The sequence below is a fragment of the Stenotrophomonas sp. YJH_SMC_69 genome (genome assembly GCF_059370495.1).
The window spans coordinates 230,687-286,904 of record NZ_JCAFTS010000006.1; the positions used below are offsets into that span (position 1 = coordinate 230,687).

Annotated in this window: 52 protein-coding genes and 1 tRNA gene (2 of these 53 cut by a window edge); 39 read left to right on the plus strand and 14 right to left on the minus strand. The window is 67.0% G+C overall.

Annotated features, from left to right (window positions below; genetic code table 11):
- Window positions 1–540 carry the 3' portion of a hypothetical protein gene (locus tag AC5P8F_RS12865; RefSeq protein WP_014648171.1) on the plus strand. 102 nt of this gene lie to the left of the window's left edge, so the window shows 540 of its 642 coding nt (coding positions 103–642); the start codon falls outside the window, past its left edge; its stop codon occupies window positions 538–540.
- Window positions 541–639: 99 nt separating this feature from the next.
- Here the strand turns inward: AC5P8F_RS12865 and AC5P8F_RS12870 are convergent, their stop codons facing one another.
- Window positions 640–1,374, minus strand: coding sequence for a DUF3011 domain-containing protein (locus AC5P8F_RS12870; protein WP_032958942.1), 735 nt, complete (start codon window positions 1,372–1,374; stop codon window positions 640–642).
- A gap of 158 nt (window positions 1,375–1,532) precedes the next feature.
- Here AC5P8F_RS12870 and aspS point away from each other — a divergent pair, with 158 nt between their 5' ends.
- The 18 genes from aspS to queC all read left to right on the plus strand — a co-directional run bounded on the left by aspS (window position 1,533) and on the right by queC (window position 17,536).
- A complete protein-coding gene (gene aspS / locus AC5P8F_RS12875) occupies window positions 1,533–3,284 on the plus strand; it encodes an aspartate--tRNA ligase (protein ID WP_346601434.1) in 1,752 nt (583 codons plus the stop codon).
- A gap of 16 nt (window positions 3,285–3,300) precedes the next feature.
- Complete coding sequence (locus AC5P8F_RS12880; RefSeq protein WP_014648168.1) at window positions 3,301–3,624, plus strand: hypothetical protein; 324 nt, start codon at window positions 3,301–3,303, stop codon at window positions 3,622–3,624.
- A gap of 31 nt (window positions 3,625–3,655) precedes the next feature.
- Window positions 3,656–4,177, plus strand: a complete 522-nt coding sequence (locus AC5P8F_RS12885) for a GNAT family N-acetyltransferase (protein ID WP_014648167.1) — start codon at window positions 3,656–3,658, stop codon at window positions 4,175–4,177.
- Window positions 4,178–4,252: 75 nt separating this feature from the next.
- Window positions 4,253–4,885 carry an esterase/lipase family protein gene (locus tag AC5P8F_RS12890; RefSeq protein ID WP_032958946.1) on the plus strand — a complete coding sequence of 211 codons (633 nt, stop codon included), beginning with the start codon at window positions 4,253–4,255 and terminating at the stop codon, window positions 4,883–4,885.
- A gap of 176 nt (window positions 4,886–5,061) precedes the next feature.
- A complete protein-coding gene (locus tag AC5P8F_RS12895) occupies window positions 5,062–5,793 on the plus strand; it encodes a YebC/PmpR family DNA-binding transcriptional regulator (RefSeq protein ID WP_014648165.1) in 732 nt (243 codons plus the stop codon).
- 105 nt (window positions 5,794–5,898) lie between these two features.
- A complete protein-coding gene (gene ruvC, locus AC5P8F_RS12900) occupies window positions 5,899–6,420 on the plus strand; it encodes a crossover junction endodeoxyribonuclease RuvC (RefSeq protein ID WP_014648164.1) in 522 nt (173 codons plus the stop codon).
- Window positions 6,421–6,433: 13 nt separating this feature from the next.
- Window positions 6,434–7,027, plus strand: a complete 594-nt coding sequence (ruvA, locus tag AC5P8F_RS12905; RefSeq protein ID WP_014648163.1) for a Holliday junction branch migration protein RuvA — start codon at window positions 6,434–6,436, stop codon at window positions 7,025–7,027.
- Window positions 7,028–7,076: 49 nt separating this feature from the next.
- Window positions 7,077–8,996, plus strand: coding sequence for a potassium transporter Kup (locus AC5P8F_RS12910; RefSeq protein WP_075075726.1), 1,920 nt, complete (start codon window positions 7,077–7,079; stop codon window positions 8,994–8,996).
- A gap of 136 nt (window positions 8,997–9,132) precedes the next feature.
- Complete coding sequence (gene ruvB / locus AC5P8F_RS12915; RefSeq protein WP_014648161.1) at window positions 9,133–10,173, plus strand: Holliday junction branch migration DNA helicase RuvB; 1,041 nt, start codon at window positions 9,133–9,135, stop codon at window positions 10,171–10,173.
- Window positions 10,163–10,594 carry a tol-pal system-associated acyl-CoA thioesterase gene (gene ybgC / locus AC5P8F_RS12920; protein ID WP_014648160.1) on the plus strand — a complete coding sequence of 144 codons (432 nt, stop codon included), beginning with the start codon at window positions 10,163–10,165 and terminating at the stop codon, window positions 10,592–10,594. The genes ruvB and ybgC overlap by 11 nt, the downstream gene beginning before the upstream one ends.
- Before the next feature lie 10 nt (window positions 10,595–10,604).
- Window positions 10,605–11,384 carry a protein TolQ gene (tolQ, locus tag AC5P8F_RS12925; RefSeq protein ID WP_005410752.1) on the plus strand — a complete coding sequence of 260 codons (780 nt, stop codon included), beginning with the start codon at window positions 10,605–10,607 and terminating at the stop codon, window positions 11,382–11,384.
- A gap of 24 nt (window positions 11,385–11,408) precedes the next feature.
- Entirely contained in the window at window positions 11,409–11,837 is a 429-nt protein-coding gene (gene tolR, locus AC5P8F_RS12930; protein WP_006438804.1) for a protein TolR, read from the plus strand.
- Window positions 11,827–12,882, plus strand: a complete 1,056-nt coding sequence (tolA, locus tag AC5P8F_RS12935; RefSeq protein ID WP_014648159.1) for a cell envelope integrity protein TolA — start codon at window positions 11,827–11,829, stop codon at window positions 12,880–12,882. Before tolR ends, tolA begins: the two co-directional genes overlap by 11 nt.
- Window positions 12,883–13,167: 285 nt before the next feature.
- Window positions 13,168–14,487: a Tol-Pal system beta propeller repeat protein TolB gene (gene tolB / locus AC5P8F_RS12940; protein ID WP_014038220.1), complete on the plus strand. Its 1,320-nt coding sequence runs from the start codon at window positions 13,168–13,170 to the stop codon at window positions 14,485–14,487.
- Window positions 14,488–14,551: 64 nt separating this feature from the next.
- Entirely contained in the window at window positions 14,552–15,070 is a 519-nt protein-coding gene (pal, locus tag AC5P8F_RS12945; protein WP_014648158.1) for a peptidoglycan-associated lipoprotein Pal, read from the plus strand.
- Between the two features lie 3 nt (window positions 15,071–15,073).
- Window positions 15,074–15,892 carry a tol-pal system protein YbgF gene (ybgF, locus tag AC5P8F_RS12950; RefSeq protein WP_495228296.1) on the plus strand — a complete coding sequence of 273 codons (819 nt, stop codon included), beginning with the start codon at window positions 15,074–15,076 and terminating at the stop codon, window positions 15,890–15,892.
- A gap of 198 nt (window positions 15,893–16,090) precedes the next feature.
- Window positions 16,091–16,792 (plus strand): 7-carboxy-7-deazaguanine synthase QueE, encoded by a 702-nt coding sequence (gene queE / locus AC5P8F_RS12955; RefSeq protein ID WP_032958953.1) that lies wholly within the window; start codon window positions 16,091–16,093, stop codon window positions 16,790–16,792.
- A gap of 78 nt (window positions 16,793–16,870) precedes the next feature.
- Window positions 16,871–17,536 carry a 7-cyano-7-deazaguanine synthase QueC gene (gene queC / locus AC5P8F_RS12960; protein WP_032958954.1) on the plus strand — a complete coding sequence of 222 codons (666 nt, stop codon included), beginning with the start codon at window positions 16,871–16,873 and terminating at the stop codon, window positions 17,534–17,536.
- 117 nt (window positions 17,537–17,653) lie between these two features.
- Here queC and AC5P8F_RS12965 read toward each other — a convergent pair whose 3' ends face one another.
- On the minus strand, window positions 17,654–18,610 hold the full coding sequence (locus AC5P8F_RS12965; protein WP_346601435.1) for a DUF2268 domain-containing putative Zn-dependent protease: 957 nt from the start codon (window positions 18,608–18,610) through the stop codon (window positions 17,654–17,656).
- A 177-nt stretch (window positions 18,611–18,787) separates the two neighbouring features.
- Between AC5P8F_RS12965 and AC5P8F_RS12970 the strand changes: the two genes are divergently transcribed.
- The 6 genes from AC5P8F_RS12970 to AC5P8F_RS12995 all read left to right on the plus strand — a co-directional run bounded on the left by AC5P8F_RS12970 (window position 18,788) and on the right by AC5P8F_RS12995 (window position 26,703).
- Window positions 18,788–18,863, plus strand: a tRNA-Lys gene (locus AC5P8F_RS12970).
- A 178-nt stretch (window positions 18,864–19,041) separates the two neighbouring features.
- A complete protein-coding gene (locus AC5P8F_RS12975) occupies window positions 19,042–20,262 on the plus strand; it encodes a tyrosine-type recombinase/integrase (RefSeq protein ID WP_495228298.1) in 1,221 nt (406 codons plus the stop codon).
- A gap of 297 nt (window positions 20,263–20,559) precedes the next feature.
- The gene (locus tag AC5P8F_RS12980; RefSeq protein ID WP_495228299.1) at window positions 20,560–22,677 is read left to right on the plus strand and encodes a site-specific DNA-methyltransferase; all 2,118 of its coding nucleotides are present in this window, start codon (window positions 20,560–20,562) and stop codon (window positions 22,675–22,677) included.
- Window positions 22,678–22,681: 4 nt separating this feature from the next.
- Complete coding sequence (locus AC5P8F_RS12985) at window positions 22,682–25,255, plus strand: DEAD/DEAH box helicase (RefSeq protein WP_495228301.1); 2,574 nt, start codon at window positions 22,682–22,684, stop codon at window positions 25,253–25,255.
- A 720-nt stretch (window positions 25,256–25,975) separates the two neighbouring features.
- Window positions 25,976–26,257, plus strand: coding sequence for a hypothetical protein (locus AC5P8F_RS12990; RefSeq protein WP_495228303.1), 282 nt, complete (start codon window positions 25,976–25,978; stop codon window positions 26,255–26,257).
- A gap of 218 nt (window positions 26,258–26,475) precedes the next feature.
- Window positions 26,476–26,703, plus strand: a complete 228-nt coding sequence (locus AC5P8F_RS12995; protein ID WP_495228305.1) for a helix-turn-helix transcriptional regulator — start codon at window positions 26,476–26,478, stop codon at window positions 26,701–26,703.
- A gap of 395 nt (window positions 26,704–27,098) precedes the next feature.
- On the opposite strand, the gene AC5P8F_RS13000 is transcribed toward AC5P8F_RS12995, so the two are convergent.
- Window positions 27,099–27,467 carry a hypothetical protein gene (locus AC5P8F_RS13000; protein WP_495228315.1) on the minus strand — a complete coding sequence of 123 codons (369 nt, stop codon included), beginning with the start codon at window positions 27,465–27,467 and terminating at the stop codon, window positions 27,099–27,101.
- Window positions 27,421–27,927: a hypothetical protein gene (locus AC5P8F_RS13005; RefSeq protein ID WP_041863715.1), complete on the minus strand. Its 507-nt coding sequence runs from the start codon at window positions 27,925–27,927 to the stop codon at window positions 27,421–27,423. The genes AC5P8F_RS13000 and AC5P8F_RS13005 overlap by 47 nt, the downstream gene beginning before the upstream one ends.
- A gap of 85 nt (window positions 27,928–28,012) precedes the next feature.
- Here AC5P8F_RS13005 and AC5P8F_RS13010 point away from each other — a divergent pair, with 85 nt between their 5' ends.
- From AC5P8F_RS13010 to AC5P8F_RS13040, 7 genes are all read left to right on the plus strand, one after another.
- Entirely contained in the window at window positions 28,013–28,273 is a 261-nt protein-coding gene (locus tag AC5P8F_RS13010; protein WP_164077280.1) for a YdaS family helix-turn-helix protein, read from the plus strand.
- The gene (locus tag AC5P8F_RS13015; RefSeq protein ID WP_014038211.1) at window positions 28,263–28,691 is read left to right on the plus strand and encodes a hypothetical protein; all 429 of its coding nucleotides are present in this window, start codon (window positions 28,263–28,265) and stop codon (window positions 28,689–28,691) included. Before AC5P8F_RS13010 ends, AC5P8F_RS13015 begins: the two co-directional genes overlap by 11 nt.
- 125 nt (window positions 28,692–28,816) lie before the next feature.
- Window positions 28,817–29,014, plus strand: coding sequence for a hypothetical protein (locus AC5P8F_RS13020; RefSeq protein ID WP_014038210.1), 198 nt, complete (start codon window positions 28,817–28,819; stop codon window positions 29,012–29,014).
- Window positions 29,011–29,547 (plus strand): glycoside hydrolase family protein, encoded by a 537-nt coding sequence (locus AC5P8F_RS13025; protein WP_346601436.1) that lies wholly within the window; start codon window positions 29,011–29,013, stop codon window positions 29,545–29,547. Before AC5P8F_RS13020 ends, AC5P8F_RS13025 begins: the two co-directional genes overlap by 4 nt.
- Before the next feature lie 3 nt (window positions 29,548–29,550).
- Window positions 29,551–30,015 (plus strand): lysis system spanin subunit, encoded by a 465-nt coding sequence (locus tag AC5P8F_RS13030; RefSeq protein ID WP_180835141.1) that lies wholly within the window; start codon window positions 29,551–29,553, stop codon window positions 30,013–30,015.
- 49 nt (window positions 30,016–30,064) lie between these two features.
- Window positions 30,065–30,928 (plus strand): alpha/beta hydrolase, encoded by an 864-nt coding sequence (locus AC5P8F_RS13035; RefSeq protein ID WP_100450488.1) that lies wholly within the window; start codon window positions 30,065–30,067, stop codon window positions 30,926–30,928.
- Between the two features lie 84 nt (window positions 30,929–31,012).
- Complete coding sequence (locus AC5P8F_RS13040) at window positions 31,013–31,951, plus strand: alpha/beta hydrolase (protein ID WP_046432083.1); 939 nt, start codon at window positions 31,013–31,015, stop codon at window positions 31,949–31,951.
- A gap of 8 nt (window positions 31,952–31,959) precedes the next feature.
- On the opposite strand, the gene AC5P8F_RS13045 is transcribed toward AC5P8F_RS13040, so the two are convergent.
- Both AC5P8F_RS13045 and AC5P8F_RS13050 read right to left on the minus strand, forming a co-directional pair.
- Window positions 31,960–32,382, minus strand: coding sequence for a response regulator (locus tag AC5P8F_RS13045; protein WP_014648113.1), 423 nt, complete (start codon window positions 32,380–32,382; stop codon window positions 31,960–31,962).
- A gap of 92 nt (window positions 32,383–32,474) precedes the next feature.
- Window positions 32,475–33,242, minus strand: coding sequence for a CPBP family glutamic-type intramembrane protease (locus AC5P8F_RS13050; protein WP_049440326.1), 768 nt, complete (start codon window positions 33,240–33,242; stop codon window positions 32,475–32,477).
- A gap of 149 nt (window positions 33,243–33,391) precedes the next feature.
- Between AC5P8F_RS13050 and AC5P8F_RS13055 the strand changes: the two genes are divergently transcribed.
- Complete coding sequence (locus AC5P8F_RS13055) at window positions 33,392–33,697, plus strand: TFIIB-type zinc ribbon-containing protein (protein WP_046432080.1); 306 nt, start codon at window positions 33,392–33,394, stop codon at window positions 33,695–33,697.
- A gap of 78 nt (window positions 33,698–33,775) precedes the next feature.
- On the opposite strand, the gene AC5P8F_RS13060 is transcribed toward AC5P8F_RS13055, so the two are convergent.
- From AC5P8F_RS13060 to AC5P8F_RS13085, 6 genes are all read right to left on the minus strand, one after another.
- Window positions 33,776–34,288, minus strand: a complete 513-nt coding sequence (locus AC5P8F_RS13060; RefSeq protein WP_134809200.1) for a GNAT family N-acetyltransferase — start codon at window positions 34,286–34,288, stop codon at window positions 33,776–33,778.
- An 81-nt stretch (window positions 34,289–34,369) separates the two neighbouring features.
- Window positions 34,370–35,380 carry a copper resistance protein B gene (locus tag AC5P8F_RS13065; RefSeq protein WP_049440322.1) on the minus strand — a complete coding sequence of 337 codons (1,011 nt, stop codon included), beginning with the start codon at window positions 35,378–35,380 and terminating at the stop codon, window positions 34,370–34,372.
- Window positions 35,377–37,188, minus strand: coding sequence for a copper resistance system multicopper oxidase (locus AC5P8F_RS13070; protein ID WP_049440320.1), 1,812 nt, complete (start codon window positions 37,186–37,188; stop codon window positions 35,377–35,379). The genes AC5P8F_RS13065 and AC5P8F_RS13070 overlap by 4 nt, the downstream gene beginning before the upstream one ends.
- A 75-nt stretch (window positions 37,189–37,263) precedes the next feature.
- The gene (locus tag AC5P8F_RS13075) at window positions 37,264–37,647 is read right to left on the minus strand and encodes a CopL family metal-binding regulatory protein (protein WP_049406146.1); all 384 of its coding nucleotides are present in this window, start codon (window positions 37,645–37,647) and stop codon (window positions 37,264–37,266) included.
- A gap of 204 nt (window positions 37,648–37,851) precedes the next feature.
- The gene (recQ, locus tag AC5P8F_RS13080; protein ID WP_032958973.1) at window positions 37,852–39,657 is read right to left on the minus strand and encodes a DNA helicase RecQ; all 1,806 of its coding nucleotides are present in this window, start codon (window positions 39,655–39,657) and stop codon (window positions 37,852–37,854) included.
- A 572-nt stretch (window positions 39,658–40,229) separates the two neighbouring features.
- Window positions 40,230–40,778, minus strand: coding sequence for a Dps family protein (locus AC5P8F_RS13085; protein ID WP_005410730.1), 549 nt, complete (start codon window positions 40,776–40,778; stop codon window positions 40,230–40,232).
- Window positions 40,779–40,864: 86 nt separating this feature from the next.
- Between AC5P8F_RS13085 and hrpA the strand changes: the two genes are divergently transcribed.
- On the plus strand, window positions 40,865–44,947 hold the full coding sequence (hrpA, locus tag AC5P8F_RS13090) for an ATP-dependent RNA helicase HrpA (protein WP_346601857.1): 4,083 nt from the start codon (window positions 40,865–40,867) through the stop codon (window positions 44,945–44,947).
- 75 nt (window positions 44,948–45,022) lie between these two features.
- Here hrpA and AC5P8F_RS13095 read toward each other — a convergent pair whose 3' ends face one another.
- Window positions 45,023–45,547: a hypothetical protein gene (locus tag AC5P8F_RS13095; RefSeq protein WP_346601858.1), complete on the minus strand. Its 525-nt coding sequence runs from the start codon at window positions 45,545–45,547 to the stop codon at window positions 45,023–45,025.
- A gap of 130 nt (window positions 45,548–45,677) precedes the next feature.
- Here AC5P8F_RS13095 and AC5P8F_RS13100 point away from each other — a divergent pair, with 130 nt between their 5' ends.
- Complete coding sequence (locus tag AC5P8F_RS13100; protein WP_053496019.1) at window positions 45,678–47,834, plus strand: RelA/SpoT family protein; 2,157 nt, start codon at window positions 45,678–45,680, stop codon at window positions 47,832–47,834.
- 30 nt (window positions 47,835–47,864) lie between these two features.
- Window positions 47,865–49,430, plus strand: coding sequence for a hypothetical protein (locus AC5P8F_RS13105; protein ID WP_075075734.1), 1,566 nt, complete (start codon window positions 47,865–47,867; stop codon window positions 49,428–49,430).
- On the opposite strand, the gene AC5P8F_RS13110 is transcribed toward AC5P8F_RS13105, so the two are convergent.
- The gene (locus tag AC5P8F_RS13110; protein ID WP_111206102.1) at window positions 49,427–51,526 is read right to left on the minus strand and encodes a glycosyltransferase; all 2,100 of its coding nucleotides are present in this window, start codon (window positions 51,524–51,526) and stop codon (window positions 49,427–49,429) included. The two genes, AC5P8F_RS13105 and AC5P8F_RS13110, sit on opposite strands and share 4 nt — an antisense overlap.
- A 96-nt stretch (window positions 51,527–51,622) precedes the next feature.
- Between AC5P8F_RS13110 and mrcB the strand changes: the two genes are divergently transcribed.
- The 3 genes from mrcB to yoaA form a co-directional block, all read left to right on the plus strand.
- Window positions 51,623–54,061: a penicillin-binding protein 1B gene (gene mrcB / locus AC5P8F_RS13115; protein ID WP_032958979.1), complete on the plus strand. Its 2,439-nt coding sequence runs from the start codon at window positions 51,623–51,625 to the stop codon at window positions 54,059–54,061.
- Window positions 54,058–54,594, plus strand: a complete 537-nt coding sequence (locus AC5P8F_RS13120) for a hypothetical protein (protein ID WP_014648099.1) — start codon at window positions 54,058–54,060, stop codon at window positions 54,592–54,594. Before mrcB ends, AC5P8F_RS13120 begins: the two co-directional genes overlap by 4 nt.
- A gap of 593 nt (window positions 54,595–55,187) precedes the next feature.
- Window positions 55,188–56,218 carry the 5' portion of a DNA repair helicase YoaA gene (gene yoaA / locus AC5P8F_RS13125; protein ID WP_111206956.1) on the plus strand. 1,018 nt of this gene lie beyond the right edge of the window, so the window shows 1,031 of its 2,049 coding nt (coding positions 1–1,031); its start codon is at window positions 55,188–55,190; its stop codon lies beyond the right edge, outside the window.

Consider the following 56,218-nt stretch of genomic DNA (forward strand, 5'->3'; position numbering starts at 1 on the left):
GCCGATGCCTTCATGGCTGCCATCGCCGCGCATTGCGGCCAGGCCTATGAGGGCCGGGTGGTGGAGGACACGCCGGCACCGACCGGCAAGGACCCGTTCGCCGGCCAGCGCCTGGTCATGCATGTGCGCGGCTGTGCCGACCCCGCCCATGAACTGCGGATTCCCTTCCATGTGGGGGATGACCATTCGCGCACCTGGGTGCTGACCCGCACCGAAAACGGCCTGCGCCTGAAACACGATCATCGCCACGAAGACGGTAGCCCCGACGCGATCACCCTCTATGGCGGCGACAGCACGCCACCGGGCACCGCCGAGCGCCAGCGGTTCCCAGCCGACTCCGATTCGGTGGCGATGTTCCGTCGTGCCGACATGCTGGCCTCCACGCACAACACCTGGGCGATGGAGATCGACCCCGACCAGACTTTCGTCTACGAACTGACGCGCCCGGAAGGCCGCCGTTTCCGCGTGAAGTTCGACCTGAGCAAGCCGGTCGAGCTGCCGCCCGCACCGTGGGGCGACGAGAAGGCGCCGGCACCCTGATCTTCGGGTCGGATCCCTCCTGCGGAGGGTCCGACCCGGTCACTGCATGAACCCACGGGTCAGAGCCCTGGCCGTCGGCCAGGGATCCGACCCCGGGGCTCAGCGCGCGCTGAAGCGTGCACGGCAGCCGTTGCTCACCCACACCTGGCCGCGTGCATAGCCCCAGCTGCGGCCTTCCTGGCAGGCACTGCCGGACAGCTGCTGCTGCAGCACCGGCCGGCCCTGGCGCTCATCCCAGTCGCAGTTCTGCGTGCGGTTGTTGTTGCTGCTGCAGGTGATCGAATAATTGCTGTTGCCGCCGCCCCAGCCACCGCCGCCGCCCCAGCCGCGGGCCTCGGCGAACTCGGCGCGGCAGCCGTTGCTGACCCAGACCGCGCCGTTGCGCACGCCCCAGGTGCGGCCTTCATCGCAGGGGCTGCCGGACAGCTGGCGGACCAGGCGGGCGTTGCGCCAGCCGACCGGGCAGCTGCGCTCACGGTTGCTCTGGCTCTCGCAGCGGATGGTTTCACCGGGACGGCCGTTGTTGCCGCCCCAGCCACCGCCATTGCCACCGCCCCAGCCGCCGCGGGCTTCAACGAACTCGGCGCGGCAGCCATTGCTGACCCAGATGCTGCCGTTGCGGCTGCCCCAGGTGCGGCCCTCGTCGCAGGCGCTGCCGGACAGCTGGCGGACCAGCTGCGCATTGCGCCAGCCGGTGCTGCAGACACGTTCACGGTTGTTCTGGCTTTCGCAGCGGATCACCCCGTCCTGCGCAGCGGCCGGAGCAGAGGGCAGGGCGAGCACGGCCAGAGTGCTCAGGGTCACGGCCAGGCTGGCCAGGGACAACGATTTCATGGCGGCATCCCATACGGTGGCAGGTGCCCGACTATAGGGACCGGGGCGATCAAGCCGGCGTGACTGCCCGGATTTGCCCCGGCCGGGGCCTCGGCCGCAGAATACGAGGCTTTCCGGCCCCCATCCGGTGCCGGCGTTCTCCAGCGGAGCTTCCCCCCATGCGTACCCACTTCTGCGGCCTGGTCGACGAGACCCTGATTGGCCAGACTGTCACCCTCGCCGGCTGGACCGACGTGGCCCGTAACCAGGGCGGCGTCTGCTTCATCGATCTCCGCGATCATGAAGGCATCGTGCAGGTGACCGTGGAGGTCGACAACGCCGACGTGTTCGCCGTGGCCGCGTCGCTGGGCTATGAGGACGTGCTGCAGGTGGAGGGCGTCGTGCGCGCCCGCCACGCGGTGAACGACAAGATGCGCACCGGCAAGGTGGAAGTGATCGCCACCGCCATCACCGTGCTGAACAAGGCCGCCCCGCTGCCGTTCCACGCCCACGAGAACCCGGGCGAGGAAACCCGCCTGAAGTACCGCTACCTGGACCTGCGCCGCCCCGAAATGCAGCGCATGCAGCGCACCCGCATCAAGCTGGTGCAGGCGCTGCGCCGCCACCTGGACGAAAAGGGCTTCCAGGACATCGAGACCCCGATCCTGACCAAGGCCACTCCGGAAGGCGCGCGCGACTTCCTGGTGCCGGCGCGCATGCATCCGGGCGAGTTCTACGCCCTGCCGCAGAGCCCGCAGCTGTTCAAGCAGATCCTGATGGTGGCCGGGTTCGACCGCTACTACCAGATCGCGCGCTGCTTCCGCGACGAGGCCCTGCGTGCCGACCGCCAGCTGGAATTCACCCAGCTGGACATGGAGTTCGCCTTCGTCCGCGAACGCGATGTGCAGGACTTCGTCGAGGACATGATCCGCGCCATCTTCAAGGAAGTGGTCGATGTCGAGCTGGATGCCAGCTTCCCGCGCATGACCTGGGCCGAGGCGATGCGTCGCTATGGTTCGGACAAGCCGGATCTGCGCATCGCGCTGGAACTGGTCGACGTGGCTGAACTGGTCAAGGACAGCGAGTTCCCCGTGTTCACCGGCCCGGCCAAAGATGCCGAAGGCCGCGTCGCCGCGCTGCGCATCCCGGGCGGCGCGGCGCTGAGCCGCAAGCAGATCGACGAGTACGCCGCGCATGCCGCCAAGTACGGCGCCAAGGGCCTGGCCTACATCAAGATCGCCGACAACGGCGAAGTCAGCTCGCCGATCCAGAAGTTCTTCAGCGAAGAGCGCTTCGCGGCGCTGGTGGCCCATGTCGGTGCCGGCAACGGCGATATCGTGTTCTTCGGTGCCGGTGGCTACAACAAGGTCTCCGACTTCATGGGCGCGCTGCGCCTGAAGGCCGGCAAGGACTTTGGCCTGGTCGCCGACGGCTGGGCACCGCTGTGGGTCACCGACTTCCCGATGTTCGAGTGGGACGAGGAAGAACAGCGCTACGTCGCCCTGCATCACCCCTTCACCGCACCGGCCGTGGACGACATCGCCGACCTGCGCGCCAATGCCCGTACCGCCGTCTCGCGCGGTTACGACATGGTGCTCAACGGCAATGAAATCGGCGGCGGTTCGATCCGTATCCACCGTCCGGACATGCAGAGCGCGGTGTTCGAGCTGCTGGGCATCGGCGCCGAAGAGGCCCGCGCCAAGTTCGGCTTCCTGCTCGACGCGCTGAACTACGGCGCGCCGCCGCACGGTGGCATCGCGTTCGGCATCGACCGCATCGCCGCGCTGATGGCCGGAACCGAGTCGATCCGCGACGTCATCCCGTTCCCGAAGACCACCGGTGCACAGGATCTGATGACCGACGCGCCGTCGCCGATCGTCGACGCGCAGCTGGCCGAAGTGCACATCCAGGTTCGCCCCAAGACCAACTGATCAGGAGATCCAGGCAATGACCGAGTTTGCGTTTTCGCTGGAGTGGGAAAAGCTGGGCAATGAAGGCTCCGAGGCCACCCTGGTCACCGAGCGTGCACGCGTGTTCGGGGGGTGGCTGGTCCGCGTCGGCACCAATCCGGCCGCGATGGCCCTGACCTTCGTCGCCGACGGCGAAGGCCGTTGGGACGGTGAAGACTTCGGCGTCGAGGACTACGAGGACGACGAAGAGGAAGAAGAGTACGACGAGGACGAGGAAGGCGAGGAAGAAGAGGACGAGGACGAAGAGGAATACGAGGAAGAGGACGAGGAAGAAGAAGCGGAATCGCCTGGAAAGGCTTGACCCGCGCTTCGCCCTGACGTCAACTTCCTGCATGTATTCGATCCGCCGCGCCACTGTGGACGACGCGCCGACCCTGTCGGCGCTGGCCGCACGCACGTTCACTGAAACCTTCGGCCATCTGTACCCGCCGCAGGACCTGCAGGCCTTCCTCGAGGAGGCCTACACGGTCGAGCGCCAGCGCGTGATCCTGTCCCACCCCGATTACGCGGTGTGGCTGCTGGAACTGGATGGGGAGGCGGTCGGCCATGCCGCCGCCGGCCCCTGTGGCCTGCCGCATCCGGATGTGAAACCCGGTGACGGCGAACTCAAGCGCCTGTACCTGGTCAAGACGCAGCAGAGCTGCGGCTGGGGCAGCCGCCTGCTGGAAACCGCGCTGGCCTGGCTGGAACACGAAGGCCCGCGCACGTTGTGGCTGGGCGTGTGGTCGGAGAACTTCGGCGCGCAGCGCTTCTACGCCCGCTACGGCTTCGAGAAGGCCGGCGAGTACCTGTTCCCTGTCGGCGACACCCAGGACCTCGAATTCATCCTGCGCCGCGCGCCGCGCGCGGCCTGACGTTCACCGCCGCTTGCCGCGCGCGCGTGTTCAATCACCTCACGTTCCTGCCCCGCTGACCGCCAGGCTGTTTGCATGACTCCCCCCGTATTGCTGCTGCATGGCATCTGGAATGCCCGTGCCTGGGTCGGGCCACTGGCCTGGCGCCTGCGCGCGCGTGGTTTCCAGGTACACGCGTTCGGCTATCCCTCGGTGTTCGGTGGCCCCGATGTGGCAGTGCCGCAGTTGCTGGAACGTCTGGCCGACGCCGGGCCGTTGTCGCTGGTCGGTCACAGCCTGGGCGGACTGCTGGCACTGGAGGCGCTGCGCCGCGATCCGCAGCTGCCAGTGCAGCGCGTGGTCTGCCTGGGCTCGCCGCTGCGCGGCAGTGGTACCGCGCGCTCGTTGTCCGATCATGGCTGGGGCCTGGCGCTGGGGCGCAGCAGCGAGCTGCTGCTGGACGGCCTGCCGGACTGGCAGGGCAAGGCCGAGGTTGGCCTGATCGCCGGTTCGGTGCCGCACGGGCTGGGCAGCCTGCTGGGCGCGATCGACGATGCGTCCGACGGCACCGTGGCCCTGGCCGAGACCCGCCTGCCGGGCCTGGCCGACCATTGCGTGGTGCGTACCAGCCACAGCGGCCTGGTGGTGTCGCCCGACGCCGCGCGGCAGACCGCACATTTCCTGCGCCACGGCCACTTCGACCACAGCCGCGACGCGGCGGCGGCATAGGGGCAGGGCAGGCGGGGCCGCCTTGTAGCGCCGAGCCCATGCTCGGCTGCATTCCGTCGGGCCCATTGAGCCGAGCATTGGCCCGGCGCTACAACAATACGGGCCTAGACACGGTTGCAGCGCCCGATCAGGTAGAATCCGCGCCTTGATCCTGAAGCAGCCAGACGGTAGCACCCATGGGTAGAGGCCCCTCCATCGAAGCCCGCAAGAACGCGTCCGACGCGAAGCGCGGCAAGATTTTCACCAAGATCATCCGCGAGATCGGCGTTGCCGCGCGCGGCGGTGGAGGCGACCCCAACAACAACCCGCGCCTGCGCGTGGCGGTGGACAAGGGCCTGGCCGTGAACATGTCCAAGGACGTGATCGAGCGCGCCATCAAGAAGGCCACCGGTGAACTGGAAGGCGTCGATTACGAGGAAATCCGCTACGAGGGCTATGCCCCGGGTGGCGTGGCCGTGATCGTCGACTGCCTGACCGACAACCGCGTGCGCACCGTGGCCGACGTCCGCCATGCGTTCAGCAAGTGCGGCGGCAACATGGGCACCGAAGGCTCGGTGGCCTTCATGTTCAAGCGCCTGGGCGTGCTCAGCTTCGCCCCGGGTGCCGACGAGGAAGCCATCACCGAAGCAGCCATCGAGGCCGGCGCCGACGACATCGTGGTCTACCCCGATGACGGCTCGATCGACGTGGTCACCAGCCCTGACGCGTTCAACGCAGTCAAGGACGCAATGGTCGCCGCCGGGCATGTCGCCGACCACGCCGAGATCACCTTCCGCGCCGACAACGACATCAAGGTCGAAGGCGAGGTCGCCCTGCAGGTCAAGAAGCTGCTGGACATGCTCGAAGACCTGGACGACGTGCAGGACGTGTATTCCAACGCCGAACTCGGCGCCGACGCCTACGCCTGAGCCGTCCTCGACGGCCTGGGCGCGGGCCGTTGAACGGTCACCGCGGACAGTCATGAGCCCATACGCCTGCCAGCGCTCCCCGTTCCGCCCCGCCAGGAGCGCGGCATGACCCGCATCCTCGGCATCGACCCCGGTTCGCAGCGGACCGGGGTCGGCATCATCGATGTCGACGCCGCCGGCCGCGTCAGTTACGTGCACCACCAGCCGCTGGTGCTGCTGGGCGCCGACGACTTCCCGCAGCGCATGAAACTGCTGGTGCTGGGCCTGGCCGATCTGTGCCGCGAGTACCAGCCCAATGAAGTGGCCATCGAAAAGGTGTTCATGGCGCGCAATCCCGATTCGGCGCTGAAGCTGGGCCAGGCCCGCGGCGCGGCGATCTCGGCCGTGGTGCTGCGCGACCTGCCGGTGCACGAATACGCCGCCAGCGAGATCAAGCTCGCGGTGGTCGGGCGCGGTGGTGCCGAAAAGCAACAGGTTCAACACATGGTCGGGCTCATGCTCAACCTGAAAACCAAGCTGCAGGCCGACGCGGCCGACGCGTTGGCGGTGGCGATCACCCATGCCCACGTAAGGGCGACGGCCAACCGCCTGGGGCTCAGTGCCCGCCAGGCGTGGGGCCGCAAATGAGGAGCTGCACGCAATGATCGGTCGACTGCGCGGCATCGTCGCCTACAAGGCGCCGCCGTGGCTGGTGGTGGACGTGAACGGAGTGGGCTACGAACTGGAGGCGCCGATGAGCACCTTCTACGACCTGCCCGAGCTCGGCCGCGAGGTCACCCTGTACACCCATTACTCGCAGAAGGAAGACAGCGTCTCGCTGTACGGCTTCCTGCGCGAGGGCGAGCGGCGCCTGTTCCGCGACGTGCAGAAGGTCAGCGGCATCGGCGCGAAGATCGCGCTGGCCGTGCTGTCCGGTGTCAGCGTCGAAGAATTCGCGCGCATGGTCCAGGCCGGCGACATCACCGCGCTGACCCGCATCCCGGGTATCGGCAAGAAGACCGCCGAACGCATGGTGCTGGAACTGCGTGACCGCGCGGCCCAGTTCGGTGCCGGCGGCGCGCTGCCCACCGGCAGTGGTCCGGCCCCGGCCGATCCGCTGTCCGATGCCACCGTGGCCCTGCAGCAGCTGGGCTACAAGCCGGCCGAAGCGGCCCGCATGGCCCGCGATGCCTTCAATGAAGGCGACGAAGTGGCCACTGTGATCCGCAAGGCGCTGCAGTCCGCGCTGCGCTGAACCGCGTCCCTTTCCCCCAACCTACCGCCTGAGCTTCGCCAGGAGTCCCATGTCCAGCAGTCAAACCCCGCACGCAGCCGCCCCCGGCGGCCATGGCCACGCCCCCTCCACTGGAGGACTGGCGCTGGTCATCGGTGCGATCGGCGTGGTGTTCGGCGATATCGGTACCAGCCCGCTGTACACCCTGAAGGAAGCGTTCTCGCCACACTACGGGCTCAACAGCGACCACGACACCGTGCTGGGCGTGCTGTCGCTGGCGTTCTGGGCGCTGAACCTGGTGGTGACCCTGAAGTACGTCACCATCATCATGCGCGCCGACAACGATGGCGAAGGCGGCATCATGGCGCTGATGGCGCTGACCCAACGCACGCTGCGCAACGGCTCGCGCTCGGCTTATGTGGTGGGCATCCTCGGCATCTTCGGCGCCTCGCTGTTCTTCGGCGACGGCGTGATCACTCCGGCCATGTCCGTGCTCAGTGCGGTCGAAGGCCTGGAGGTGGCCGCGCCCGGACTTCATGTCTTCATCGTGCCGGTCACCCTGGTGGTGCTGCTGGCGGTGTTCGCCGCGCAACGCTTCGGTACCGAGAAGATCGGCAAGGCGTTCGGCCCGATCATGGCAATCTGGTTCGTGTCGCTGGCGGCAATCGGCATCTACAACATCGTCGATGCGCCCGAGGTGCTGAAGGCCTTCAACCCCTGGTGGGGCATCCGCTTCTTCATGGAGCACGGCTGGCACGGCATCTTCATTCTCGGTGCAGTGGTGCTGGCGGTGACCGGCGGCGAAGCGCTGTATGCGGACATGGGCCACTTCGGGCTGCGCCCGATCCGCCACGCCTGGTACTTCTTCGTGCTGCCGTGCCTGGTGCTGAACTACCTGGGGCAGGGCGCACTGGTGCTCAACCACCCCGAGGCCCTGAAGAATCCGTTCTTCGAGGCAGTGCCGTCGTGGGCGCTGTACCCGATGATCATCCTGGCCACCATGGCGGCGGTGATCGCCTCGCAGTCGGTCATCACCGGCGCATTCTCGGTCTCGCGCCAGGCCATGCAGCTGGGCTACATCCCGCGCATGCGCATCAAGCACACCTCGCACGACACCATCGGCCAGATCTACATCCCGGGCATCAACTGGGGCATTGCGGTGATGGTGTTCGGGCTGGTGCTGGCGTTCCGCAGTTCGTCCAACCTGGCCGTGGCGTACGGCATTTCGGTGTCGGCCACGATGCTGATCGACACCCTGCTGCTGGCCGTGGTGGCGCGGACGTTGTGGCCGAAGTCGCGTGGCTGGCTGCTGCCGCTGTGCGTGGTGTTCTTCATCATCGACCTCGGCTTCGTCATCGCCAACGGCGCCAAGCTGCTGCAGGGCGCCTGGTTCCCGGTGGTGCTGGGCATCTTCCTGTTCACCATGATGCGCACCTGGCGCCGTGGCCGCGAGCTGCTGCGCGACGAGATCCGCAAGGACGGCATCCGCCTGGATACCTTCCTGCCGGGCCTGATGCTGGCCCCGCCGGTGCGCGTGCCGGGCACCGCGGTGTTCCTCACCGCCGACCCGACCGTGGCGCCGCATGCGCTGATGCACAACCTCAAGCACAACAAGGTGCTGCACGAGCGCAACGTGTTCCTGCACGTGGAAACCCTGCCGATCCCGTATGCGATGGAAGGGCAGCGGCTGAAGATCGAATCGGTGGGTGACGAGTTCTACCGCGTCTACGTGCGCTTCGGCTTCATGGAGACCCCGGACGTGCCGCTGGCGCTGATGCGCTCGTGCGACCACGGTGGCATCTATTTCGATCCGATGGACACCACCTTCTTCGCCAGCCGCGAGACCATCGTCGCCACCGCCAACCGCGGCATGCCGATCTGGCGTGACAAGTTGTTCGCGCTGATGCATCGCAACGCCGCCCCGGCCACCGGCTTCTTCCGGATTCCGGGCAACCGCCTGGTCGAACTCGGGGCCCAGGTCGAGATCTGACGCGCGCGGGGTCGGATCCCTTTTCCGCAGGAAAAGGGCTCTGACCCCATGTTCCCGGTGTTCCGGTTCGGGGTCAGAGCCGTTTTCCTCTGGAAAACGGATCCGACCCCATACGCTTTTGCCGCATAATCAGCACATGACCGACGACCGCATCATCGGCGCCGGCGCCACCCGCGAGGATGACGCCGCCGACGCCAGCATCCGCCCCAGGCGCTTGGCCGACTACCTCGGCCAGGCCCCGGTGCGCGAGCAGCTGGAGATCTACATCGAAGCGGCCAAGGCCCGTGGCGACGCGCTCGACCATGTGCTGATCTTCGGGCCGCCCGGCCTGGGCAAGACCACGCTCAGCCACGTCATCGCCAACGAACTGGGCGTGGCCCTGCGCGTGACCTCCGGCCCGGTGATCGAGAAGGCCGGCGACCTCGCTGCACTGCTGACCAACCTGCAGCCGCACGACGTGCTGTTCGTGGACGAGATCCACCGCCTGTCGCCGGTGGTCGAGGAAGTGCTGTACCCGGCGATGGAGGACTTCCAGATCGACATCATGATCGGCGAGGGCCCCGCCGCCCGTTCGATCAAGATCGACCTGCCGCCATTCACCCTGATTGGTGCCACCACCCGCGCCGGCCTGCTGACCGCGCCGCTGCGCGACCGCTTCGGCATCGTCCAGCGCCTGGAGTTCTACAGCGTCGAGGAGCTGACCCGGATCGTGCGCCGCTCGGCCACCATCCTCGGCATCGACTGCACCGCCGACGGCGCCGGCGAGATCGCGCGGCGCGCGCGTGGCACCCCGCGCATCGCCAACCGGCTGCTGCGCCGCGTGCGCGACTACGCGCAGGTGAAGGCCGGCGGCCACATCGACGAGGCCGTGGCACAGGCCGCGATGAAGATGCTCAAGGTCGATCCGGAGGGCTTCGACGAGCTCGACCGGCGCCTGCTCAAGACCCTGGTCGACTACTTCGACGGCGGCCCGGTCGGCATCGAATCGCTGGCCGCGGCGCTGTCCGAAGAGCGCGGCACGCTGGAAGACGTGGTCGAGCCGTACCTGATCCAGCAGGGCTTCCTGGTGCGTACCGCGCGCGGCCGCATGGCCACCCACAAGGCTTACCGGCACATGGGCCTGAAGCCGAAGAACCCGCCGCAGGACCTGTTCGCGGAGGTTCCCGATGTCGGTTGAGCCCCGATTCAGTTGGCCGACACGCATTTACTGGGAAGATACCGACGCAGGTGGCGTGGTCTACCACGCCCGCTACGTGGCCTTCATGGAACGGGCCCGGACCGAATGGATGCGTGCGCTCGGCTACGGCCAGGAGCGCATGCGCGCCGAGCACGGGATGGTCTTCGCGGTGCGCTCGATGCAGATGGATTTCATCAGGCCGGCACGGCTGGATGACACCCTGCAGGTGACTGCCCGCCTGGTCCAGCTGAAGAAGGCCAGCATGGTCTTCGACCAGCAGATCCTGCGCGACGGCGAGCTGCTGCTGTCCGCGCAGGTCCGCATCGCCGCACTGGAAGCGGCCAGTTTCCGCCCGCGTGGCATGGACGATGCCGTCCTTGCCGTGCTGCAACCCCACCTCCACCCCGAATCCGAACATTGAGGAACAACGGATGATCGCAACGCTCCTGGCCCTGCAGGCCACGGTCACCGAGGCACTGCCGGCCGACGTCAGCAACGCCGCGACACAGACCCTTGCCCAGGCCACCACCGGCGGCGGCATCAACTACCTCGAACTGATGGCCAAGGCCAGCCTGCCGGTGAAGATCATCGTGCTGCTGCTGCTGGTCGGCTCGTTCGTCAGCTGGGTGATCATTTTCCGCAAGGCCCGCGTGTTCAAGCAGGCCACCCGCGAAGCCGACGAGTTCGAGAACCGTTTCTGGTCCGGCGCCGACCTGGGCAAGCTGTACAGCGCAGCCACCGACCGCAGCCGCAGCGTGACCGGCCTGGAAGCCATCTTCGAAGCCGGTTTCCGCGAGTACACCCGCCTGCGCGACAAGCGCCGGCTGGATGGCCGTGCGCAGCTTGAAGGCGCGCAGCGCGCCATGCGCACCACCTACACCCGTGAAGTGGACCAGCTCGAGCGCAACCTGGAGCTGCTGGCCAACATCGGCTCGACTGCCCCGTACGTGGGCCTGGTCGGTACCGTGTTCGGCATCATGGTGACCATGCACGACATGATCAGCAGCGGTGCCCAGGCCGGTATCGCCGCCGTCGCGCCGGGCATCTCCGAGGCACTGTTCGCCACCGCCATCGGCCTGTTCGTGGCGATCCCGGCGGTGTGGGCCTACAACCGCTTCACCACCCGCGTGGAGCGCATGTCGGTGCGGTTCGAGACCTTCGCCGAAGAGTTCAGCTCCATCCTGCAGCGCCAGAGCGCTGGCGACGAGTAAGCGCCTGACCCGGGAGTCCAAGCCATGTCCGCTGCCATCGGTCGCCGCAAGCGCCGCAAGCTGAAATCGGAAATCAACGTCGTTCCCTACATCGACGTCATGCTGGTGCTGCTGATCATCTTCATGGTCACCGCACCGCTGCTCACCCTGAGCTTCGACGTCGACCTGCCGCAGTCCAACGCCAAGGCGCTGGAGAGCAAGCAGGACCCGGTGATCGTCTCGGTGCGCCAGGACGGCCAGCTCAGCCTGAAGCTGCCCGACGCCAAGGAGCCGGCCGCCGTGTCGGCCGAGGAACTGGAAGGCCGCCTGGCCGGCATCGCCGCCCAGGACAAGGGCGTGCGCGTGATCGTCGCCGCCGACCGCGCCGTGGCCTATGAGAAGGTCATTGCCGCGATGGACGTGATCAAGCGCGCCAAGGTAGACAAGGTAGGCCTGGCCACCGATGCACGCTGACGCCCTGCCACCCCCGCATCAGCGCGAACCCGGCTGGGGTCTGCCCCTGGCGCTGGCTTTGCTGGTGCACCTGCTGGTCGCGCTGGTCTTCATCGTGGCCTGGCTGTGGTCGCCCCAGCGCAACACCGATGCCGCCGCTGGCGACCCCTCGGTCGAGGCCAGCCTGGCGCTGTCCGCCTCCGAGGCGTCCGCCGCACGCCAGGCGCTGCGCCAGTCAGAGAAGCTGGAGGACCTGCCGCCGCCGGTCGCCGAGCCGATCCCGGTGCCGGAAGACACCATTCCGCCGCCGCAGCCGATTCCCGAGCCGCGCCCGCAGGACGCGCCCACGCCCCAGCAGCAACAGGCGCAGGAGCGTGTTGCGCAGCCGGACACCAAGGACCAGGAAGCGGTGAGCGCACTGGCCATCTCGCAGGAGAAGGCCAAGCAGGAACAGGAAGCCAAGCGCCGCCAGGAGCAGATCGACCTGACCGAACGCAAGCGCCAGGAAGAAGCGGAGCAGAAGCTGCGCCTGGCCAAGCAGCAGGAAGCGGACGAGAAGAAGAAGCAGGCCGAGCAGGAGCGCGTCGCGGCTGACAAGGCCGAGGCCGAGAAGCAGAAGAAGATCGCCGAGATCCGTGCCCGCCGCGAGCAGGCCGAGAAGGAAGCCAAGCTGGCCGAGCGGAAGCTGCGCGAGGTCGCCGCCGCGCGCAATGCCGCAGGCAGTGCCGCTGCCGGCTCCAGCGGCGCTTCCCAGCCGGCGGCCGGTGGTGGTGGCAACAGCGACGATCTTTCAGCCAAGTACGCCGCAGCGATCCAGGCCAAGGTGCTGTCGCAGTGGGTGCGCCCGGATACGGTGCCGCTGGGCCAGCGTTGCCAGATCACCATCACCCAGATTCCGGGCGGCACGGTGATGCAGGCCAAGGTCAGCCCGAACTGCCCCTATGACGAGGCCGGCAAGCGTTCGATCGAGGCCGCGGTGCTCAATGCGCAGCCGTTGCCGTACCGCGGCTTCGAGTCGGTGTTCGCGCGTACGCTCAACTTCACCTTTACCGCCCAGGATCGCTGAGGCGGGCAGGGCAGGGGTGGCCTCGGGCCACTCCTGCCCACGGATGTCGCGCTTGCCTCTGGCGTGCTCGGTTTCGGCCGGGCAGGCTGCAGGCTGCTGTCGAACACCGCCCCGAGGGGCGGCGTGACCGGGGCAGGCAGGTGCGATGTTAGCCACGACGTTAACGGTGCGTGAGAGGACGGGCTGGAACTGACCCGGAATTCACGTACCCTTGGTTCATGATTGCGAAGCGGTTCACTCCTGCTTTGTTATCCCTCGTTCCGGTTTCCCCCTATTGAGCGCTCCATGAAAAAGATGCCTCGCTGGCTTGCCGTGTTTGCGGCCCTGTTGCTGCCCTTTGCTGCCGTCGCGCAGCAGAAGGGGCTGGATATCGACATCATCGGCGGCAATGCCTCCGCCCTGCCGATCACCATCGTGCCGATGCCCTACCAGGGTTCGTCGGCCGCTCCGCAGACCGACGTCGCCGGCGTGGTCCGCGCCGACCTGGAGCGTTCGGGCCAGTTCCGCACGCTGCCGGAAGCGCAGATCGTCGAGAAGCCCGTGCGTGGCGGTGACATCCAGTTCGCCACCTGGCGCGCGCTGAAGCAGAACTACATCGTGGTCGGCCGCGTGCTCGATGCCGGTGCCGGTGCCTACCGCGTCGAGTACGAACTGTTCGACGTGCCGAAGGGCGAGCGCCTGCTGGGCCTGGCGATGACCGCCCGTGGCAACGCCATGCGCGACGTCGCCCACCAGATGGCCGACGCCATCTACGAGAAGATCACCGGCGTGCGCGGCGCCTTCTGGACCCGCATCGCCTACGTGACCGCCAGCGGCAAGGGCGATGCCATGCGCTATGCGCTGATGGTGGCCGACTCCGACGGCTACAACCCGCAGACCATCGTGCGTTCGGCCGAGCCGCTGCTGTCGCCGTCGTGGAGCCCGGATGGCAGCAAGCTGGCCTACGTCAGCTTCGAGCGTGGCAATTCGGCGATCTACATCCAGAACATCGGCACCGGTGCGCGCGAACTGGTCACCAGCTTCCGCGGCATCAACAGCGCCCCGGCGTTCTCACCCGATGGCCGCAAGCTGGCCCTGACCCTGTCGCGTTCGGGCAACCCGGAAATCTACGTGATGGACCTGGGCAGCAAGCAGCTGACCCAGCTGACCAACCACTTCGCCATCGACACCGAGCCGACCTGGGCGCCGGATGGCAGCGCGGTGTACTTCACCTCCGACCGCGGCGGCCGCCCGCAGGTCTACAAGGTCGGCGCCGGTGGCGGCAGTGCCGAGCGCGTGACCTTCCAGGGCAACTACAATGCCAAGCCCTCGGTGTCCTACGACGGCAAGAAGATCGCCGTTGCGCAGGGCTCGGGCAACAGCTACAAGATCGCGATGATGGACAGCTCGCTGGGTTCGCCCCGCTGGAGCACGCTGTCCCCGGGTTCGCTGGATGAATCTCCGAGCTTTGCGCCCAACGCAAGCATGGTGTTGTACGCCGCCCGCGAGGGTGGCCGTGGTGTGCTGTACGCCGTTTCCGCCGATGCGCGCGTGCGCCAGCGGTTGGTTCTGGCTGACGGAGATGTGCGCGAACCGGCATGGTCCCCATACCGTACCCAGCGCTAAAAGAGTGTTAATATTTTCGCTGTCTTGAACCCCTCATCGGCCTAGGAGCCACAAAGGTATCGCCATGAACAAGTCCACCCGCGTTCTGCTTGTTTCCCTGCTGTCTGTGGCCGTCCTGGCCGGTTGCTCGAAGAAGGTGAAGGAAGAGCCGGCAACCCCGGTCGACACCGGCACCTCCACCACCACCCCGACCGGTCCGTCGACCTCCGGCCTGTACGGCCCGGGCGACCTGGACACCGACGCTTGCCTGCGCCAGCGCGTTGTCTACTTCGACCTGGACAAGGAAGACGTGAAGCCGGAATTCCAGGCCATCATGGCTTGCCACGCCAAGTACCTGCGTGACCGTCCGTCCTCGCGCATCACCCTGCAGGGCCACACCGACGAACGCGGTTCGCGCGCGTACAACCAGGCCCTGGGTGAGCGTCGTGGCAACGGCGTCAACTCGGCCCTGCAGGCCAACGGTGGCTCGGCTTCGCAGCTGACCGTCGTGTCCTACGGTGAAGAGCGTCCGGTCTGCACCGAGTCGAACGAGTCCTGCTGGTCGCAGAACCGTCGCGTCGAAATCGTCTACACCGCGCAGTAATCCATGCGCATTGGCATCAAACTGATGCTGGTCGTTGCGGCAGCCCTCGTGGCTGCCGCACCGGCGCATGCACAGCGACAGAGCCTGGCCGACCGTGTCGGCGCGCTCGAGCAGCAGATGTACAACAACAGCGCCAACCAGGACCTGTTGAACCAGATCAATCAGCTGCGGCAGCAGGTCACCAGCCTGCAGGCCTCGATCGAGCAGTTGCAGCACGACAACGCCCAGCTCAAGCAGTCCGCCCAGGACCAGTACCTGGATCTGGACAGCCGCCTGAACCGGTTGGAAGGGGGCAATGCCGCCCCGGCCCTGCCGCCCGTTCCGGCGAGCGCGCCGAAGGCCGCACCGGCCCCGGCAAAACCCGCAGCGGCGGCCACTTCCGAGCGGCCGCCTTCCGTCCACGGTGATGCCGGCAGTCTTGCCGCCACCGGCGACGAGCGCACCTCCTACAACGTCGCCTTCGATTCGCTGAAGGCCGGCAAGTACGATGATTCGGCGCAGTTGTTCCTGAGCTTCCTGCAGCTGTACCCGAACGGCGTCTACGCGCCGAACGCGCTGTACTGGCTGGGCGAGAGCTACTACGCCACCCGCAACTTCCCGATGGCCGAGACCCAGTTCCGCGAACTGCTCTCGCGCTATCCGACCCACGACAAGGCCGCCGGCGGCCTGCTCAAGGTCGGCCTCTCGCAGTATGGCGAGGGCAAGGTCGACCAGGCCCAGCAGACGATGGAGGCCGTCGTGGCGCAGTACCCCGGCTCGGACGCCGCGCGCACCGCGCAGGACCGTCTGCAGTCCATCCGCCTCGGCAAGCAGATCCGCTGACCCGGCGTACAATAGGTGCCCTGTAGAGCCGAGCCCACGCTCGGCTGCTTTCGTTTCCGGTTCGGCAAACCCGCCCGGATCCGGCAGCGCCGGGCCCTGTCTGCCCGGTTGTTTTCGTAGAGCCGAGCCATGCTCGGCTGCGTTCGTTACCGGCCACGGTAGCCCACCCGCCACGTGTCCCACCAAGAAGTACCCGCCATGACCGCCGTTACTCCGTCCAGCGCCGCCGCCACGCCCAGTGAGATCGTGCAGTCGCCCCTGCCACGCCTGAAGATCACCGAGATCTTCACCTCGCTGCAGGGCGAAGCCGATACCGCCGGCTGGCCAACCGTGTTCGTGCGCCTGACCGGCTGCCCGCTGCGTTGCCAGTACTGCGACACCGCCTATGCCTTCCACGGCGGCACCTGGTGGGATATCGACGACATCGTGGCCGAGGTGCTGGCCCAGGGCGTGCGCCACGTCTGCGTGACCGGTGGCGAGCCGTTGGCGCAGAAGCGCTGCCTGGTGCTGTTGGAAAAGCTGTGCGATGCCGGCATGGACGTCTCGCTGGAAACTTCCGGTGCGCTGGACGTCAGCGCGGTGGACCCGCGGGTGTCGCGCGTCGTCGACATCAAGACGCCGGGTTCGGCCGAAGCCGCCCGCAACCGCCTGGAAAACCTGCCGCTGCTGACCGCCCGCGACCAGATCAAGTTCGTCATCTGCAACCGCGAGGATTACGACTGGGCCAAGGCGATGGTCGCCGGGCACGGCCTGGTGCAGCGCTGCACCGTGTTCTTCTCGCCCAGCAAGGGCGAGATCACCGCGCGGCAGCTGGCCGACTGGATTGTCGAAGACCGGCTGCCGGTGCGCTTCCAGATGCAGTTGCATAAAATCCTGTGGAACGACGAGCCGGGCCGATGAGCCGGCGCAGCGTTCCCTGATGTAACTCCGGCGCGGGACAGCGTGCTGGCTTTCCCCTCCCAACCGGATGTTTTTCCCATGAAGAAGGCAGTCGTGCTTCTCTCCGGCGGCATGGATTCAGCCGCCGTCATCGCCATGGCCCAGGAACAGGGCTTCGCCGTGCATGCCCTGAGCGTGCGCTATGGCCAGCGCCATACCTCCGAACTGGACGCTGCCGCCCGCGTGGCCAAGGCCCAGGGCGTGGTCGCGCACAAGACCGTGGACGTGGACCTGCGCAGCATCGGCGGCTCGGCACTGACCGACGACATCGACGTGCCGGAGGCCGGCGGTGCCGGCATTCCGGTCACCTATGTGCCGGCGCGCAACACCATCATGCTGTCGCTGGCCCTGGGCTGGGCCGAAGTGCTTGGCGCCAACGACATCTTCTGCGGCGTCAACGCCGTGGATTACTCCGGCTACCCGGACTGCCGCCCCGAGTTCGTGGCGGCGTTCCAGGCGCTGGCCAACCTGGCCACCAAGTCGGGCGTGGAAGGTGCGGGCATCAAGGTGCACGCACCGCTGCAGTTCCTCAGCAAGGGCCAGATCGTCAGCGAAGGCGTGCGCCTGGGCGTGGACTTCGGCCTGACCGTGTCCTGCTACAACGCCGACGCTCACGGCGCCGCCTGCGGTCATTGCGATGCCTGCCGCCTGCGCGCGCAGGGCTTTGCCGAGGCCGGCGTGCCCGACCCCACGCTGTACGCCTGACCGCGTCTGGTAGAGCCGGCCGCTGGCCGGCTTCACTGCAGGTGCGAACCGCCCCTTCTTGGTGTGTGCAAGCCGCCCCTCTCGGTGGGTGCGAACCGTTGGTTCGCACTCCTTGACCTACCGGACCTGCAACCATCCCGATGCCTCGATGAAGCCGCGCACCGCGTCCGGATCGGCGTAGTCCAGTTCGATCATCCGCGCGATGGCGGCCCCCTCGTCGGTCTGTTGGCGCATGTACTCCTGCGCGATGCGGTATCCGGCGTAGTAGCCCAGATCACTCACCCCGAACGGATTGCGCGCGCTGTTGTACAGCCAGTTGTCCAGGCTGTCACCGTGCATCTCGGCAAGGAAGCGCGTGCGGATTTGTGCCTCGTGCGCGGGCCCATAGGCGTACAGCGGCAGTGCCGGACGGCGACCGCTGATGCGCTCTGCCACGTATTCGGCCACGCCTTCGCGTACTGCGTACTGGGCCAGGCTGCCAGTGGTCTCGCGCTGCTGGGTATGCACGTACTCGTGCAGGTTGTTCTGCGCGTTGTTCGCACCGGGGCGGCTGTCGTAGAAGATCCGCAGGCGGCCGCGCATCGGCTCGGGCAGCTCGCTTACGTCCACGCGCTCATCGCCCAGCGCCATCTCCGCCCCGATCAACACCTTGTCGCCCAACGTGGTGCCGCCGGTACGCAGCACGCCCATCGCGTAGGTGATGGTGGCCGGACGCAGTGCAGGGTAGAGCGCGCGGAACGCGTCCAGGTCCCGGTCCAGCGTGGCGCTGGCCTGCTGCGCGTTCGCAGTCAACGGCCGTACCGAAGTCCAGAAGCGTGGCCATGACTGCATGGCCTCGGCGTATTCGCGGGCCGTGTAGTTGCGGACCTGCATCAGTGCATGCAGTCCGGGGCTGCCGGGATCGATGTAGCGTTGCTGGACCAGCACCACGCGGCGTTCGGCATCAGGCTCGGCGCGCACCGCGTCATAGGTGGCCCAGAAGCGGGCGATGTCGTCAGTGACGACCTGGGACGTCGAGGCCACTGCTGTGCAGGGCAACAGCAGGATGGCGATCAGACAGCAGGTGAGGCGCATCCGTGGCTCCGGGTGGTGAACATGGATGGGATGCGTGGAAGGCCCGGAAGGTTTAAGCGGGCTGACCCGACCGGGTAGTGCCGGCCGCTGGCCGGGACACGCAACACCCCTGTACTTCGCGCGACCCGGCAAAGTAGGGTAGAATGCGGACCCCGCCGAAAGGCCGGGCGATGCATCGGGCCGTTAGCTCAGTCGGTAGAGCAGAAGACTTTTAATCTTTTGGTCGAAGGTTCGAATCCTTCACGGCCCACCAATCCCGAGACCGGCATCGTCCGGTACAGTGCAGAAAACCCCGGAAATTCTGGGGATTTTTGTTGTCTGGCGTCCGCCGCAGTCCGAGGCGGTCCTTGACAAGCCGGCGGTAGCTGGCGGTAGGTTTTGCGGTAACAGGCGTACCCAGTGACCCAGTTACCGCCCATCCCTTTACCGCCATGAGCAAGCTGACCGAGACCGCAATCCGCAAGACCAAGCCGACCGACAAGCCCTTCAAGCTGAACGACGGGAAGGGCCTCTACCTGCTGGTGAGACCCGATGGCGCCAAGTGGTGGCGCTACGACTATCGCCGCCCCGTGACCAGCAAGCGCAATACCCTGTCCTTTGGCACCTACCCGAAAGTGTCCCTGGCTGACGCCCGCCAGCGCCAGGCAGAAGCCCGCAAGCTGCTGGCCGCAGGCATCGACCCCGGCGAACAGCGCAAGGCAATCAAGGCCGCCGGGGCTGAGCGTGCCGCCAGTACCTTCGCCGCCCTGGCGGCCGAGTACCTGGCGACCAAGGAAGCCAATCTCTCAGCAGGCACCCTCGCCCGCGAGCGCCGCCTGGCCGAGCAAGAGTTGGCTCCCATCGCGGTCCTGCCCGTCGCCGAAATCAGCACCCCCGCGCTCCTGGGTGCCCTGCGCAAGATCGAGGCACGCGGGGTGGTTGAGACCGCACACCGCGCGCGGGCACTGGCCGACCGCGTGTTCCGCTACGCCATCATCACCGGCAAGGCCGAGCGCAACCCGGCGACCGACCTGAAGGGCGCCCTGCAATCTCCGAAGACCCAACACTTCGCCAGCATCACCGAGCCGGCCAAAGTCGCGGGGCTGCTACGGTCCATCTGGGGCTACGACGGCTCCCCGGTCACGCTGGCGGCACTGAAACTGGCCCCGATGCTCTTCGTGCGCCCTGGCGAACTGCGGGGCGCGCGCTGGGCCGACATCGACCTGGACGCGGCGGAGTGGCGCTACACCGCCAGCAAGACCGAGCAGCCCCACTTGGTACCGCTGGCGGCGCAGGCGGTGGACATCCTGCGCGAACTGAAGCCCCTGACCGGCCGCCGTGAGTACGTCTTCCCCGGCGTGAAGGGGCGCGACCGGCCGATGAGCGAGAACACCCTAAACGCCGCGCTGCGCCGCCTGGGCTACGACAAGGACACCATGACCGCTCACGGTTTCCGCGCGATGGCACGCACCATCCTGGACGAAGTGCTGGGATTCCGCCCTGACTTCATCGAGCACCAGTTGGCCCACGCGGTACGCGACCCGAACGGCCGTGCCTACAACCGTACCGCCCATCTGGCCGAGCGTCGCAAGATGATGCAGGTGTGGGCCGACTATCTGGACGGCCTGCGAACCGGCAGCAACATCGTGCCGTTCAAGCAGCGCGTCGCGTAGGCGCGCCAGGATATTCCAGGTACACCGAAGGCCGCCTTGTGCGGCCTTCTTCGCATCCCGAAGCGCTGCCGTGCGGGCAGCGCGCGGGCCGGGCATCGACCGCAGCGCCGCGTGGTGCGCCCCCACTGTCAGGCTGCACGGTCGGTGCCGATTTTTCTTTGCCTTTGTCTACCCTGATCTGTCTTTTTTCATGGCGCTTGGCGGCTAGAATGGCAAATCGACATGGCCGCACTTGGGGAATCTCGCGCGGCCTTCATACGGCCTTCGATGGCCGCCCGCAGCACCACAGGAGCCGATGTGTCCCGACTGACCGACTTGATCGCCCAGGCGAAGAAGAAAGATCCGCAGTTGGGGGCTGACCTGGACAGGGAGTTCAAGGTCCTGTCGTCGCGCCTGCCGTTCGGCCTGAACTTCGAACGGCACAGCCCGGAAGCGGTGGAACTGCCGCTACGACCAATTCGCAAGGGCGACAAGGTGCGGGTGTTACCGCCGCGCGGCGAGACCAAGAAGGGCGACCAGCGACTCTGGCAGGTAAAGGCCATCCATAAGGCGACGAAGACCGCCGACCTGGAATTGCTGGGTGTGGAAGAGCCGGAAACGCAGTCGGTCTCGCGGGATGATCTGGTGGTGGTCGCCGAGTTCCGCGACTTGATCCATCCCGGCCTCGTGAGCACGGGCAAGGTAACGCGCGGCGGCGACAAGCCTTTCCACACGGTCATCAATGGCGAGAACTACCACGTTCTGAAGGCGCTGACCTATACGCACCGAGGCAAATTGGATGCCATCTATATTGACCCTCCGTACAACACAGGTGCAAAGGACTGGAAGTACAACAACGATTACGTCGAGAGGGATGACCTGTATCGCCATAGCAAATGGCTGGCGATGATGGAACGTCGATTGCAGATTGCAAAAGAGCTTCTGAATCCTGCGGATTCAGTCCTTGTCGTCACTATCGACGAAAAGGAAGTTCATAGGCTCAGGCTACTTCTTGAGCAGGTTCTGCCCGAGGCAAAGGTTCAGATGATCACCTCGGTGATAAGTCAGAACGGAACGAGCCGTGATGGTGAATTTTCACGAGTTGAAGAGTATTTGCTGATTGCGCGAGTCGGGGCTTCGAAAATCGGAAGAACGAACGACAACATGCTTTCCGCTGAGGGGAAGGGGAAGGTAAGTCGCGTGTGGTTCAATTTTATGCGAACCAGTACGCCACGAGAGAAGCTAGAGGGCCAATTCTATCCAATTTTCATTGATCCGCAGAGGTCTTTGATTCTTGAGCTTGGCGACCCGGTTGGGAAGGGTCTCTCCGCTCCTAAGTTCGCTGAAACTAAAGACCGCATTGCTGTTTGGCCGCTACGTGATGATGGCAAGGCGGCTACGTGGGGTGCTATTCCGGATACTGCCAAGAAGCTGATAGAGGGCGGCTTCTTGAGGGTTGGGAAGAAAGACGAGGAGACCGGATACTGGAGCATTCAATACGTTCGCCAAGGCGATCAGAAGCGAATTGAATCTGGTCAAATTGAGGTCGTCGGGAAGCGTGAAGATAACTCTCTGATCCTTGAGCACACGGACGTTTCTCAGCGTGAAAGTTTTCCAAAAACTGTATGGAATAGAACATCGCACGACGCAACTGCACATGGAACACGACTCAACAAGGTGCTGATGCCAGGGCGAAGCTTCCCTTACCCAAAGTCACTGTACGCGGTTGAAGATACCCTGCGCTTCTTCATTAAAGACAAACCTGGTGCACTTGTTTTGGATTTTTTTAGCGGCTCAGGCACAACGGCGCATGCGGTTATGCGCTTGAACAAGCAGTACGGCGGCCGTCGGCAATGCATATCGGTCACCAACAACGAAGTGGCGGCCGACGAGCAGAAGGCTCTGCGTGAGCAAGGCTTTCGGCCGGGTGATCCCGAGTGGGAGAAGTGGGGTATCTGCGACTACATCACCAAGCCACGCGTGCAGGCAGCCATTACTGGCAAGACCCCAGATGGCGAGCCGATCAAAGGCGACTACAAGTTCACCGACGAGTTCCCGATGGCCGACGGGTTCGAGGAGAATGCCGAGTTCTTCACCCTGACCTACGAAGCTGAGAAGTCGGTCGGCCATAACTTGGCGTATGCCCGCATCGCGCCGCTGCTGTGGCTGCGCGCAGGCGCGTGCGGCAAGCGCATCGACAAACTGCCCGTCGAAGGCTGGGCTGTGGCCGATGCGTATGGTTTGCTGACCGAAGTGGATAAGGCCACACCCTTCATCACGGCCTTGGCCAAGGCCCATGACGCGCGCTTGGCCTTCATCGTCACCGACGACGACCGCCGCTTCCAATCCGTCGCCAGGCGCCTGCCCAAAGGCGTCGAGCCGGTACGCCTGTACGAGTCGTACCTGACCAATTTCAGCTTTACTAACGGGGAATGATGGTATGAAGTTCACCCTCAAGGACTACCAGCGCGACGCCGTGCGCGATGCCCTGGCCAATCTCAGGAAGGCCCGTCGCTACTGGCACAACGAGGGCGACAAGAGCGCCTTTTCCCTGACCGCCGTGACCGGCGCAGGCAAGACCGTCATGGCCGCCGCCGCGTTCGAGGCGCTATTCCACGGCGACGACGAATTCGACTTCGACGCCGACCCCGGCGCGGTGGTGATCTGGTTCAGCGATGATCCCTCCTTGAACGAGCAGACGCGCTTCCGCCTGCTGGAAGCCAGCGACCGCATCAACCACAGCGATATGGTGGTGGTCGAGCACCCCTTCAGTCGGCCCAAGTTCGAGGCCGGGAAAATCTACTTCCTCAACACGCAGAAGTTCAGCAAGAGCAGCCTGTTGGTACGCGGCTTCGACGACAAGGGCGGCCTGTTCGAGCAGCGGCCGGATGCGCAGGCATACACCTTGTGGGACACCATCCAGAACACCATCGAAGATCCCGGCCTGACCCTGTACCTGGTGCTGGACGAAGCGCATCGCGGCATGGGCACGCCGAGCGCTGCCAGTGAAACGGCCAGGAGCACCATCGTGCAGCGGATCATCAACGGCGCGTCCGGGGTGAAGGGCATCCCGGTGGCGTGGGGCATCTCGGCCACGGTGGAACGCTTCGACAAGGCGATTGCGAGCGCGGGCCAGCACGTCAAGCTACCGAATGTGGTGGTTGATCCGGTCAAAGTGCAGGAATCCGGCCTCATCAAGGACGACATCATTCTTGATGTTCCCGATGAAACCGGCGACTTCGATACCGTGCTGGTGCGCCGCGCCGCCGACAAGCTGAAGGAAGCGACCGAGGTCTGGGCCGAGTACGCGCGACAGCAGGAAGAATCGCGCGAAGTGGTGCCGCTGCTGGTGTTCCAGGTGCCCAACACCCCCGACCCGAACGAAGTTGGGCGCTGGCTGGATACGCTGTTCGCGCGCTACCCGGAATTGCCGCGCGATAGCGTGGCGCATGTGTTCGGCGAGCACACAACGCAGAGATTTGGTGGCCACCAAGTGCCCTACATCGAGCCGCAGCGGGTGCAGGAATCGACCGCGGTGCGCGTGCTGATCGCCAAGGACGCCATCAGTACCGGCTGGGACTGCCCGCGCGCCGAAGTGATGGTTTCCTTCCGCGCCGCCAGCGACAAGACCCATATCACGCAATTGCTCGGCCGCATGGTGCGCACCCCGCTGGCGCGGCGGATTCCCGGCAACGACCGCCTGAATTCGGTCGAGTGCCTGCTGCCGAAGTTCAACCGCAAGACCGTGGATGATGTGGTCAAGGCCTTGCTCCGTGGCGACGACACCACCCCGCCGACCGGGCGCATCCTGGTCAACCCGGTGGAGATGAAGCCCAACCCGGCCGCTTCGGCGGTTGTGTGGAAGGCCTTCGAGGCGCTGCCGTCGCAGACCCGGCCACAAAAGAGCGCCAAACCAGCCAAGCGCCTGACCGCGTTGGCGCAGGAACTGGCCGATGACGGCATCCTCGAAGGTGCCGGCAGGAAAGCCCATGCGGCCCTGCACGCGGCTCTGGACAAGTTCCAGAAAGACAACGCCGAGAAGATCAAGACCAAGCGCGATTCAGTGCTGGTGGTGGACGGCAAAACCGTGGTCGCCAGCCTGAAGAACAAGGCGATGACCTTCAACGAGTTCTGGGAGGAAGCCGACATCGCGGTGATCGACGACGCCTACCGGCGCGCGGCGCGCATCTTCAGTCCGGACATTGCGCGCACCTACGTCGAGTACCTGGCCGACAAGGTGGCGGATCGGGAGGAAGACCCCGAGGAATACCTGGAAGCCATCATGGAGGCGCGCGTGACCGTCGCCGGCCTGGGCCTGGTGACGGAAGTGCAGGCCTACTTCGACGCCGAGGCCGGCAAGCTGGCGAAGGCTTGGCTGGCCGAATACGCGCCGCGGATCAAGGTGCTGAAGCACGACCGCCAAGAAGCCTACCGGCAGATCATCGAGATGAGCACCGAGCCGCAGGACGTGGGCCTGGTCAAGCCGGAAAGCAAGTTTGAGATGACCAAGGTGCGCGAGGGCGATAAGGAAACCGACTTGCCGACCTGGAAGCACCACTTGCTGTGCGATGAAGGCGGGAACTATCCGACGCAGTTGAACGATTGGGAGACCACGGTCTTCGAGACCGAAACCAAGCGCGAGGGCTTCGCTTTCTGGTATCGCAACCCGCAGCATCCAGGGCAGTCGTCGCTGGGCATCGCTTACGTCGAGGCTGACCAATACAAGATCGTCCGCCCGGACTTCCTGTTCTTCGCCGAGCAGAACGGCAAGGTGGTGGTTGACCTGGTAGACCCGCACGGCCTGCACCTGGCCGATGCGCTGCCCAAGCTGCAAGGACTGGCGCAGTACGCCGAGACCCATGCCGGGACCTACCGGCGCATAGAGTCGGTCGCAGCGGCCAACGGCAAGCTGCGCGCGCTGGACCTGACCCGCCCGGAAGTGCGCAAGGCCATTGCCGAGGCCAAGGACGCGGCCGGACTGTTCGCTGGAGCGCTGGCAGACGACTACGAGTGAGCCGGGGTTTTAGTAGTTGTAGTAGGGATAGAGAAGCCCGCAGCTCAGTCGACTTTGTTCTACCTAGAATTTGCACGTTAGCTGCACGATCGCCGACGTTAGATATAGTGGTCACGTACGGGGGAACAAACGAATTTTCGGCGAAGTTTGCTTGGCTGTTACCCCCGCAATAGGCACCTATGCCTGCCCTGCCTGCCCTTCGCTTGGTCGAGAGGGCACCAGCCGTCTGCCCGCCCTGCCGCTTCCGCCTGAAGGGGAGGGGGACTATAGGGGGAGGGGGAGACCTAGGTTATTCCTAAGAGCCACTACGGATCACCGAGGTGGGACTGTTCAGTGCCATAGAGTTCCATAGACCACCTGGCGGTTAAGACCAGAGATTCACCACCACGAGTTATCCATGGTTCCACCGAGGTGATCCTAGGTGCTCCTCTGTCCGCCTTGATTGTCGTTGGGTTCGACTTCGGCGGTCTTGCTCCCTGATCTCCTCTACTGCTGTGTGGTCTCCGCCATCAAGGCTAGGAGGCCGCCGCTAAGCCGGCACCATTCACAGCCAAGGCCCGTCTGAGGGCCGCCCCGCAACCATCGCACCGCCCCGGTGCTGCAAGGCCCGTTTTCGCAAAACGGTGCCAACGCCTTTTCCCCAGCGCATTGCCCCTTGTCGCCGCACGCGGCAGGGGCGGCCGTGCGCGCCTGTCTGTCACCACCACGAGGATGCCCACGATGAGCAACGCCAACATGAAACTTTCCGGCAACCGCTGCCAGTGCCCGACCTGCGGCCAGTTCTTCAATTCCGTTTCGGTCTTCGACCGCCACCGCGTCGGCAGTTTCGACGATCCGGCCAACCCCCGCCGCTGCCTCACGATCCGTCAAATGCTCGCCAAAGGGTTCGCTCAGAACGGCAAGGGCTACTGGGTCAGACATCGCCGCAAGGCTGGCACCATTCGGCGCCAACGCGCGACCGAGGGCCACCCCGGTACGACTGTAGTGCCCCTGGCCGCCTAAGCAGCGCTTTCGTTAAGCGGTGCCAAGCGGGGCTGAAATGGTTCACCGCAAAATTCCGCGAGGGCATTTGACCCGTCGCGCATTCGCGGATCACCCCCGTACCCCCTTAGGCCCCTGCGGCGCACCGCCGCGATCCTTTCACCCCAATCCATCCAGCTCATCGAGGCCCTCAGCGACCGGACCGCTGGCGGGCCTTTCTGTTTTGAGGACGCAACCCCATGAACGATCTTCAGCAAGCCCCGGTTCCCTTCCACTTCCTGCGCCTGCCCGAAGTGCTCGCCACAGTTGGAGTGAGCAAATCCACCCTGTACGCCTGGATCAAGGAGGGGAAGTTCCCTAGGCCGGTACACCTGTCGGCGACGGCAGCGGTCTGGGTATCGATCGAGGTCGCCGAGTGGATGCAGGCGCGTGTGGCCGAACGTGATGCTAACATCGCGGCAGCCTGACACCGCTGACGGTAACTTTGGCGGTAGCTGCGAAACTTGAATTTGGGAAACCCGAATAAGTTCGCGGGGTTAGCTGCGCGGTTGGGAGCCTTCACGGCCCACCATTGCATTGACGATCAAGAAGGCGCCCAAGGGGCGCCTTTTTTGTTGCTTCCTTCAAAGCACTTCCGCAATGGGGGAAGCGCCGCTGCAACGATGCGGTGTTGCAGGTGCTATCGACTCCCCGGCGCCCGCTGGCAGCGGGTGCGGGGAGGCGGCGCTCCGCGCACCCGCTTCCGTCGCTGCTGCCCCCACGTCGCTCACCTTAAAAAAATTACCTTTAAGGTAACAATAAAGGTAATTTCAGGTAATTGATCTCATCAGAACCGGCCGTTTCCGGCCGGCCAGGGACGCTGTCAGCCGTAATGCGCGCGCAACAGCCCGGCGTCGTGGAAGGAAATGCCCTCGCGGATACACTCCTCCGCGCGCTCCATGTCCTTGTGCAACTGGATCAGTGCGTCGTCGGCGAGCTGCTCGATGTTGACCACACCGCAACATGCCTGATCGATCACATGCTGCATGGGTTCGCCCCAGCGTCGGCGTACGTTGCGGATCATGCGGCAATGCCACTCGCGCATGACCGCGTCCATGCGCCTCTCCCCGCGGACCACATGTGCGTCTCCCGCCACCACCCGCAATGCCGGCGCCGGGGTGCGCTCGCCGCGCAGTTCCTGGGTCCTAGCGGCCAACCGCTGTGCGAGCTCCTCGAGTCGCGTGTGAGTCATCCTTTGCCTCCCTGATCCGTCTTGCCAGAAGCTTCGTCAGGTCGAGCACATTGTCCGGTGCAGAGGGCTGACCGAACTCGTCCACGACCATGAATGCGGTCTCCAGCAGCACGGGATCGTAGATCCATTCCGGTGGATCGCCGACCAGCTCCAGGTAGTGCGAAAGCACCTTGACCGCAGCGCTCATTTTCTCGAAATCCAGTCCCGTAGATTGAGACTGAAGCGACACGTCTCCGTCCTGATCGACGCGATCCAGCGTTCCATGTGGAAGCTGCATCACTGATTCAAGATCGCGCGCAAGCCGATGGCCGATGCTCTTCGGGTTGCTCTCGGAAATCCACTGGCTGACCTGGGGCTGGGCCCAGCGGGTGCCACCGTACAGGCGGGCCCACTCGGCCGGGCCGCCGGCGGCGGCCACGCGGAGGCGCATGTTGAGGGTGCGAGCGGTACTGGCGTCCATCTGTAGATGGTGCGCTGCATTACCAATCCAGCAAATGACCAAAACGGTATTGACTATCCATTACCGTGACAGTAATGTGTGGCCCATGAACCTCATCGACTACGCCATCTCCCAAGGGGGCTACGGCACCCCCAGCTGTCCCGTCATGCGCCGCCTGGCCCACCAGACCGGCTGCGCGCTGCGGACCCTCTACATGATCGCCCGCGGCCACAAGCTGCCCGGCGCGCGCCTGTGCCGGCGCATCGAGCTGGCCACTGCGGGCACCGTGCGCCGCGAATCCCTGCGCCCGGATGTGTTCGGTCCGGCCCCGTCGCCCGTCAAAGGAGAAGCCACCCATGCAGCTTGATACGTTCGGTGAGTATGTCCGCAGCCGCCTAGAGCACTGGGGCGGCGAATATGCGCTGCATCGCGACTGCGAATACCTCGGCTTCCAGTCGCGCAACCTGCTGGCGGTGCTGATCGAGCATCGTGGTGACATGCCGGGGCGGGCCCAGGGCTACAAGCCTCTGGAAACCGATCAGCTGGCGCAGCAGATCGAAGACATCATCACGGCGGTCGCGCGTGACAACGTGGCGATGGCCTGTGCGCTGCGCGGCTACTACTGCGGGCGTGGCCGACGCAAGGTCGAACGATTCGAAACGGCGAATCTGCTGCTGGCCAACAGCGGGCAGCGGCCGGTATCCAACCGGCATTACCTCAACCTGGTCGAACTTGGCTTCCAGCGCGTACGTGGCTGGATGGAGGGCATCGCCCAGGCCGCATGAGCGGCGGAACCGATCTTCCGCCCGCCTCCCGACCGGAACAACCCTCGTGCCGAGCCGGCAGCGGGGCGGGCACCTCTTCGGGCCACGTCGATGCGACGCGGCCTGCATTCCCTCCAGGACCCATCATGAAAGAAGAAATCATCAGCACGGCCGGCGCGGCGGCCATCAAGTCGGCGCCGCCGGTTACCGTCGCCGGTGCGCTTGCAGCCGGCATCACCCTGGACCGCCTGGTCGTGGTCCTCACCATCATCTACCTGGCGGCGCAGATTGCCTATCTGGGCTGGCGCTGGCTGCGCGAATGGCGCCGCAGGGAGCGCGAATGAGCCGGCCCGGCAGTACATTGCCGGTACGCAGCCTGGTCGCCGCGCTTGCGCTGAGTGCTGCGGGCCTGATCGCCATCGTTGACCGCGAGGGATACACCGACGCCGCAGTGGTGCCCACGCGCAATGACCGGCCCACCTATGGCTTCGGCTCGACCGTTCGCGAGGATGGCACGCCGGTGAGGCTGGGCGACCGCACCACGCCGGCACGCGCGCTGCATGCCGTGCAGGCTCATCTGGCCAGGGAGGAAGGGGAGTTCCGCGCGTCGCTGCCCGGTGTGGCGCTCAGCCAGGGCGAGTACGACGTCTATGTCGATTTCCTCTACCAGTACGGCATCGGCAACTGGCGCGCGTCGTCGATGCGCCGGCATCTGCTGCAGGGTGAGTATCACCAGGCCTGCGATGCCTTGCTGCTGTGGAGGCGGGCAGGGGGCTACGACTGTTCAACCCGCATCGACGGCCGCCCCAACACCGTGTGCTGGGGAGTGTGGGAGCGCCAGCAGCAGCGCCATGCGCGTTGCCTGGCGGAGCAGTGACCCATGCCGCGCATGCTGGTGGTGATGGCGTCGCTGCTGCTGTGGTCGTTGCTGATGTTCATGACTGGCTGGCGTTGGCGCGGTGATCGCAGCGACCTCGCGATGGCGCGTGCCGATGTGGAGCAACAGGCCGGCGCGGTGCAGTCCGAACGGCGGTTGCGCCGGGATCAGGAAGAACGGAGCGAGGCGATGGCCTCACTGGGGGAACAACATGAACAGGATCGTGAGCGCGCGGCCGAGGTGGATGCCGATGTGGTGGCTGCCCTGCGCGCTGGCACTCTCCGCCTGCGCGACGACCTCGCCGCGTGCCATACCGGCCGTCTGTCCGAAGCCGCCGCCCGCACCGGCGAACGTGATGCGGGCGCCCGGTTACGAGCAGAGGTTGCGGCAGCGCTTGTTCGAATCGGACGCGATGCCGACGACCAGCTCCGTGCCTGCCAGGCCGTGATCGAACTGGATCGCCGTTGAGGGCGCCGGCGCAGTTATGCTGGCCGTCCTCTCGAAAATGGAAGTTCGCATGCGCGTCGTCGCTCTCTCCGCTCTGATCCTGCTGGCCGCCGCAGGGCCGGGCCTCGCAGCTGTTCCCACCGTGCCGGCAGCACCGCCGGCATCGACCGCTGCGGCCGCACCACTGGTCATCGGCGAGACCTTCACCGTGCAGTCGAAGGCACTGGGCGAGACCCGCCGCATCAATGTCTATCGTCCGCAGCCCTGGGGCCTGGATCCGAAGGCGCCGCTGCCGGTGCTGTACATGGCCGATGGCGGCATCGGCGAGGATTTCCTGCATGTGGCAGGGCTGGTGCAGGTGCTGACCGGCAATGGCAGCATGCGTCCGTTCCTGCTGGTCGGCATCGAGAATACCGAGCGCCGCCGCGACATGACCGGCCCCAGCAGCGACCCGCAGGACCAGAAGATCGCGCCACGCATCGGTGGCTCGGCGGCCTACCGCAGCTTCCTGCGTGATGAACTGATGCCGCAGGTACGCCAGCGCTACCCGACCACAGACGAGCGTGCGCTGATCGGTGAGTCGCTGGCTGGCCTGTTCGTGGTCGAGACGCTGCTGCAGGAGCCGACGCTGTTCAACAGCTATATCGCGCTGGACCCCAGCCTGTGGTGGAACCGTGGTGCGATGCTGGCCGGAGCATCCCGGCAGCTGCCGGCGGTGACGCGTGCACAGCCGCACGTGTTCCTGGCCAGCAGCGGGCAACCGGAACTGGCCGCCTCCACGGCACGACTGGCCGCGCTGCTGCAGCAGGCCTCGCCGTCGCCGCTGGTGAAGTACCTGCCGCTGCCGGAGGAAACCCACGCGACCGTCTACCACCCGGCCGCATTGCAGGCGCTGCGCACACTGTTCCCGGCGCCGCCGCCGGCCTCGCCCTGACCGCGCGTGGCGCGGCGCCGCGCGACGTGTGAGGATGCGGTAGCGACGCCACCCGGGTGCGTCGCCCGCAACGGGAGAGTGTGGATGCAGCGTGTGCGTGGATGGAGTGTGGCGGCCTGCCTGGCCATGGGGGGCTGTGCGATGTCGGTGGCGCCACCGGCAACTCCGGATGAAGCGAAGGAAAGCGCGGCCACCGCCGCGCAGGGCGTGGTGCTGCCGGATACCGAGGCGCTGCGCGTGCACGACCCGGTGGGACGCGATTACCCGATCTGGGTGGCGTTGCCGGCCGACTACGCCGCACATCCGGAAAAGCACTATCCGGTGCTGTACGTGACCGATGCGCTGTACAGCTTCCCGCTGGTGCGCAGCGTGCGCAACCTGGTCGGGCAGAAGGGCGTCAACATCGAGGATTTCATCCTGGTCGGGCTGCCGCCGCAGGAAGGCCTGACCTCCAGGCAGAGCCGCTCGCGGGATTACACGCCGAGCGATCCGGCGCGCACCGATCCGCGTGACTACAGCGACGACGTCAGCTACGGCGGCGCCGCGCATTACCGCGACTTCCTCGCCGAGCGCGTACTGCCGCTGATCGATGCGCGCTACCGCACCGATCCGGCGCGGCGAGCCTATGCCGGTCATTCCTATGGCGGCCTGTTCGGCGCCTACGTGCTGACCACGCGCCCGGACATGTTCCGCAGCTACATCCTGTCCAGCCCGTCGCTGTGGTTCGACAACCATCGGGTGCCGCGCATGCTGGCCGAAGCCAAGGCGCCTGCGCAGCCGACCACGGTGGTGCTGTCGATCGGCAGCTTCGAAACGGTCAAGCCGGAGCCGCGCTATTTCACCCGCAACGACATGCTGCGCCACAACGCCGAGTTCGCCGAGCAGCTGCGCAGCAGCGGGCGATCATTGAAGGTGGAGAACATGGTGATCGACGGCGAGGACCATTTCACCGTCTACCCGGACATGATCACCCGCGCGCTGCTGAAGGTGTTCCCGGGTACCGGGCCGTACAGCAGCGGATGATGGGTGCCTCAGGCCGCCTGTGCATCCGGCCCGGTCAATACGCCCACATCGGCGTGCCGGAAGCACAGCCGGATGGCGTCGAGCAGCTCGCTCATGTTGTAGGGTTTGGGCAGGAAATGGATGCCGTCGCGGAGCTGCGGCAGCACCTGGTGCTGGTCCATGCCCGACGTCACCAGGATCGGCAGCTGGGGATACAGGCTGCGGACCCGGTTGGCGGCTTCAATGCCACTGATCGCACCCAGATTGACGTCGGTGAACAGCAGGTCGAAACGCTCACCGGCCGCCAGCAGGCCCAGCGCCGCTTCGGCAGAGCTCACGCCCACTACGTGGCAGGCCTGGCTTTCCAGCGCCAGTCGGCTCAGCTCGCGGGTTTCCTCGGCGTCCTCGATGAGCAGGACGCGGGGTTCAACGTGGCGCTTGGACAGCAACATGACGCGACAACTCCGGACAGCAACGGTGAAAAGGCGCGCAAGTATGCGCAAGCCGGTAGTGATCCCGACGTGCACGGCAAGCTAAGCGGGCGTTACAGCCCTCTCTGGCGCCTGAACCGCACGTGCCAGGCCAGCACCGCCACCGCGAGCAGGGCGGTGCCGATGCGCAGGCAGGTGGCCTGCCAACCCAATGCGATGGCGTCATCGAGGCTGAACACATTCCAGGCAAGGTTCATCGAAACATGCAGGACCAGGCCGCACCACAGGGTGTCGCCGTCGAGGTGGTCGAGCCAGGCGAAGATGAAGCCGCCCAGCGCGATCACCGCGCCAATGAACAGTGCGATGCCGCCGCCGTCGAACCCGCCGAAGCCGAGCCAGTGCACCATGCCGAACAGCAGTGCCTGCGGCAGCGCGAGCAACGGCCACGGACCGCGCACGATCTTCACCAGCAGCACGAAGCCGAGGCCACGGAACAGCACTTCCTCGGCCAGCGGGAACAGCGCGGCCAGCATCGTGGCATCCAGCGCAGTCAGCGCCGTGTTCGGAGTTCCGAGCAGCGCCAGTCCCAGCCAGCAGGGCAGGCTGGCCAGCAGCACCCACAACGGGCCGCCCCAGCCGTTTCCGCGCAGTCCCAAGCTGGCCATCAGGCCCATGTCACGGGGCCGCAGCAGCGCGGCCAGCAGCAGTGCCACCAGCACCGCCAGAGCGTTGTCCAACAGGCTGCCGCCATAGGGGATGGGCAGTGCGGGAACCGGTGTGCCGATGGCCGCGGCGATATCCCGCAGGTTCAGGCCAAGGCCGACACCCAGCAGCACCAGCAACAGGCGCGCGGTGGTGGGCAGGCGGGACAACACGGTCATGTACGCATTCCCTGCGGGACAAGGGCGCAGTGTGCCGCGCGGTACGCATGTGGGCACGCGCCGGAAGTCCCTGTGCCATCGGTCACGCGTTGCCGCACAGTCATCGCGGTGCAGGTACAGTCGAAACCAGACCGACAGGAGCAATACCGATGCTGTGCCCCGTGTGCAAGACCCAGACGCTGCAGATGGCCGAACGCCACGGCATCGAGATCGATTACTGCCCAAGTTGCCGCGGCGTGTGGCTGGATCGTGGTGAGCTGGACAAGATCATCGAGCGCGCAGGCGCCGGTGCGGCCGTACCGCCGCCAGCGCCCGTGCTGGCTCAGCCGGCGTCGCCGCCACCGGTGATGCACCGTGATACCCGCCACCTCGGCCAGCGCTACGAGGACAACCGGGGCCAGGGCTACAAGAAAAAGAAGAAGGACAGCTTCCTGTCGGAACTGTTCGATTTCTAGTTTGTAGCGTCGAGCCATGCTCGACTGGATATTGCAGACCCTGGCCAAGCATGGCTCGACGCTACATGGGCTGCATGATCATGGCCGCCGCAGGATGAACTCGCGGTCGTGGGTATCACCGACGATGAAGTCGTACTCGCCGACCTTGCTGCAGCCATAGCGCGCGTAGAAGCGCTGCGCGCCGAAGTTTTCTTCCCATACGCCCACCCACAGGGTGCGGCGCCGCGGCTGGTCCAGCCAGGCCATGAACGCGTCCATCAGGCGTGCACCATGGCCGCCGTTCTGGTGTGCGGCCAGGATGTAGAACCGCTTCAGTTCGATGTCGCCCTCGCGTGCATCGGCATGCGGCAGGGTGTTGGCACCGGCGGCCAGGTAGCCGACCACGGCGTCGCCGTCCATCAGCAGCCAGATGGCACTGCGTGGGTCGGACAGTTCAGTGCGCTGCGGTTCCCTGCTGTAGTGCGCCTGCAGGAAATCATGCAGCTCCTGCGCGGGGTACGAGTCGCCCCAGGTTTCGGTGTAGGTGGTGATGGCGATCGCCGACAGGGCGTCGACATCGGCAAGGGTGGCGCGGCGGATCTGCAACGACATGGCGGTGCCTGCACTGGAACGTGGCGCAGTGTAGCCGGCCCCGGCGGCTGCCGGGGCTGGCCATTGCGCACGAGCCGCTGCTCAGAACCACATGCGCACGCCGGCCACCCAGCGTGTGTCGCGCGCGTGGTCGCCGGCGTAGTCGGCGGTGTCGCCAAACGTGCGCTCGTGGCTGATGCCGATGTATGGCGCAAAGCGGCGGCTGAACTCATAGCGCAGGCGCAGCCCGGCTTCGACCTTGTTCAGTCCGCGACCAATGCCGTACTCCGGTTCATCCCTGGCAGCGACGGTGGCTTCCAGCAGCGGCTGCAGGATCAGGCGGTTGGTCAGCAGCACGTCGTACTCGACCTCGGCCTTGGCCAGCACCTGGCCGCCGGAACCCATATACAGCGTGGCCGAGCTCTCGAACTTGTACGGTGCCAGCCCCTGGATGCCGATGGCCGCCCACGTGCGCGAGTCGGCCGGCCGGAAGTCCTGGCGCACGCCGACCAGCACGTCCCACCACGGCGACACGCTGCGCCCATACAGTGCTTCCAGCGACGATGACTCGGTGCGGCCGCGGCTGCGTTCGCCATCGGTGCGCAGCCACAGGCGGTTGATGTTGCCACCGATCCAGCCGGTGGCCTCCCAGGCCTGGCCGTTGCTGCTCTTGCCGTCCCAATGTTCGAGGCGGTCGATCAGCAGCAGGCTGTTGATCTCCGGCGCATGCTCCATCGCGCCGTGCGCGATCGGTGGGAATGCAGCGGCACGATCGGCATCGGACGGCACCGGGATGGGGTCGCGCGGTTCGGTGGGCGCGTGCGTGGCATGGCCCATTGCCCCGTGGTCCATCTGCGAATGGTCCATCGCCGCCGGTTGCATCGCGCCATGGTCCATCTTCGAGTGATCCATGCCGGCATGATCTGTGGTGCCCGAATCCATCTTCGAATGATCCATCTTCGAATGATCGGCCTGTTCGACCGGCGCGTTGGCGGTCTTTGCGGGCGGATCCATCGCGGCCATGTCATGCCCGGCGTGCGACTGCGCGAACACCGGCAATGCGGCGACCAGGCCCAGGGCCAGCAGGCTGGGGGAAAGCAGTGAGCGGCTCATTCTTCGATCCTCACTTCGCGCATCATGCCCGCTTCCATGTGGTACAGCAGATGGCAGTGGTAGGCCCAGCGGCCGAGCGCATCGGCGCGCACGCGGTAGCTGCGGCGGGTGCCGGGCGGCATGTCGATGGTGTGCTTGCGCACCTGGAATTCCTCCTGCGCGTTCTCCAGATCGCTCCACACGCCATGCAGGTGGATCGGGTGCTGCATCATGGTGTCGTTGACCAGCACGATGCGCATGCGCTCGCCGTAGTTCAGCCGCAGCGGTTCGGCGCTGGCGAACGGAATGCCATCGAACGACCAGGAGAATTTCTCCATGTGCCCGGTCAGGTGCAGTTCGATCTCACGGCTGGGCTCGCGGCCATCGGGGTCCTCGAACAGGCTGCGCATCGCGCCATAGGTCAGCACCTGGCGGCCGTTGTCGCGCAGGCCGATGCCGGGGTCGTCCAGCTTCGGTTCGGTCGCCGAGCTCTGCATGTCCACCAGCGGGTTGTTGCGCTCGCTGGGCGGGTGCTTTGGCGCCTTGCTGGCGGCATCACCGCCGCCATGCGCACCGTGGCCCATGCTGGCGCCGCAGCCGCCTTCCATGCCCTTCATCGCGGTCATGTCGTGGCCGCCGTGGCCACCACTGCCCATGTCGTGGCCCATGTCGCTCATCGTCAGCAACGGGCGCGGGTCGCGCTCGGGAATCGGCGCCTGCAGGCCATGGCGCACCGCCAGCGTGCCGGCAGCGTGGCCGGTGCGGCCCATGTCCTGGCAGAAGATCGTGTAGGCATCCTGGCCGCTCGGTTCCACCAGCACATCGTAGGTCTCGGCCGGCGCGATGCGGAATTCATCGATGCTGACCGGGTGGATGTACTGGCCATCAGCGGCGACCACGGTCATCTTCAAACCGGGGATGCGCACGTCGAAGTAGGTCATCGAGGCGCCATTGATGAAACGCAGCAGCACCTTCTCGCCGCTGCGGAACAGCCCGGTCCAGTTGCCGGCCGGGGCGGTGCCGTTCATCAGGTAGGTGTAGGTGTGGGCGTTGATGTCGGAGATGTCGGTCGGCGTCATCCGCATCCGCCCCCACATGCCACGGTCGGACAGCGCGGCTGACCAGCCCCCGCGCTTCACGTCACGCAGGAAGTCGGGCAGGGTGCGCTTGTAGTAGTTGTCATGCTCGGCGAGCTTCTTCATGCGCCGGAACAGCGCACCCGGATCCATGTCGGTCCAGTCGGACAGCATGATCACGTGCTCGCGGTCGTGCCGGTACGGCGCCGGTTCGGCCGGATCGATGATCAGCGCGCCGTACAGGCCGGCCTGCTCCTGGAACATCGAGTGGCTGTGGTACCAGTAGGTACCCGACTGCTTCAGCTGGAAGTGGTAGTGGTAGGTCTCGCCGGGGCCGATGCCGTTGAAGCTCAGGCCGGGCACGCCGTCCATGTTGGCCGACAGCAGGATGCCGTGCCAGTGGATCGAGGTCGGGTGGCGTTCCAGCGTGTTGCGGACGAACAGGTCCACGGTCTGGCCTTCGCGCCAGCGCAGGATCGGCGCCGGCAGCGATCCATTGACGGTGATCGCCGGGCGGGTGCGGCCGGTGAAGTTGGCCAGTGATTCGCCGATGGCCAGTTCGATGCGGGTGTCGCTGAGCACGGCTGGGGCGCCGGCCAGGCGCGGGGTGGCCGTGGCGGCGGCGAGCGCGCGCTGTGGTACGCCGACGGCGGCGATGCCGGCAACCACGCCGCCGGCGGCCAGGCCCTGCACGAACAGGCGGCGCGACGGCATGGGCACGGCGCCCGGACCGGGGGGAATGCGGGTATTCATGGTGGTGACTCCAGACACGTAAAGACGCCGGCAGGTGGCCGGCTACGGTGCGCAGGGCGCACGGTGCATGTGGAATCAGCCGATGGGAGGGCGTGAGATCGGCGGCAGCGGCGGCGCCGGACGGCCGGTGGCCGGCATCGGCTGCGGGGCCAGCGACAGCGCCGGGCCGGCCATGAACGGCAACGGCTGCACCACCAGCAACGGGTGCTGGGCACAGCTGCGCACGCAGTCCTTGATCTGGCAGTGGGCGTCGTGGGCGGAGGCCTTGGCCTGCGGGGCCGGGTCGGCCTGCATGCCGGCGTGGTGGTGGCAGTCGGCGTCACCGCCAGCTGCGGCTGCCGCGACGGCGTGTGCCATCCGCCCCATTTCTTCATGACCGCTGGCCATGGCCGCGTTCAGCCCGTTGAGCAACAGGCTGAGCATGAGCACGACACGAAGCAGGGTCGAGGCCAGGGACATGGCGCTAATCTAGCCGCAAGCGGGCGCGGATGCACTTCCGGCTGAATGGCCGGTTCAAGGTTGGAGCTGCACCAAGGTGGAGCCGGGCCCGCGCTCGGCTGCTGTTCGCGCAGGGGCAGCCGAGCGTGGGCTCGGCTCGACCGGGGCGCCCGCGTGCCGTTGGGACCATGCCCGGCGGCCGCGCAGCGCGGCAACGCGATACCGTCAGCCCTCTTCGCGCACGATCTCGACCAGGCGCGGGCCGTAACGGCTCAGCTTGGTGCCGCCGATGCCGCCGACCCGTGCCAGTGCATCCAGGCTGGTCGGGCGCTGTTCGGCGATGTTGCGCAGGGTGCTGTCGTGGAAGATCACGAACGCCGGCACGTTCTGTTCGCGGGCCAGTTCGGCACGCAGGCCGCGCAGGGCGTTGAACAGCGCCAGATCCTGCGGCAGTACCGACAGCCCGGTACGCTGCGCACTGCGCTCGCGCCCGCTGGTGCTGCTGGCCGGGTCGCGGCGCATGCTGATCTGGCGGCGGCCGGTCAGTACGTCGCGGCTGGCGTCGGTCAGGCGCAGGCCGCCGTGGCCCTCGCTGTCCACTTCCAGCAGGCTGGCGGCGACCAGTTGGCGGAACACGCTGCGCCAGGTGCGCGCATCCAGATCGCGACCGATCGCATAGGTGCTGAGCTTGTCGTGGCCCTGCTGCTTCACCTTCTCGTTCTCGCTGCCACGCAGGATGTCGATCAGGTGGCCGACGCCGAAGCGCTGGCCGCTGCGGTAGACGCAGCTCAGCGCCTTCTGTGCCGGAATGGTCGCGTCCCACGAGGCCGGCGGTGTCAGGCAGTTGTCGCAGTTGCCGCAGGGCTGGGGGTAGGTCTCACCGAAACCGGCCAGCAGCACCTGGCGGCGGCACTGCATGGATTCGCAGTAGCCCAGCAGATGGTCGAGCTTGGCCCGCTCCAGCTGCTTGCGCTCTTCGCCGGCCTCGGACTGCTCGATCATCTGCTTGAGCAGCACCACGTCGCCCAGGCCGTAGCACAGCCAGGCCTCGGCGGCCTCGCCATCGCGACCGGCGCGGCCGGTTTCCTGGTAGTAGCCTTCCATCGACTTGGGCAGGTCGGTATGCGCGACAAAGCGCACGTCCGGCTTGTCGATGCCCATGCCGAAGGCGATGGTGGCGCACATCACGATGCCGTCCTCGCGCAGGAAGCGGCGCTGGTTGTTCGCGCGCACGTCCGGCGGCAGGCCGGCGTGGTAGGGCAGGGCGTTGAAGCCCTGGCCGCAGAGGAATTCAGCGGTCTCCTCGACCTTGCGCCGCGACATGCAGTAGACGATGCCGGCCTCGCCACGGTGGCTGCGCAGGAAGTCGGTCAGCTGCTTGCGGGCGTTGTCCTTCTGCACCACGGTGTAGCGGATGTTGGGGCGGTCGAAGGAGCTGACGAAGTGGCGTGCTTCCTGCAGATCCAGGCGCTCGGCGATCTCGCGCTGGGTTGGCGGATCGGCGGTGGCGGTCAGCGCGATCCTCGGGATCTGCGGCCAGCGCTCGTGCAGCACGGTCAGCTGGCGGTATTCCGGGCGGAAGTCGTGGCCCCACTGCGACACGCAGTGTGCTTCGTCGATGGCGAACAGGGCGATCTGGCTGCGCGACAGCAGCGACAGGAAGCGACCGGTCAGCAGCCGCTCGGGAGCGACATAGAGCATGTCCAGCTCACCGGCGAGCAGTTCGCGCTCGACGCGGCCGGCAGTCTCGGCATCCAGGGTGGAATTCAGGTACTCGGCGCGCACGCCGAGCTGGCGCAGGGCTTCGACCTGGTCCTGCATCAGCGCGATCAGCGGCGAGATGACGATGCCGCAACCGTCACGCAGCAGGGCCGGGACCTGGTAGCACAGCGATTTGCCGCCGCCGGTGGGCATCAGCACCAGGGCATCGTGACCGGCAGCCACATGCTCCACGATGTCCTGCTGCGGACCACGGAAATCGTCGTAACCAAAGACGCGTTGGAGCAGGTCGTGCGCGGGACGGGAAGCCATCCGGTTAGTTTACCCCGGAGGGAGGGGTAGGGGTTCGGCAGGGCTGCGCCCTGCACCTGCTGCAAGCCAGTGCAACGTCAAAGGCAACAGCCGGCTCTGGGCTGTCTGCTTATTGGGCGGGGCGGTGTGGGCTTGCAGGACACGCCGTAAACCCGTCCTTGGGGGCTCGATGGCGCCATCCATGGCGCCAACGGTTCTGCAAGCCCACACCGCCCCACCCCCGACAGTTTCCCGGTGACGGGGGGCCAGATCAATCCACGCCATGCGTGGATGAAAACTGTCAGAACTCGACAAACAAAATGGGGTCAGATCCGTTTTCCTGGGGAAAACGGATCTGACCCCAATGGCTTTGCCGGCAGATCGCGGAGAACTGCCGAAGGCGGGGTGGGTCCGGTGGCAGGGGTGTCCGCGGCATGGATGCCGCGGCCAAGCCCCCAAGGACGGGTTCACGGCGTCCCCTGCCACCGGACCCATCCCGCCTACCCACAGGAGGCCAGCTTTTGCTCTGGCTCTGGCCTTGGCTTTAAGGCCTCTGCGGGTGCAGGGCGCAGCCCTGCCGGGCCCCCCAACTCTTACTGCAGCAGCGAGCGCAGCATCCAGGCGTACTTCTCGTGGGTCTGCAGCCGCTGGGTCATCAGATCCTCGGTCGGGGCGTCGTCTCCCTTGGCCGCCACCTCCAGCACTTCACGTGCCGTACGGCAGACTGCTTCGTTGGCGACCACCAACTGGCGTACCATTTCACGCCAGTCCGCGCTGTCGGTCAGGCCCGGTTCCTCGGCGATCGAGGTCAGCGCAGCGAATTCCCGGTAGGAGCCCGGGGCATTGAAGCCCAGCGCGCGGATGCGCTCGGCCACGTCGTCCAGTGCCGCCCACTGCTCGGTGTACTGCGTCTCGAACATGGTGTGCAGCGAGTTGAACATCGACCCGGTCACGTTCCAGTGGAAGTTGTGCGTCTTCAGGTAGAGCGTGAACGCATCGGCCTGGAAGCGCGACAGACCGTCGGCGATCTTCTTGCGGTCGCCCTGGGTGATCCCGATATCGATGTTCGGCGCCGACGGTGCCGCCGCTGCAAGCTTCTGCTTGCCGGTCTTGGCCTTGGTCGTGCTCTTGGTCTTCGCCATGGGGTTCCTCCTTGTGGAATCGTTGGCCTTCACAATAAACCGGTCGTGATGACTGGTCGCTATCAAAGTTTTGAACGAACCGATTGATGAACTCTATCGATAAAAATCCATCGTCCCGCCTGCGCCAACAGCGCGCCGCCATCGACGGCGCCATGAGCCGCGACCGGGGCCGTTTGCTGGGGATGCTCTCGCGTTGCCAGGCCAAGCCACAGGATGCGGCGTTGGCCGCTACCTTCGAGCAGGCCTTGCAGGCGTCGGTGCAGCGCCGGCAGGTCCGGGCGCAGCAGCAGCCGTCCATTACTCTGGACCCGCAGCTGCCGATTGCGCGTGAAGCCGACGCCATCATCGGGCTGATCCGCGACCATCAGGTGGTGGTGATCGCTGGTGAAACCGGCTCGGGCAAGACCACCCAGCTGCCGAAACTGTGCCTGGCCGCAGGCCGTGGCCAGGCCGGCATGATCGGCTGCACCCAGCCGCGACGGATTGCCGCACGTGCGGTGGCAAGCCGCGTGGCGCAGGAACTGCAGAGCGAACTGGGCCAGCTGGTCGGCTACCAGGTGCGCTTCAACGACAAGGTCAGCGACGACAGCCGCATCAAGTTCATGACCGACGGCATCCTGCTGGCGGAGATCGCCAGTGACCGCTGGTTGTCGAACTACGACACGATCATCGTCGACGAGGCGCACGAACGCAGCCTCAACATCGATTTCCTGCTGGGCTACCTGAAGCAGCTGCTGCGCAAGCGCCCGGACCTGAAACTGATCGTCACCTCGGCCACCATCGATACCGAACGCTTCGCCCAGCATTTCGACAATGCGCCGGTGATCAGCGTCGAAGGCCGCACCTACCCGGTGGAAGTGCGCTATCGCGCGCTGGAAGGCGAGGGCGAAGACCAGGGCGAACGCACCGTCAACGACGCCATCGTGTCGGCCATCGACGAGATCACCCGCCTGGATGCGCGCGGCGACGTGCTGATCTTCCTGCCGGGCGAACGCGAGATCCGCGATGCGCACCAGTCGCTGGAGCGCCGCAAGTACCGCAACACCGAGGTGCTGCCGCTCTATGCGCGGCTGTCCAACCAAGACCAGGACCGGGTGTTCAATCCCGGGCCGAACCGGCGCATCGTGCTGGCCACCAACGTCGCGGAGACCTCGCTGACGGTGCCGCGCATCCGCTACGTGGTCGATCCGGGCTTTGCCCGCGTCAAGCGCTACAGTCCGCGCAACAAGCTGGACCGCCTGCACATCGAGCCGATCTCGCAGGCCAGCGCCAACCAGCGCAAGGGCCGCTGCGGCCGCATCGCCGAGGGCATCTGTTACCGCCTGTACGCCGAAGCCGATTTCCAGGCGCGGCCGGAGTTCACCGATCCGGAAATCCGCCGCTCCAGCCTGGCCGGGGTGATCCTGCGCATGCTGCAGCTGGGCCTGGGCCGCATCGAGGAGTTTCCGTTCCTGGAAGCGCCGGACGAGCGTGCGGTGGCCGATGGCTGGCAGCAGCTGACCGAACTGGGTGCGATCGACGCCGAGCGGCGCATGACCACCATCGGCAAGCAGATGGCACGCCTGCCGGTGGACGTGAAGCTGGCGCGCATGCTGGTCGCCGCGCAGGCCGCCGGCTGCCTGCGGCCGATGCTGGTGATCGCCTCGTTCCTGGGCATCCAGGACCCGCGCGAACGTCCGCCCGAAGCACGCGGTGCCGCCGACAGCGCGCATGCGCAGTTCGCCGATGGTCGTTCCGAGTTCGTTGGCGTGCTGCGCCTGTGGGATGCCTACCGGCAGGCCCATGAAGACCTGACCCAGTCCAAGCTGCGCGACTGGTGCGGCCGTCATTTCCTCGGCTTCCTGCGCATGCGCGAGTGGCGCGAGCTGCACCGCCAGCTGCGGCTGCTGTGCGAGGAACTGGGCTGGAAGGAAGAGGCCAACGAGGCGTCGATGGCGCCGTTGCTGGCCGGCAGCAGTGCGCCGGCGGCAGCGCGTGATGATGCCGCCGCAGTGAAGGCCACCCGTGGCCAGCTGCACCGCGCTGCACGCCTGGCCCGCGAAGGCAAGGCCGAAGCGGCGCCGACGCCGGTGGCCGTACGTGCACAGAAGGAGCAGGCACCGGCGGGCGGCGGCTTCAGCGAACGCGTGCGCGCGGCTGCCTACCAGACCCTGCACCGGGCGTTGGTGGCGGGCCTGCCGACGCAGATCGGGCACCGCACCGAGAAGGGCGATTTCCAGGCGCCACGGCAGCGCCGTTTCCTGCCGTTCCCCGGTTCGGCGCTGTCCAAGCGCCCGCCGCCGTGGTTGCTGGTGGCCAACCTGCTGGACACGCAGAAGGTCTGGGGCATGACCCTGGCCGCGATCGAGCCGGACTGGGTCATCGCCGAACTGCCGCACCTGCTGCTGCGCAAGCACTTCGACCCGCACTGGTCGCGCGCGCAGGGCCAGGTGCTGGCCTCCGAGCAGATCAGCCTGTTCGGCCTGGTGCTGGCACCGAAGAAGCCGGTGCACTACGGCCGCATCGCACCGGGCGAGGCGCACGACATCTTCGTGCGCCAGGCGCTGGTGACCGGCGAGATCAACACCCGCGCCAGCTTCGTGGCCGACAACCAGAAAGTGCTGGAGGTCGCCCGCGAGGAGGAAGCGAAGCTGCGCCGCGCCGGCATCGTGGCCGACGAGGACTGGCAGGCGCGCTGGTACCTGGACCGGGTGCCGCCGCAGATCCATTCGGCCGCAGGGCTGGATACCTGGTGGAAGGGGCTGGCGCCGGAACAGCGCAAGACCCTGCACTGGTCACTGGTCGACCTGTTGCCGGGTGAGGGCAGCGAACAGGAGCGCTACCCGAAGTACCTGCCACTGGGCCAGGCGCGCCTGCCACTGCACTACCGCTTCGAGCCGGGTGCCGATGATGACGGCGTGACCCTGGACGTGCCGCTGCACCTGCTCAACGCGCTGGACCCGGTGCAGCTGGGCTGGCTGGCGCCTGGCTTCGTCGCCGACAAGGCTTCGGCACTCATCCGCAGCCTGCCCAAGGCGATGCGCCGCAACTACGTGCCGGCGCCGGACTTCGGTCGTGCGTTCTTCGAGGCATTCCCGCAGCCCAGCGCCGATGCCATCACTGGCGAACTGGCGCGCTTTTTGTCACGTGCCACCGGCGCGACGGTGACGGCGCTCGATTTCGAACCCGCTTCGATCGAACCGCACCTGCACATGAACCTGCGCCTGCGCGACGAGCACGGCAAGGTGCTGGCGACCTCGCGGGATCTGGATGCGTTGCGCGCGAAATTCGGCGGCCGTGCCGGCGATGCCTTCGCTGCACGGGCGGGGCGCGAGATGGCGGCCGATGGCCTGCGCACGTTCCCGGCCGCGCCGATTCCGCTGCAGGTGCCCGGTGAAGCCGGCGTTCCGGCCTATCCGGCGCTGCTGGACGAGGGCGACAGCGTGGCGCTGCGCATCTTCGCCGATCGCCAGCAGGCGCAGGAGGCCCACCCGCTGGGTGTGCGCCGGCTGCTGGAGATTGCCCTGGCCGAGAAGGTCAAGCAGGCGCGCAAGCAGCTGCCGGTGGGTGCCAAGACCGGCCTGCTGTATGCCGCGATCGAATCGCAGGAACGCCTGCGTGGAGACCTGGTGGATGCGGCGATGAACGCGGTGCTGGCCGAAGGCCTGGAAGACATCCGCGATGCGGCAGTCTTCGAGCAACGCCGCGAGCATGCGGCCAAGGCCCTGTTCGGCGAGGCGATGTCGCGGCTGAAACTGGCCGAGTCCATCCTGGCGCTGGTGGCGGAACTGAAGCCGTTGCTGGAGGCGCCGTTGATGGGCTGGGCGCGTGGCAACCTGGACGACATGGAAGCGCAGCTGGCCGGGCTGATCCACCCCGGCTTCCTGCGCGACACGCCGGCCGACGCGCTGGCGCAGTACCCGCGCTACCTGAAGGCGATGATCCTGCGCACCGAGCGTGCCAAGCGTGATCCGCCGCGTGACCAGGCGCGCATGCTGGAATTGCACCCGTTCCTGGAGGCGCTGGAAGCGGGCGAGCAGCAGGGCCTGCGTGATCGCCCGCAATGGCAGGCGCTGCGTTGGGATCTGGAAGAGCTGCGGGTGTCGTTGTTCGCGCAGGAGCTGGGGGCACGCAACGGCATTTCGGCGAAGAAGCTGGCGCAGCGGGTGGCTGCACTTCGCCAGGCGTGAACGCGCGCCATGGTCGCCCCATCGGGCGACCATGGCCGCCGGGCATGGATCCGGCACGGCCGGAATGCCCGGGCGTTACTTGGTGCGACGAACCTTCGGTTGCACGTTCACCCCGTCCACCTTCATGTACCAGGCGCCCATCAGGCCTGGGCGCATGCTGACGTTCGGCGCTTCCTTGCGGCCACCGGAATAGTGCGTGGCGTCTATCTGCTCCCACTCCTGGCCGTTCTGCAGCACGTAGCGGCGGCCCTGGCCGAAGCCACGGAATTCGCCCTGCAGGGTGCTTTCGATCGGTTCGCTGCTGCCGAAGTCCAGGAAGCCGCGGTTCTTCTTGATCACTTCCTGGCGGCCTTCTTCGCGCGCTGCGGCGACGGCCTGGGTGGTGGCCGCCTCGACCTTGCCCTGCAGCCAGCGGTTGAGCGTGGCCAGTTCAGCGGCGCTGAGCTTGTCCAGGCCGGCGGCCTTGAACTCGGTGGGCGACATCTGCTGCTGCAGGTCGCCCTCCACCACGCGCTGGGCCAGCGCAGGCGCGGACAGGGACAGCAACACGGCGGCACAGGCCAGCAGCCGTGGACGGACGCGCAGGGCAATCGAAGGCATGGCGGGTCTCTCCTGGATGTGTTGGCGAGTGTAGCGGCATGTCTTCATGCCGGGTGATGGTGGCCGCAGTGATTGTCCCTGAACGGCGCCGGCGCTAGTGTAGGGGCCTCTGTCTTGCCTGCTCGATGCTGTGAACCGCGCTTCCGTCCCTGGCCTGGATGCCTTGTTGAACCGTCCCTCGGCAGCGGTGCTGCCTGCTCCGCTGCGCCAGGCCCTGCGCGAGCATTGGGAAGCGCCGGATTGCGACCACCAGATGCGTGCCACCTGGTCGGTGCTGGGCGATACCCTTGATGCGCTGGCGATGCTCTCGGCCGACGAAGGCGCGGTGGTGGCAGCATTGCTGTTCGACCTGCCGGGCCTGCGCGCCAGCCTGGACCAGCTGCCGCTGGGCAGCCACCAGGCGGCGGTGATCGGCCTGCTCGATGGCCAGGATGCGGCCGACCCGGTGTGGGCGCTGCACGCCGGCCGTGAGGCCGGACGCAACAGCGAGGGCCTGCGCCGGCTGCTGCTGGCGATCATCCGCGACCTGCGCGTGGTGCCGATCCTGCTGGCGCGCCAGCTCGCGAGGATGCGCGCGGCCGACAAGCTGGACGACGAGCAACGCCGCGCGCTGGCCCAGCTGACCCGCGACATCCACGCGCCCCTGGCCAACCGCCTGGGCATCTGGCAGCTGAAGTGGGAGCTGGAGGACCTGGCGTTCCGCCACCTGGAACCGGAAACCTACCGCCGCATCGCCCGCGAGGTGGACGAAACCCGCATCGCCCGCGAGCGTTACGTCGAGAACGTCAAGAAGGTGCTGTCGCGCGAGCTGGTCGCCCAGGGCATCAAGGCCGAAGTCAGCGGCCGCCCGAAGCACATCTACAGCATCTGGCGGAAGATGCAGAAGAAGCGGCTGGCCTTCGACCAGCTGTATGACATCCGTGCGGTGCGCGTGATGGTCGACGACGTCGCCGCCTGCTACGCCGCGCTGGGCGTGGTGCACGCGCTGTGGGCGCCGGTACCAAGCGAGTTCGATGATTACATCGCACGCCCGAAGGCCAACGACTATCGCTCGCTGCATACCGCCGTGGTCGGCCCGGAAGGGCGCACCATCGAAGTGCAGATCCGTACCCATGAAATGCACTCGCAGGCCGAGCTGGGCGTGGCCGCGCACTGGAAGTACAAGGAAGGCGGCAAGGGCGCGGAGAAGTCCTTCGATCGCAAGATCACCTGGATGCGCCAGCTGCTGGAGCAGGCGCAGGACGGGCAGGGCAATGAACTGGCCGGGGCGCTCGATGCCGAGCTGACCGAGGACCGGGTCTATGCGCTGAGCCCGAAGGACGAGGTGCTGGACCTGCCGCAGGGCGCTACGCCGCTCGATTTCGCCTACCAGGTGCACACCATGGTCGGGCACCGCTGCCGCGGCGCCAAGGTCAACGGCCGTATCGTGCCGCTGACCTATCGCCTGCGCAGTGGCGACCGCGTCGAGATCCTGACCGGCAAGGAGGCCGACCCGCGCCGCGACTGGCTGATGCCGGCCAATGGCTTCCTGGCCAGCAACCGCTCGCGCGAGAAGGTGCGCAGCTGGTTCCACAAGCTGGACCGCGCGCGCAACGTGCAGGCCGGTCGCGAGCTGCTCGAGCGCGAGCTGAAGCGGCTGGGCCTGCAGCACTCGGACCTGGCCGTCGCGGCCAAGAAGTTCCATGCCGACAGCGTCGATGACCTGTACATCCAGGTGGCGCTGGGCGATACCGGCCCGAACCAGGTCAGCCGGACGTTGCTGGAGGCGGAACGTGCCGCCAGCCAGCCCGCGCCCGCGCCGCCCCTGCCGCGGCCGACCGCGCGCCGCGAGAACCTGGGCAAGTCCAAGTTCACCGTGCAGGGCGTGGGCAACCTGCTGGTGCAGCTGGCACGCTGCTGCCAGCCGGTGGCCGGCGAGCCGATCGTCGGCTACCTGACCCGTAGCCGTGGTGTCACTGTGCATCGTGCAGACTGCGCCGCGCTGGCCCGGCTGGCCGCCGCCAGCCCGCAGCGCATCCTGCCGGTGGAGTGGGGCCAGGCCGGTGGCGGCTACGAAGTGGACGTGGTGGTCGACGCGGTCGACCGCCGCTGGCTGCTGAAGGACATCACCAACCTGATCGCCCAGGAAGACGCTTACGTGCTCGACATCCACAGTGACAACGTGCGCAACAGTGGCCGTGCCCATCTGCGGCTGCGGCTGAAGGTCAGCGACTACGGGCAGTTGTCGACGCTGCTGGGCAAGCTTGATGCGCTGCCGGGCGTGAGCGAGGCACGTCGCCTCGGCTGAGCTTCACGCTGCCCCGGCTACCCTGCACGCATGGAACGCGAGCCCCCGCATCGCCCGCATGGCGCTGAACATCCTGCGCTGGACCGCGTCCGTCGCGAGGGTCGCTGGTGGTGGCTGCAGGCACGCCATGCGCGCCGGGTCTGGCGCTGGGCGCTGCTTGCGGCGCTGGCCGTGTTCGTGCTGCTGGTCCTGCTGCGCAAGCCGCTGGCCGACTGGTTCTGGGATGAGCCGCAGATCGAACAGCTGCTGGCCGAGGGGGATCGTGCGCTGGCCGCCGGCCGTTTGAGCGATGCCGATGGCAGTGGTGCGCGCGAGCGCTACCAGGCGGTGCTGGCGCTGGACGGTGATCGCCCGCAGGCGCGCCAGGGCCTGGCCAATACCGGCGCGGCAGCGCTGCAACAGGCGCGCGATCGCCTGCACGCCGGTGACCTGGACGGCAGCGCGCAGGCACTGGCACTGGCCCGTGAGCTGCAGGTGCCGCAGGGCGAAGCCGATGCGGTCGCCCGCCAGCTGCAGGCGCGACGCAGTGCCGGAGCCGGTATTGGTGCGTTGTTGGCCCAGGCGCGCAACGCGTTCGCGGCCGGACGCCTGGATGATGGCGACAGCAGTGCGTTGCCCTTGTTCCAGCGCATCCTTGCCCTGCAGCCGGACAACCTGCCGGCGCTGGAAGGGCGCGAAGATGCGCTGAGCGACCTGCTGCTGCAGGCGCGCACGCTGGCAGGGCGCGGAGAGCTGGCCGAGGCGGCCGCGATCCTGCGTCGTGCCCGCCAGTTCGATGCCGGTCATGCCGATCTGCCGGCCAGCGAGGAAGCCCTGGCGCGCGCGGTGGACCAGCGCCTGCAGCAGGCGCAGCGGGCACTGCAACGACAGCAGCTGGACGCCGCGGCCCAGGGTTTCCTGGCAGTGCTTGCGGTGGCGGCCGATGATCCCAATGCCCAGCGGGGGCGTGAGCAGGCGCTGCAGGCGGTGGTCGTGCGCAGCCAGACATCCGCCGACGACTTCCAGTTCGATGCGGCGCAACGCGATGCAGCCCTGGCGGCGGAGCTGGGCGCTTCGCAGGCAATCCGGCAGCAACTGGCACAGCGCCTGCAGCGTGCGCGCCAGGCGCAACAGGCCCTGCAGCAGCCCGCGATCAGTACGGCGCAGCGCGAACGCCAGCTGCGCGACCACCTGCGCAAGATCGAGCGTGCCGAACGTGCAGGGCAGTGGATCAGCCCACCGGGGCACAGCGCGTTCGACGCACTGCGCGAAGCCCAGTCACTGGCCCCCCGCGACACGCGGGTCAAGGCTGCCGCAGCACGCCTGCTGCCCGCCAGTCGCCGCTGCTTCGACGACAATCTGCGGCAGAACCGGGTACAGGCGGCGGGTGCCTGCCTGCAGGCCTGGCAGACGCTGTCACCGACCGCAGCGGGCCTGCCCTCGGCGCGGCTGCGGTTGGCCCAGCGCTGGCTGGCGATCGGCAGCGAACGGCTCGGCAATGGCGACCTGGCCTTTGCCGCGCACGCTGCCGAACAGGCGCGGTTGCTGCAACCGGACCTGGCCGAACTGCCGGCGTTCGAAGACCGCCTGCGTCGCGCCGGTGGACGGGCGGACTAGGCGAAGAACACCCGCTGCACGGTCGCGCGGGCGGCATCAAGTGAGAAATGCTGGGCGACGTTGGCCAGGCCGGCATCGGACAACTGCTGCCACAGCTGTGGATCCTGGTACAGGCGGATCACCGCATCGGCGAAACCGACAGCGTCATCGGCCACCAGCACGTCCTGGCCGGGATGCAGGTGCATGCCTTCCACGGCGCAGGTGGTACCGACCACCGGCTGGCCGTGGGCCATGCTCAGGTTGATCTTGCCCTTCACGCCGGCGCCGAACCGCAGCGGCGCAATGGCGATGCGCGCGCCGTCCATGTAGGGCGTGATGTCTTCGACGAACCCGTGCATCTGCACACCGGGCTGGCGTGCGGCCAGTGCCAGCAGCGACTCCGGCGCCGCGGCGCCGATGCAGTGCAGGCGCACTTCCGGCAACCGGGCGCGGATGCGGGCAAAGACCTCGCCGATGAACCATTCCATGCCGTCCAGGTTCGGCGGATGACGGAAGCCACCGACAAACACCAGGTCGCGCCGCTGCTCGAATACAGCGCCGGCGCCGGCGACCTCATGCAGGTTGGAGATCAGCTCCACCCGCACCTGCGGCGCATCGGACTGCAGCTGCTCCCGTTCGGCCGCACTGACCAGCACGGTGATGTCGCACTGCTCCATCACGGCCAGTTCGCTGCTGCGGGTACGTTCCGCTGCACGCAGCAGGGTTGCGTCGCCGGCGACTTCGGCACCGCGGCGTTCGCGCAGGTAGTGCAGGTCAACGGTGTCGAACACGGTCCGTGCCTGCGGTGCATAGCGCCTGAGCAGCGGCAGGCATTCGTGGGCGACGTGGTGACGCACCAGCATTGCCACGTCGAAACGCGATCCGTGGCTGCGCAGCCAGCCGGCTACGCCGTCCAGGAAGGGCGCGTACCAGACTTCCACGCCCATCCGTTGCAGCGCTTCGGTGGCCGCACCGGCGTGCTCGCGCCGGGTCGGTACGAACACAACGTGGGCGCCGCCCTGCAGCAGCAGGCGGATCAGATTGACCTGGCGCAGTGACCCGGAATCGCGATCCGGCTGCGGTACTTCCTCGTCCAGGATCAGCACCTGGCGCCGGCCGCGCAGCAGCAGCGCCGGAGACGGCACTTCGCCGACCGCCGGATGACGGCCCAGTTCGGTGGCCCAGCGGGCGGCGAAGATGGCCTGGTTGCGTACCTGGTAGGCCTTCACCCCGCTGCCGGTGTCGGTACCGTTGCTGGTGCCTTCGTCGTGGATCACCCGGCTGGCCGGCTGCACCAGCACGCGCAGGCCGTGTGCACGCACGCGGAAGGCCAGGTCGGTGTCCTCGTAGTAGGCCGGCTTGTAGCGGGTGTCGAAGCCGTCCAGCTGCTGCCAGAGGGCGCGTGGCAGCATCAGCGCCGCGCCCGAGCAGTAGTCGACGTCGCGCAGGCTGGCAAAGCGCGGATCATCGGCGGCCTCGAAGCGGCCGTAGCTCCAGCCACTGCCATCGGCGAAGATCACCCCGCCCGACTCCTGCAGGCGGCCATCCGGGTACAGCAGCTGGCTGCCGACCAGGCCGGCGTCGGGCACGCTGCCGAAGGTGTCCAGCAGGGCGTCGAGCCAGCCCGGCTGCGGCACCGTATCGTTGTTCAGCAGTACCACGTAGCGGCCGCGTGCGCGCGATACACCGTCATTGCAGGCTTCAATGAAGCCGCCGTTGTGCGCACGCACTTCATAGCGCAGCCCGGCCACCTGCGGCATCCACTGCACGGTGGCATCGCTGCTGCCGTCATCCACTACCAGGATCTCGCACGCGGCGGCCGGCGGGTGCGCCGCCAGGGCGCGCAGGCAGGCCACGGTGTGGGCGACGTGGTTGTAGACCGGGATGACGATGCTCACCTCCGGCGACTCGCTGAACGGCACCGTGAAGGGGGCGAAATCCTGCGCTGGCGGCAGGAACAGTGGCGTGCGCGGGGCGGGGACGGCGCGCTGGGCATGCACGCGGATGCGTTGCCAGGTGGCCCGCCAGCCACGGGTGCGCAGGCTTGCCAGGCTCCGGCGGGCCAGGCCCGACAGGCGGTTGATCAGGTATCGGATCTCGGCCAGGGACATCGCCATCCGGTTGCAACTCCAGCTTAAGCAGGGGAACCCGGGAGAATTCGCCAGCCGCAGCGGCTGGGGTAGACTCGCCAGACCCTACATTCTCGCATTCCCGTGCCCCGACGCTACGATTCCGACGACATCGACGATTCCGACGACGACCAGCAGGACAACGGTCCGCTGTGGCGGCGCCGGCTGATCACCTGGAGCATGGCTGCGGTCGCGTTGGGATTGGGTTTCCTCATTCCCTATACGCTGTACCTGAACCAACAGGTGACCCAGCGTTTCGGTGAACTGCGCTGGCAGATCCCGACGCGCGTGTACGCGCGCCCGCTGGTGCTCACCCCCGGCAAGGCGATGGATGCGTCTACGCTGAAGACCGAGCTGGCCGCCTCTGCCTACCGCGATGACGGGCAGGGCAAGGAGCCGGCCACCTATGCGGTGAACGGCGGGCGCTTCGTCATCTCCAGCCGCGGCTTCAACGACGTTGACGGCCGGGTGGCCCCGCGCCGGGTGGAGCTGTCGCTGGCCGATGGCGGCGTGGCCTCGCTGCGCGACGCCGACAACCGCAAGGCGCTGAAGGCCGCGCGGCTGGATCCGGCGCGCATCGCCACCCTGTACGGCCAGAAGCAGGAAGAGCGCCGCCTGATCCGCATGGACGAGGCGCCGGACCTGCTGGTGACTGGCCTGCAGGCGGTGGAGGACAAGGACTTCAACCGCCACCACGGCATCGACCTGTCCGGCATCGCGCGCGCGGTGTGGGTGACGATCCGTTCCGGTGGCCAGAGCCGCCAGGGCGCTTCGACGCTGACCCAGCAGCTGGCCCGCAGCGGCCTGCTCGGCATCGGCAAGGAGCAGACGGTCACCCGCAAGTTCAATGAGGTGCTGTACGCACTGATCATGGAAGCGCGTTATGACAAGCGCACCATCTTCGAGGCCTATCTCAACCAGGTGTACCTGGGCCAGCGCGGCAGCCAGGCGATCCATGGCATGTCCTCCGGCGCCGAGTTCTGGTTCGGCCGTGACCTGCAGTCGCTGGAGACCGAGCAGATCGCACTGCTGATCGGCCTGGTCAAGGGGCCGTCCTTCTACGACCCGCGGCGCAACCCGGAGCGCGCGCTGGATCGCCGCAACTTCGTGCTGGGCAAGCTGCATGAGGCCACGCTGATCGACGATGCCGAGTACCAGCGCGCGCTGAAGGCACCGCTGGGCGTGCCCAAGACGCCGGGCCTGGTGGCAGCCAACCGCTTCCCGGCCTACGTTGACCTGGTCCGCCGCCAGCTCGGCCATGACTATCCGGAATCGGCGCTGCAGGGCGCGGGCCTGAGCGTGATGACCGGCATGTCGCCGTCCGCGCAGGCCTATGCCGAAGGCGCGGTGACCCGCACCATCAAGTCGCTGGAAAGCAAGCGCCGCCCCGAGCTGCAGGCCGGCATGGTGCTGACCGACGTGCACAACGGCGACGTGCTGGCGGTGATCGGTAGCCGCGAGGTGTCCGAGGTCGGCTTCAACCGCGCGATCGAGGCGCAGCGTCCGGTCGGTTCGCTGCTCAAGCCGTTCGTCTACCTGCTGGCCCTGGCGCAGCCGGACCGTTACTCGCTGGCCAGCTGGGTGGATGATTCGCCGGTGACGGTGCAGCTCGGCCGCGGCCGCAACTGGAGTCCCGGCAACGCGGACAACCGCAGCCACGGCACGGTGCGCCTGATCGACGCACTGGCGCATTCCTACAACCAGGCCACGGTGCGCGTGGGCATGCAGGTCGGCCCGGAGCGCGTGACCCAGCTGATCCATGTCCTGGCCGGCATCAAGGCTGACGCCAACCCGGCGGTGATCCTCGGCTCGACCGACCAGAGCCCGTACGCGATGGCGCAGCTGTACCAGTTCCTGGCGTCCGGCGGCGAGATCCAGCCGCTGCACGCGGTGCGTGGCGTGCTCGATCCGCAGGGCAAGCTGCTCAAGCGGTACGACAAGACCCCGGCACCGGCGCAGGAAGGCGACTCGATTGCCGCCAACCTGATCAGTGTCGGCCTGCAGCAGGTGGTCGCCAGCGGTACCGCGCAGCGGCTCAATGCCGATGGCCTCGGCCGCCTGCAGCCCGCCGGCAAGACCGGCACCACCAACGATGGCCGTGACAGCTGGTATGCCGGCTACACCGGTGATCACCTGGCAGTGATCTGGATCGGCAACGACCAGAACGCGCAGGCCGGCCTGTATGGCGCCACCGGCGCGATGCGGGTCTGGTCGGGCATCTTCCAGCGCCTGCCGAGCGCGCCGCTGCGGGTCAGCAACAAGGGCCTGGACTGGCAGTCGGTGGCCCCCACCGGCCTCAACAGCACCGATGAAGGCTGCCCCGGCGCGCGTCGTTTCCCGTTCGTGGTGGGCTATGCGCCTGCCTATGCGCCGTGCGCGCCGGCCGCGTCGCCGGAGGGGCAGGGCGAGGCCGACGGCGAGGGCGGTGGCTGGCGCAGCTGGTTCGGCCTGGACCGCAAGCCGGAAGCGCCTGCCGAACCTGCCGCGGCACCTGCCGCCGCCACTCCTCCCCCGAGCCGATGATGCCGATGAACATGCGATCCCTGCTGCAGCCCCTGGCCCTGACCGGCCTCAGCCTGGCCCTGGCCGCCTGCGTGAGCAGCGCACCACCGGTGGTCAAGCCGGTCGATACCACCACGCCGGCGCAGCGCCTGGCTGCGGTGGATGCTGCAGCGGGTCCGGACGACAAGGAATTGTCGGTACAGCCGCTGCGTGATTCGCAGGTGGAAGATCTGCGGGTGACTGCACTGGCACAACGCCAGGCGAACGACCTGGCCGGCGCGGCCAGCAGCCTGGACCACGCGCTGGAGATCGTGGCGGGTGACCCGGCAGTGCTGCAGGAACGTGCCGAACTGGCGCTGCTGCAGGGCCAGTGGGCGCAGGCGGAGACGTTCGCGCGCAAGGCGGTGGATCTGGGCTCGAAGACCGGGCCGCTGTGCCGCCGGCATTGGGCGACGATCGAGCAGTCGCGCCTGGCGCGGGGCGAGAAGGAGAATGCGGTGTCGGCGCATGCGCAGATTGAGGGCTGCACGGTGCCGGGGATCAAGCGGTACTGAGTTTTCAGCCAACGGCACAGCCCCTCGTGGCTGTGGGTTGGTCGCTGAAGCCAGAAGCAAAAGCCGCGCTTGGCCGGGCGGGGTGGGTTCGCGGGGGACGCCGTGAACCCGTCCCTGGGGGCTTGGCCGCGGCATCCATGCCGCGGACACCCCCGCGAACCCACCCCGCCCAACCTCTGACAGTTTCCGTGTGCGTCCAGCCACGGAAAAGAAAAAGAAAATCAAAAGCGGGTCGCGCGCTGCGCGCACTCGTTGTGGGGTCGGATCCGTTTTCCGCAGGAAAACGGATCCGACCCCTTCTTGTTTCCGTTCCACCCACCGCTTCTGAAAGGGCAGTCGAGCAAGCTCGACGCGACGCCGCGCGTGCATCCGTCACTGGGAAACTGTCGAGGGTGGGGCGGGAGGGGCAGGCAGGACCGTTGGCGCCATGGATGGCGCCATCGAGCCCCCATGGATGGGTTTACGGCGTGTCCTGCCTGCCCCTCCCGGCCTGCCCAGTACGTAAAAATCCAGAGCCATGAACACCGCTGTTGCTGTTGCCCTGGCTTGAAACGGGTGCCGGGCAGCGCCCGGCCGGGTATCCTCTCCCTCTGATGTCCGACCTTGTCCATGCCAGCCGCGAAGCCCTCAGCGAAGGCGGCGCGCTCGCCTCGCATCTGGATGCCTTTGTCCCGCGTCCGGCACAGCTGCACCTGACCGACGCCATCGCCGAAGCGCTGCAGCAGCGCGACCTGCTGCTGGCCGAGGCCGGTACAGGCACCGGCAAGACCTTCGCCTATCTGGTGCCGGTGCTGCTGTCCGGGCTGCGCACCATCATCTCCACCGGTACCCGCGCGTTGCAGGACCAGCTCTACCACCGCGATCTGCCGCGCGTGCGCCAGGCACTGGGCGTTGGCCTGCGCAGCGCGCTGCTGAAGGGACGCGCGAATTACCTGTGCCGCTACCGCCTGCAGCAGGCGCGGGGCGAACCGCGTTTTTCCAGCCCGGAGCAGGCTGCGCAGTTCCAGCGCATCCTGGCCTGGTCCGGCCGTTCGGAGTTCGGTGACATCGCCGAACTGGAAGGCCTGGCCGATGACTCGCCGCTTCTGCCGATGGTCACTTCCACGGTCGACAACTGCCTGGGTACCGATTGCCCGTTCTGGGAAGACTGCTTCGTGGTGCGCGCGCGCCAACGTGCGCAGGCTGCCGACGTGGTGGTGGTCAACCACCACCTGCTGCTGGCCGACCTGGCACTGAAACAGGACGGCTTCGGTGAGTTGCTGCCGGGGGCGCAGGCCTTTGTCATCGACGAGGCGCATCAGCTGCCCGAGTTGGCCGCGCAGTTTTTCGGCGAAGGCTTCGGCATGCGCCCGTGGCAGGAACTCGGCCGCGACTGCCTGGCCGAGGCGCGCGGCGTAGGCGGCGCGCAGTCGGCCCTGCAGGAACCGGTCGACCAGTTGCAGCAGGCGTTGCTGGCGCTGCGCTCGGCGATGGAGGGGCTGCCGCCACGGGGTACGCAGTGGCGTGCGCTGGCGATGCCACAGGTGCGCGATGGATTCGATACGGTGATGGCCGGCCTGGTGACGCTGGAGCAGGCACTGCAACCGCTGCGCGAGGCGGCGGCGGGTCTGGATGCCTGTCATGC

Bases quoted from the DNA above. Each gene is read 5' to 3' on its own strand.
- AC5P8F_RS12870 (WP_032958942.1), bottom strand. From the start codon at position 1,374: ATGAAATCGTTGTCCCTGGCCAGCCTGGCCGTGACCCTGAGCACTCTG.
- aspS (WP_346601434.1), top strand. From the start codon at position 1,533: ATGCGTACCCACTTCTGCGGCCTGGTCGACGAGACCCTGATTGGCCAG.
- AC5P8F_RS12880 (WP_014648168.1), top strand. From the start codon at position 3,301: ATGACCGAGTTTGCGTTTTCGCTGGAGTGGGAAAAGCTGGGCAATGAA.
- AC5P8F_RS12885 (WP_014648167.1), top strand. From the start codon at position 3,656: ATGTATTCGATCCGCCGCGCCACTGTGGACGACGCGCCGACCCTGTCG.
- AC5P8F_RS12890 (WP_032958946.1), top strand. From the start codon at position 4,253: ATGACTCCCCCCGTATTGCTGCTGCATGGCATCTGGAATGCCCGTGCC.
- AC5P8F_RS12895 (WP_014648165.1), top strand. From the start codon at position 5,062: ATGGGTAGAGGCCCCTCCATCGAAGCCCGCAAGAACGCGTCCGACGCG.
- ruvC (WP_014648164.1), top strand. From the start codon at position 5,899: ATGACCCGCATCCTCGGCATCGACCCCGGTTCGCAGCGGACCGGGGTC.
- ruvA (WP_014648163.1), top strand. From the start codon at position 6,434: ATGATCGGTCGACTGCGCGGCATCGTCGCCTACAAGGCGCCGCCGTGG.
- AC5P8F_RS12910 (WP_075075726.1), top strand. From the start codon at position 7,077: ATGTCCAGCAGTCAAACCCCGCACGCAGCCGCCCCCGGCGGCCATGGC.
- ruvB (WP_014648161.1), top strand. From the start codon at position 9,133: ATGACCGACGACCGCATCATCGGCGCCGGCGCCACCCGCGAGGATGAC.
- ybgC (WP_014648160.1), top strand. From the start codon at position 10,163: ATGTCGGTTGAGCCCCGATTCAGTTGGCCGACACGCATTTACTGGGAA.
- tolQ (WP_005410752.1), top strand. From the start codon at position 10,605: ATGATCGCAACGCTCCTGGCCCTGCAGGCCACGGTCACCGAGGCACTG.
- tolR (WP_006438804.1), top strand. From the start codon at position 11,409: ATGTCCGCTGCCATCGGTCGCCGCAAGCGCCGCAAGCTGAAATCGGAA.
- tolA (WP_014648159.1), top strand. From the start codon at position 11,827: ATGCACGCTGACGCCCTGCCACCCCCGCATCAGCGCGAACCCGGCTGG.
- tolB (WP_014038220.1), top strand. From the start codon at position 13,168: ATGAAAAAGATGCCTCGCTGGCTTGCCGTGTTTGCGGCCCTGTTGCTG.
- pal (WP_014648158.1), top strand. From the start codon at position 14,552: ATGAACAAGTCCACCCGCGTTCTGCTTGTTTCCCTGCTGTCTGTGGCC.
- ybgF (WP_495228296.1), top strand. From the start codon at position 15,074: ATGCGCATTGGCATCAAACTGATGCTGGTCGTTGCGGCAGCCCTCGTG.
- queE (WP_032958953.1), top strand. From the start codon at position 16,091: ATGACCGCCGTTACTCCGTCCAGCGCCGCCGCCACGCCCAGTGAGATC.
- queC (WP_032958954.1), top strand. From the start codon at position 16,871: ATGAAGAAGGCAGTCGTGCTTCTCTCCGGCGGCATGGATTCAGCCGCC.
- AC5P8F_RS12965 (WP_346601435.1), bottom strand. From the start codon at position 18,610: ATGCGCCTCACCTGCTGTCTGATCGCCATCCTGCTGTTGCCCTGCACA.
- AC5P8F_RS12975 (WP_495228298.1), top strand. From the start codon at position 19,042: ATGAGCAAGCTGACCGAGACCGCAATCCGCAAGACCAAGCCGACCGAC.
- AC5P8F_RS12985 (WP_495228301.1), top strand. From the start codon at position 22,682: ATGAAGTTCACCCTCAAGGACTACCAGCGCGACGCCGTGCGCGATGCC.
- AC5P8F_RS12990 (WP_495228303.1), top strand. From the start codon at position 25,976: ATGAGCAACGCCAACATGAAACTTTCCGGCAACCGCTGCCAGTGCCCG.
- AC5P8F_RS12995 (WP_495228305.1), top strand. From the start codon at position 26,476: ATGAACGATCTTCAGCAAGCCCCGGTTCCCTTCCACTTCCTGCGCCTG.
- AC5P8F_RS13000 (WP_495228315.1), bottom strand. From the start codon at position 27,467: ATGACTCACACGCGACTCGAGGAGCTCGCACAGCGGTTGGCCGCTAGG.
- AC5P8F_RS13005 (WP_041863715.1), bottom strand. From the start codon at position 27,927: ATGGACGCCAGTACCGCTCGCACCCTCAACATGCGCCTCCGCGTGGCC.
- AC5P8F_RS13010 (WP_164077280.1), top strand. From the start codon at position 28,013: ATGAACCTCATCGACTACGCCATCTCCCAAGGGGGCTACGGCACCCCC.
- AC5P8F_RS13015 (WP_014038211.1), top strand. From the start codon at position 28,263: ATGCAGCTTGATACGTTCGGTGAGTATGTCCGCAGCCGCCTAGAGCAC.
- AC5P8F_RS13020 (WP_014038210.1), top strand. From the start codon at position 28,817: ATGAAAGAAGAAATCATCAGCACGGCCGGCGCGGCGGCCATCAAGTCG.
- AC5P8F_RS13025 (WP_346601436.1), top strand. From the start codon at position 29,011: ATGAGCCGGCCCGGCAGTACATTGCCGGTACGCAGCCTGGTCGCCGCG.
- AC5P8F_RS13030 (WP_180835141.1), top strand. From the start codon at position 29,551: ATGCCGCGCATGCTGGTGGTGATGGCGTCGCTGCTGCTGTGGTCGTTG.
- AC5P8F_RS13035 (WP_100450488.1), top strand. From the start codon at position 30,065: ATGCGCGTCGTCGCTCTCTCCGCTCTGATCCTGCTGGCCGCCGCAGGG.
- AC5P8F_RS13040 (WP_046432083.1), top strand. From the start codon at position 31,013: ATGCAGCGTGTGCGTGGATGGAGTGTGGCGGCCTGCCTGGCCATGGGG.
- AC5P8F_RS13045 (WP_014648113.1), bottom strand. From the start codon at position 32,382: ATGTTGCTGTCCAAGCGCCACGTTGAACCCCGCGTCCTGCTCATCGAG.
- AC5P8F_RS13050 (WP_049440326.1), bottom strand. From the start codon at position 33,242: ATGACCGTGTTGTCCCGCCTGCCCACCACCGCGCGCCTGTTGCTGGTG.
- AC5P8F_RS13055 (WP_046432080.1), top strand. From the start codon at position 33,392: ATGCTGTGCCCCGTGTGCAAGACCCAGACGCTGCAGATGGCCGAACGC.
- AC5P8F_RS13060 (WP_134809200.1), bottom strand. From the start codon at position 34,288: ATGTCGTTGCAGATCCGCCGCGCCACCCTTGCCGATGTCGACGCCCTG.
- AC5P8F_RS13065 (WP_049440322.1), bottom strand. From the start codon at position 35,380: ATGAGCCGCTCACTGCTTTCCCCCAGCCTGCTGGCCCTGGGCCTGGTC.
- AC5P8F_RS13070 (WP_049440320.1), bottom strand. From the start codon at position 37,188: ATGAATACCCGCATTCCCCCCGGTCCGGGCGCCGTGCCCATGCCGTCG.
- AC5P8F_RS13075 (WP_049406146.1), bottom strand. From the start codon at position 37,647: ATGTCCCTGGCCTCGACCCTGCTTCGTGTCGTGCTCATGCTCAGCCTG.
- recQ (WP_032958973.1), bottom strand. From the start codon at position 39,657: ATGGCTTCCCGTCCCGCGCACGACCTGCTCCAACGCGTCTTTGGTTAC.
- AC5P8F_RS13085 (WP_005410730.1), bottom strand. From the start codon at position 40,778: ATGGCGAAGACCAAGAGCACGACCAAGGCCAAGACCGGCAAGCAGAAG.
- hrpA (WP_346601857.1), top strand. From the start codon at position 40,865: ATGAACTCTATCGATAAAAATCCATCGTCCCGCCTGCGCCAACAGCGC.
- AC5P8F_RS13095 (WP_346601858.1), bottom strand. From the start codon at position 45,547: ATGCCTTCGATTGCCCTGCGCGTCCGTCCACGGCTGCTGGCCTGTGCC.
- AC5P8F_RS13105 (WP_075075734.1), top strand. From the start codon at position 47,865: ATGGAACGCGAGCCCCCGCATCGCCCGCATGGCGCTGAACATCCTGCG.
- AC5P8F_RS13110 (WP_111206102.1), bottom strand. From the start codon at position 51,526: ATGGCGATGTCCCTGGCCGAGATCCGATACCTGATCAACCGCCTGTCG.
- AC5P8F_RS13120 (WP_014648099.1), top strand. From the start codon at position 54,058: ATGATGCCGATGAACATGCGATCCCTGCTGCAGCCCCTGGCCCTGACC.